This is a genomic window from Vibrio sinensis (genome assembly GCF_003605645.1).
GTDB lineage: Bacteria > Pseudomonadota > Gammaproteobacteria > Enterobacterales > Vibrionaceae > Vibrio > Vibrio sinensis.
This window is the reverse complement of the sequence record NZ_QVMU01000001.1, coordinates 807400-854525: the sequence shown is the minus strand read 5'-3', so window position 1 is coordinate 854525 and position 47126 is coordinate 807400. Positions and strand designations below refer to the sequence as shown.

Here is a 47126-nt window from a genome sequence, read left to right as displayed (position 1 = left end):
ATTGAGATGATGTTCTTGGCAAAACTCAGCGGTAATCTGTAACTCTTTAGAAAACTCAGACATAAAAAAATCGGCCTCAACTATGTTGAGACCGATTATGAACCCTGCTCAGGATCGTTCAATTATTTAAAACGATCAGCATTAAGCTCTTGCTGGGTATTTTTAAATCATCGAATGTTGCTGTTGATGTTTATTCGATAGGGAGTGAGTGGTCTTGTCCCCATTCTGTCCAAGAACCATCGTAGACAGCAAAGTTGTGATAGCCACAAATTGCCGCCGCGACGAGTACAATGCACGCGGTGACTCCAGATCCACAACTAAAGATATACTGCTGCTTATTATCTGGAATATTGGCTTCGATGATGGGTTTTAGTGCCTGTGGAGATTTGAACTTGTGTCCATCCATCAGTTCAGCAAATGGCTGACAAACGGCATTGGGAATATGTCCAGAACGTAACCCCTCACGTGGCTCTGCAACTTCGGCATTAAATCTTGCTCGTGAACGCGCATCGACGGTTTGGCTTTCATCGTTAGTGATTTGTTCAGAGACATGTCGAGCATCGACAAAGTAAGTTGGGTTCAAGCTACCAGCGAAGTGACCTTGTGTAGTGACGGCTTTATATTGCTGAACTAAAGGTTGCTTTGCTTCTTTCCATGCGGTTAGGCCGCCATCGAGAATATAAACGTCTTTATGCCCCATTGCCTTGAACATCCACCAAGCTCTTGGTGACGCAAATGTGCCGCTGTTGTCATAAACAACGATGACAGAATCTTGATTGATCCCTAGAGCTTGAGCTTGCTGATTGAAATGCGCTTCTGTCGGCATCATATGTGGGAGAGGAGAAGCCGCATCACAAAATACGTTGTCATAATCAAAACGTAATGAATTAGGAATTAGATTCTCTTTGTCTTTTGGGCCTTCGGCTGGGATTTGAAAATCGATACTACAATCCAGTATCACAAGATTTTCTTGAGCTATGTGTTGAACTAACCAGTCGACAGAGATAAGTGGGTTCATTGCAGTTCCTTTGTCATTCGATATTAAGGGCATGATATAAATTGGTAGTTAGAGCGATTAAAGAGATCTTTTTTTAGTCCAAGTGTGGCCTGTTGGCTATTTGAACAGTCGATATGATTGGGTACGCTGATGACGATATTTTCATATTGTCCATTTTGTTTAAGTGATACCGTTACGAATCGACGCTGTCCGTCGAGCGATTGAGTAAGCGTGGTTTCAATGATCTTGGCACTCAACTGTGTTTGTTCTTTAGGGGTCACAAACAGTAATCCTAACAGTAGGATACCCATCAGTACTAAAGCGCTCAAAAAAATAATCGGCTTATCCACTTTAAACTTTTCCTACCTGAAATCGTCCGACTTGAAATCGTTCTGCTTGAAAATGTAGCGGTATGATTATGCTATACCATCCATTTTGCTATACCTGTCCTATCTAGAGTAGCGGAAAAACGAAAGATTTAGAGCGCTGTCTGCCATTGACGCGTCAAAGAGTCGAGAAAAAGACAAAAGCCAGCGTGATGCTGGCTTTGAAATCGTGCTACGGAAAGTGAATACCTTAGAGTGGCGCCTTTATTGAGTCGAGCAAACCACGCAACTTGGCATCTTCATCAAGTTCATTTCACGCCATGACATCGTCAGGGCATCTAAGATGAGAATTTTCCCTTGCTTTGGTTGGCCATAATTGGCAATCACTTTAATCGCTTCCATTGCCTGAACTGCGCCGACAATGCCAACGACAGGAGCCATAACACCCGCTTCGACACAGGTAAGGGCACCTGAACCGAAAAGACTACTTAAACATTGGTAACATGGCTCGTTGGGATCTTGATAGGTAAAGACACTGATTTGCCCTTCCATGCGAATTGCTGCGCCGGAGACTAATGGCGTTTTATTTGCATAGCAAAGTCGGTTGAGTTGGTTGCGCGTGTCTACATTATCACTGGCATCTAACACCAAAGAGTGCTGAGAGATTAAAGCGGCTAGGGCATCATCATCTAAGCGTTGATCAATGGTATCGATTTGAACGTGTGGATTTAACTCACGCAATGCTTCAGCAGCCGAATCGACTTTTTTCTTACCGATATCGCCGTCATGATGCAGGACTTGTCGCTGCAAATTCGATAGCTCAACGGTGTCAAAATCCACTAACGTCAACTTGCCAACACCTGCAGCCGCGAGGTATTGGCTCGAAGCGCAGCCCAAACCGCCAGCGCCTAAGATCAGAATGGAGCTCTGCTTTAACGCTTCTTGACCGTCAAAATCAAACTGCTTAAGAATGATTTGACGGTTATAGCGTAACATTTCCTGATCGGACAAAATCTCCAAGGCTTGCTCCTAGTACAGCGTTGAGTTAAATAGTTGAATGTTGACTGTTTCGCCAACTTCAACACGACCACGTTCTCGTTCTAACACGACAAAGCAATTAGCAAGGCTCATTGAACGGAATGCACCAGAGCTTTGGTTTCCAGTTGTTTCAACGACAAATTGACCGTTTTCAATGGTGTAAACACCACGTTGGTAATCAGTTCGACCGGGTGCTTTTTTAAATGCAGTCTTGGTAATAGCAGGGATTGATTCCGGTTCTTTCCACTCGGTGTGGCCGGCCAGTTTCGCAAGCATAGGTTGAACCAATACGTACATGGTTAATACCGCAGAAACCGGGTTACCCGGTAGACCACAGAACCATGCTGTCGATAGTTTACCAAAAGCGAAAGGTTTGCCTGGCTTGATGGCAAGCTTCCAGAAACCGATTTCACCTAATTCTTCTAAAATATCTTTGGTGTAGTCCGCTTCACCAACACTCACGCCGCCAGAGGTGACAACCACATCCGCCAAAGTTTGAGCCTGTTCGAATGTCGCTTTTAAAGTTTCAGGGCAATCAGGAATGATACCCAGATCGATCGCTTCACAGCCAAAGTTTTCGATAAGCGGTTTAATGCCATAGCGGTTGCTGTCGTAGATTTGACCATCTTCTAATGGCTCACCTAACGGTTTTAATTCATCACCAGTAGAGAAGAACGCGACTTTAGGTTTACGAACCACAGTGACATGGCTAACACCGAGCGTTGCGATCATTGGAATATCACGAGGAGTTAATCGCGCACCTTGCGGCAAGACCAAATCACCAAGGTTGATGTCATCACCTGTTGGTCTGATATTGTTTTGAGGCTTAACGTCAGTTTGATTAAACTGAATACCGTGTTCAGTGACTTCGGTATTTTCTTGCATGATGACGGCGTCACAACCCTCTGGGATTTTAGCGCCAGTCATGATGCGGATACATGTGCCTACAGGCCATTCACCATCGAACGGTTGACCTGCAAATGATTTACCCGCCATTGGCAGCGTTGTTGACTGTGCAAGGTCTGCAATACGAATGGCATATCCATCCATTGCAGAATTATCAAAAGGTGGTACGAAAATCGGCGACAAGATATCTTCAGCCAAAACGAAGCCCAAAGCTTCAGCGACTGGTAAACGTAATGTGGTTTGGATAGGTTTAATCCGCGATAGCATGTTTTCCATCGCATCTTCGAGAGGCATTAAGCCTGGAGCGTCACAGCAGCCCATGATGATTTCCTAACGTATTATAATTTGAGTGAACTTTATCATAAATTCTGCCTTGGCAATAATTCACTTTGTTGAACTCGTAAAAAGTGATGAACAAGGTATCAAATCATCAAAGAAATTAGGGATGTAATTCATATTGAATCCGAGTATCCTTACCACCCGCCGTTAAGGGGTTAGTTAAGAGGAAGTGGAATGTCAGGTCTTAGCAAGTCTGCACAATTGGTGAAAGCCGCCTTACATCAACGTGGTTTAGAAACGCCTATGGCGCCAAACCAAATTAGCCGTGAAGAGAAAAAAGAAAAAATTCAGCACCATATGCGTGAAATATTAACGCTATTGGAACTTGATCTTACGGATGATAGTTTAGAAGAAACGCCACAGCGCATCGCAAAAATGTATGTGGACGAAATTTTCTCAGGTTTGGATTATACCAACTTTCCTAAAATTACCGTTATCGAAAACAAAATGAACGTGAGTGAAATGGTTCGTGTGAAAGACATCACTGTAACCAGTACTTGCGAACACCATTTAGTTACGATTGATGGTCGCGCCGCTGTTGCTTATATTCCTCGTGGAAAAATTATTGGTCTTTCTAAGATCAATCGCATTGTTCGCTTTTTTGCTCAGCGTCCGCAGGTTCAAGAGCGTATGACGCAGCAAATTTTGGTGGCATTACAGACATTGTTGGAATCCGATGATGTTGCCGTCACTATTGATGCGACTCATTATTGCGTGAAATCACGTGGGGTGATGGATGCAACGAGTGTCACGACTACAACTGCACTTGGCGGGATTTTTAAAAGCAACCCAGCAACACGTGCTGAGTTCTTACATGGTTTACGTTAAGCTAACACACTAAATTTTTATTAAACCGCTTCATTGAAAGCGGTTTTTGTTTTTATTTCACAATAACTCGGTATAGTACGCGCCCCTATACCAAAAATTTCCATTAAGGACACCATTTTGACTGCTCCGTTTACTACGCTTTCTCTTAAGCCTGAATTGATTACCACTCTAGATTCTTTGGGCTACACCCAAATGACGCCGATTCAAGCTCAAAGTCTGCCTCTAGTGCTTGAAGGTAAAGACGTGATTGGTCAAGGCAAAACCGGTTCTGGTAAAACAGCAACGTTTGCATTAGGTGTGCTTAGCAACCTGAACGTGCAACGTTTCCGTGTGCAGTCATTAGTACTGTGTCCTACACGTGAATTAGCGGATCAAGTTGCGACTGAAATTCGTACATTGGCACGTGGTATTCATAACATTAAAGTACTGACGCTATGTGGTGGTATGCCAATGGGACCACAAATTGGTTCATTGGAGCACGGTGCACACATCTTAGTGGGTACACCGGGCCGTATTCTTGACCACATGACACGAGGCCGTATCAACCTAGACGAGCTAAATACGCTAGTACTTGATGAAGCAGACCGTATGCTTGATATGGGCTTCCAAGATGCGCTAGATGCGATCATTTCTCATGCACCAGTTCAACGCCAGACACTACTATTTAGTGCTACTTTCCCTAAAGAAATCGAAAAGATTGCTGCGAAAGTGATGCAAGAACCAGAAATGGTGAAAGTGGAATCGACTCACGAGACATCAACGATTGAACAACGTTTTTACCAAGTTGAAACTCAAGAAGACCGTGACGAAGCATTGAATGCTTTATTGCTAACGCTTCGCCCTGAGTCTTCAGTGATCTTCTGTAATACCAAAAAAGAAGTTCAAAACGTGACTGACGAACTGCATCACCGTGGTTTTAGCGTGATTGAACTGCATGGTGATATGGAGCAACGTGAGCGTGAGCAAGCGTTAACTATGTTTGCTAACAAGAGTATTTCAATTCTTGTTGCAACGGATGTAGCGGCACGTGGTCTGGACGTAGACAATTTGGATGCGGTATTCAACTTTGAATTATCACGCGATCCTGAAGTACACGTACACCGAATTGGTCGTACTGGTCGTGCGGGTTCAAAAGGTGTAGCAATTACTTTCTATAGTGAGAAAGAGCTACATCGCATCGCTCGTATTGAAGAGTACATGGGTATTGAAGCTCATCCAGCGACTCTACCAGAACCGACAGAATACAAACCACATTACCCAGCAATGCGTACTATTCAGATTCTAGGTGGCAAGAAACAAAAAGTTCGCGCTGGTGATATCTTAGGTACGCTGACTAAACAAGCGGGCATTGATGGTAAATTGATTGGTAAAATCAATATATTAGCGATGGTTTCTTACGTAGCCGTTGATAACTCAGTCGTTAAGTTGGCTGAGCAATCTCTTCAAAACGGTAAAATGAAAGGTCGTAGCTTTAGAGCTCGTATCATGAAATAGTATTGATAAAATCTATTTTGTAATAGAAGAAAGGCTCCGAGATGGAGCCTTTTTTGTACTTTTTAGTCTTTACTGATTTGCTGATTTGCCGATTTACGCACTTAAGCTTGGCTACTGCGTTAGTAAAACAAACCACGACCAAAACAACCACGACCAAAACCAACTACCCCAAGATATACCCGTGCTAGCGATGCTTTAGCCATAGTACTTTAATGACACAATATCAGTGGCAGCAGCTGCAATTGCGTTTGTATTTGCTCATCATTCCAATGCCCGGATTAAACGTATTTGTCGGGTCTAACTGGTGGTAAAAATCTTGCAATGATTGCTCAGCTTCATAGAGATGGCCCACATTGTGCTCCGCTGGGTATTTCGCCCCTTTTTGTGATAATAGCTCAAGCATTTGCGCTTTAATTTTCTTGGTATCAGCCCCTTTTTTGAAAATATAATCTTGGTGGAACACATGGCACATAAAGTGGCCATAGTAGAGTCCCATCACCAATTGTTCAGATATCTCTTTTGGCAATTTTTCGACCCAGTCAGGGTCATTGCGGCGCAGAGCGATATCAAGGGCAAGAATATCTTCTACATCCTTAGCGTGAATGGTTCCATATCGAATAGCAGCGCCCGCGGCAGCAAAGCGATGTAATAGAGCCTTTTTCCCCTCATCTGCGCTACACGCAAAGTAATCGGCACCTTGCTGCTGACTCCACTCATCTAGGTAAAGCTCGGCCTCTTTGATTCCCTCGTCACTCATTTTGAGAATCAAATGATGTTCGTACTGATCGCGGAAAGTCAGCATCCTTTCAGGTAAGTGCTGTGGAAATAACTTACTCAGATAATAGAGAGTAGTGTCGGGTAAAGTTTTTGATACGTAAGGTAGCCGTTCGAGCAGACTTTCGACTTTTGCCTTTAATGCAAAGAACTTAGGTAAGTTGTCGGTGCCAAGATGATGAATCGAGAGGAATACATCCTTGCCATACACCTGAGCGAGATTGAAAATATCACGGTGCATGTATTCACCCATTTCAGGCAACTGAGCAAAGTTTGCCAGCATATGGCGTCTCAGGTCGGTCAGTTTTTGTGGATCATCTGTTCCGATATAAAAAATTTGTTCTTTTTGCGCGACAGGGTAGCTGTCGACCCGAACCGCAAAAACGGCAAGCTTGCCAGCACAGCCACTGGTTTCGAAAAGGCGTCTTTGGTCAGCATTAAATCTTGATGGAGTCTCTGAATCCACATCACGAACCCGCTCTTGGTATTCACGATCGGATGCCATTCTGTCATCGTGCTGAATCTGAGTTACGTCAAATTTACCGTGTTCGACATTGTGGAGAATCTCTTCTGGGGTTGAACCTAATCCATCGATCCCTAGGTGATTGATGAGTTGTAATTCTCCCTTGCTATTCACTTGAGCATAAAGAGCCAACTCGGTATATGCCGGGCCACGTTTGACCAATGCGCCACCGGAATTATTGGCAATCCCCCCGACCACTGTGGCACCAATTGAAGAAGAGCCGATAACTGAGTGAGGGGTTCGGTTGACCGACTTCAGTGTTTTTTCAAGTTTGTGTAAACTACAACCGGGTAGGCTGATTGCTTGTTTACCCTCATCAATGAGATGGAGTGTGTTAATTCGAGTGATATTGATGATGACAACATCGCGATCATAATCACTACCACTTGGCGCAGAACCCTCAGTAAGACCGGTTTTAGCAGCCTGCATAATAATGATGCAATTTCCATCAACCGCAATTTGTAATAGCTTCCACTGCTCAATAAGTGTGGAGGGGAAGAGTACGGCTAAGGCTTCACCTCGTCCAGAACGAAAGCCGGAACGGTAGTACTCGGTTTTTTTGTCTTCGGTCAGAACATTCTCTGAACCGACAACATCGATAAACTGGTTGATTAGAGGGTGATTGTTCATGAATGTCCTTATTCGTAGTTCACTGCTTATTAATAGCGAGCCTCCAGTTTAGAGACAATAAAGAACTCAATCGAGGACCAAGCTCAGATATAAATTAAATTATTTTTATTGGTACATCGTTAATTTCTCAATAAGTTTTTATTATTCAAATGGTTAAAGTAGGGTTTGTTGATGATTATGGCATTTATACTAAAAGATAATTTCCAAAAATGAGATAAAAAAGAGCATTGATTTGCAATATAGAACGAAAAAATAGTATGACGTTAATCTCATTTATATCGAGTCAGTATTAATGTATTTTCACTATTTCAAGATGGAATTGGATAATGTGACGGGCGGATGACGCGACTGGGTCTGAAGTGGCAAAAAATAAAGCGCCCTTATATTGAATAAACCTGAATTTCAAAATAAGGGCGGTAAAGCGTTAACTTGTCAATTAGGCATATCGTGCCATGAGCATTTCCCAATGACGCTGTTGTTGTTGTAAGTCTGATTTTATCTGCTGATAACGTAGCTGTAAGATCGAATGTTCATACTTTTTCACAATATCATTGGTTTTACTCTCAATGACTTGTTTCTTAACGTCATAGTAGTCAGACAACCTTTGAACTAGGGTATCAAACTCTTTATTTAACGCATCGCTAAGCTGTGTACTGTTCGGTAAGGTACGTATTTTTTCTGTCGCTTCAGTAAGTGACTTCTTAGCCCGTGCCTTTTCTATTTTCAATGGCGGTGTAATGCGCAGTTTTTTCGCCAATCCTAGCCAAGAACAAGTTTTTATTAGCCATTTGGTCGGGTCGTATTGCCACCAATGAATGCCATTACGGTAATCATTTTCAAAAATATGGTGGTAGTTGTGGTAACCCTCACCAAACGTGAAAAAGGCTAAAATACCATTATCACGAGCGGTATTTTTATCGGTGTAAGGTTGTGTTCCCCAAATATGTGCCAGAGAGTTAATGAAGAAAGTGGTGTGATGACACAAAACCAAACGAACGACGCCGACCATCAATAACATGCCCCAGATATCGTTATAAATAATGCCTAGTAGCAGTGGAATACCAACATTGGTTGCGATAGCAAGTGGAACATAATATTTATGTTGCCACATCACGATAGGATCCTTTTGTAAATCACGACAGTTGCTGTAATCAGAGTAAGTTTCTCTGTGGTAGTGACGCAGCATCCAACCAATGTGGGAGAACCAAAATCCACGTTTGGCGGAATATGGGTCGACATCATTCTTATCGACATGCTTGTGATGGACTCGATGATCTGAGCTCCAATGAAGTGCACTATTTTGAAGTGCAAAAGCGCCACCTAACGCAAAAATAAAGCGTATTAACCAATGGCCTTCATAGGTTTTGTGTGACCAAAGACGGTGATAACCTGCTGTGATCGATAAATTGGTAAACGAAAACGCAACCACTAGCCACAACCAGTGCTCGGCGTGAAAACCGTGTTCAATGCCAAACCATGGGACACCGATCACAGCGACAAGAAATGAAGACAAAAATATTAGAACATTCAACCAAATAAATGGTGGTTTTTGGGTTTGTGACATCTGAGGACTTCCATTCAGCTAACAGATGTTCGCTAGAATATCAGCGAACAACTGTAAGTCAAACGAAAATTATTGAAGAATGTGAATAGAATGTTTGGCTTTTGATTAACTAATGAATAGTATGAATAGCGAGCAAATCCTTACAGGAAGTAAGAAGGGAACCAATAATGGAAATAAAAATAGCCGAATATAGTGATTTTGAGCAAATTGCCCAGCTTCACGCAAAAAGTTGGCAAACCTATTATCGCGGAATTTTGGGCGATGAATATTTAAGCCATGACGTGTTAGATGAGCGTTCTGCCGTTTGGCAAACTCGACTAATCAACCCACCTTTTAACCAACATGTGATTATTATTAAGGAACAAGATGAGCTGCTAGGTTTTGTCTGCGCCTTTGGTAACCATGACTTTGAGAAAGGGTCCATCATCGATGCCTTACACGTGAACTCAAAATGTCGAGGCAAAGGTCTAGGGCGTAAATTACTGGAAGAAATCGGACTGTGGTTAGAACAGTATTTCCCAGAAAATGGTGTGTATCTTGAGGTGTTAGCTGAAAACCAACAAGCCGTAGACTTCTATGAACATGTTGGTGGAACACACTCATTGGAACGTTTGTGGAAAGCACCTTGTGGGACTCATGCCACAGAATTAGTTTATACATGGGAGTCTCCGGTAAAACTGCGTCACCAGTTAGTGCTAAATAGAAATTCATCAAAAGTAACAAGTTGAAACAATACTGTACTCGAGCTTGATAATTCTCGGACATAGTAGCGAAGACCGTTAGATAAGGTTTTGATATCACATCAATACACTTTATCTAATGGTCTATTTATGAAAAGAACATTACTTATAACCGCTTTATCAAGTTCGCTATTTTTGGTTGGTTGCGGTGAAAAGGAAGAAAGCCAACAGGATGTTGCTATTCCTTTGGTTATAGCGAAGCAGGTCACGACAACCTCCCACCATCAAAGTAAATCCTACATTGGCCGCGTTCAAGCGGTAGAAGACACAACCATCCTCGCACAAGTTTCTGGTTATTTGAAATCTCGTGAATTTGAAGAAGGGCAAATGGTTGAAAAAGGGCAACTGCTGTACACAATTGAACCCTCATCTTTTCAGGCTCAACTCGCCAGTGCTCGCGCTTCGATAGCACAAGCCAATGCCGATCTTAAAAAGGCACAGCTCGATTTTGAAAGAGGCAAAACTTTGTTGCCACAAGGGAGTATCTCTCAGTCGGAGTTCGATGCCTTAACCGCTAATCTTTTAGGTTCAGAGGCACAAGTGAAAGCGGCGAATGCGCAGTTTAAACTTGCCGAAGTCAATTTATCCTATACCCAAATTCGCGCTCCTTTTTCTGGTCGCATTAGCGAAAGTATGGTCAGTATTGGTGATTTAGTCTCTCCGCAGTCGGGTATTTTGACCACCATCGTTAGCTTAGACCCTGTGCATACCAGCTTTAGTGTCAGTGAGCGTGAGCGGTTAGAGCTTGGCATGGATCGTGTTCATGGAGATGCAGACAGTGAAGCGAATGCGGTTGAAGTTCGCGTGATCTTGGAAAATGGGCAAGTTTTTGAACAACTGGGAGAGTTAGATTATTTGGGTAATCGTATTGATGTAAACACGGGAACCATTGCTATGCGGGCTGTAGTTCCTAACCCAGAACATCGCTTACTTCCTGGCCAACATATTCGGGTTGAACTTCGCGAGAAAGAGCAGCATGACGTTATCGTTGTGCCTAGAAAGGCGGTTCAAACGGATCTTGAGGGGCACTTTGTGATGGTTGCAGTTAGTGATGGCATGATTGAGCAAGAGTATGTTGCTGAGCGACATAATGTCACATTAGGACCTCAACTCGATCAAGGCGTGATCGTCACCAGTGGTCTTGATAGGCAAGATACGATCATTACTCAAGGCTTACAGCGTGTGCGCAATGGTGTGTCTGTTCGTATAGATTCACCAGCCACTGAAAACCATAAAGGGGGATAAATGCTCAGTCGTTTTTTTATTCAACGTCCTAAATTTGCCTTGGTGATATCAATCATTTTGACTTTGGCTGGCTTGATTTCCCTTGCCATTCTCCCTGTTGCGGAATATCCCAAGATTAGCCCTCCATCAGTGAGCGTCAACGCGTACTACACAGGCGCCAGTGCAGAAACAGTCGAACAAGCGATCGCTGATCCAATAGAGACATCAGTCAATGGTGTCGAAAATATGATTTATATGTCATCAAAGAGCGCGAATGATGGCTCATACAGTTTGAATGTGACCTTTGATGTCGGTACGGACCCTGATATGGCTCAGGTGAATGTTCAAAACCGAGTATCTCAAATTGAGTCAAAACTGCCTCAAGAAGTTCGCATGGTTGGCGTGACGGTCAAAAAGCGTTCTCCTGATCTTTTGATGGTGCTGAACTTCTATTCACCGGATGGCAAATTCGATGACCAGTTTCTGATTAACTACATTAATTTGAATGTAAAAGATCAATTGGCACGGGTTAAAGGCATCAGTGAAGTTAATGTGATTGGTGGTGGCGAATACGCAATGCGCGTGTGGCTTGATCCGGAAAAGATGGCTAACTTACATCTCACTACTTCAGATGTTTACGCCGCATTGGCTGAGCAAAACGTCCAAGTAGCAGCAGGGCGAATCGGCGCTGCACCATATAATGATGCGCAGGAAGTACAGTTTAATCTGGTGGCCAAAGGGCGATTAGAATCGGTTGAGGAATTTGAAAAGGTCGTTTTAAGAGCAAATTCTGATGGTTCCAGTGTTTATTTGGCTGATGTTGCCAGAGTTGAGTTGGGTAAGAAGTTCTACGACGGCAGTGGTTTATTCCGTGGACAGGATGCTTCTATCGTAGCGTTGTCACTTCAATCTGATGCCAATGCATTGGAAAGTGGTCAAGCGGTGATGGATCTATTAGAAAATCTGAGTGTCAATTTTCCTGATGGGATGAGTTACGAAACCAGTTACGACACGACGTTGTTCGTCGCCGAATCGATTAAAGGGGTAATTAAAACCTTGATTGAGGCCATCTTACTGGTGATCGCGGTGACCTATCTGTTTCTAGGGAGCGGACGAGCTACACTCATCCCCGTTGTTGCTATTCCAGTTTCACTGATTGGTACTTTTGCCATCATGCAAATGACGGGGTTTACCATTAATACCGTCACATTGTTTGGTTTAATTCTCGCTATCGGCATTGTGGTTGATGATGCCATTCTGGTCATCGAAAATGTTGATACAACCATGGCAAAAGACCCGACGATCACTCCTCGTAAAGCGACCTTGCTGGCAATGAAAGAGGTGACGGGTCCAATCATTACCTCAACCTTGGTTCTATTAGCGGTGTTTATTCCAGTCGCTATGCTGCCGGGTATTACAGGAATCATGTATCGCCAGTTTGCGTTGACAATCTGTATTGCTGTGGTTATTTCATCCATCAATGCATTGACGCTATCTCCGGCATTGTGTTCGTTAGTATTGAAACAAGGCGGTGGTAATACATCCAACTGGTTCCGCGCATTTAACCGAGGATTAGAGTCAGTTACCAACAAATATGGTCAAGTAGCGGGCTATTTGGTTAAGAAATCCTTATTACTAGCGGCTTTTTTTGTGGTGGCGTTGGCGGCAGTGACTTTCTTTGCAAAGACGACGTCCACGGCATTCGTACCACAAGAAGATAAAGGTATTTTGCTGGTTAATGTGCAGTTGCCTGATTCGGCTTCGCTATCTCGCACGGAAGCGGTTACTCAAGATCTTATGGCGTTGGTGGAACAAGAACCCGGTGTCGATGGCGTGACAGTTGCCAATGGCTTTGCCTTTATGACGGGAGCAGCAGCATCGAATGGTGCATCCTTGTTTATAAAGTTACATGACTGGGAAATGCGCAATGCTTTAAGTGGGGAACATTCCGCCAGTGCTATTGCTCAACGGATTAATGCCGAAGCGGCTAGAACACTACCACAAGCGATTGTGTTTGCAATGGGACCGCCAGCGGTTCCGGGCATGGGAGCAGCATCAGGTTTTGATTTCATTTTGGAAGATGCGCTCGGGCGTAGCCGAAATGATTTACAAATGGTGATGAATCAAGTCATTCAAAAAGCTAATCAGCAACCTGAAATCGCTTACACGTTCAGTACATTTCGTGCCAACGTTCCTCATTACTATGTAGATATCGATCGCGAAAAAGCCAAACAGCTTGGCGTGCCTTTATCCAGCATTTTCCAAACATTACAAGGTAATCTTGGCTCCTTGTACGTTAATGACTTTACTATGTTTGGTAAAAACTTCCGTGTGACGATGCAGGCAGATAGTGAACATCGCAGTAGTATGGATGATCTTGAGCGTTTTCATGTTCGTACTTCGGGTGGGGAGATGGTGCCGCTAAGTACCTTGGTTACTTATGAGCAAGTCTTCGAGCCGGATGTAGCGTGGCGCTATAACATGTATCGCAGTGCAAGTATCCAGGGGCAACCGGCTGATGGCTACTCTAGTGGTGATGCAATTGCAGCCATGGAGCGTGTTGCTGCTCAAGTACTGCCACAAGGCTACCAATATGAATGGACTGGAATGGCGTATCAGGAAGTATTAGCGGGTAATCAAGCGATTTACGCTTTTGCATTAGCGCTTATCTTCATTTACCTGTTTATGGTGGCTCAATATGAGAGTTGGGCGATTCCGTTAGCGATTATTCTGGTGGTACCCGTTGCCACATTGGGATCGTTTTTAGCGCTCAATTTAGCGGGGATCCCACTCAATCTTTATGCACAAATAGGATTGGTACTCTTGATAGCACTTGCTGCAAAAAATGCGATTTTGATTGTCGAGTTTGCTAAGCAAGAGAGGGAAGAGCGTGAAATGAGTATTGATGAGGCAGCGGTTAAAGGAGGGATGTTGCGTTTTCGAGCGGTGAACATGACCTCTTGGTCGTTTATCTTAGGGATTTTTCCATTACTCTTTGCTTCCGGTGCCGGGCATATCAGTCAAAACTCACTCGGAGTTTCACTAATCGGCGGTTTACTCTGTGTGCTGCTGGCGGGAACGTTTCTAATCCCCGGTTTTTATGCGTTGGTGCAACGTAAGCGTGAAAAATTTCATGGAGGAAGCACAAAACTAGTCCCACTAGATGATGAATAAATGTGTGGTTATCTAGGTTAACTAAAGTGCTGGCGATGCAATGTCTTCGCCAGCACTAATGATACGTTTTTTTGCGGTAACTTAAGATAAATCACGTCCTGAGATTGGAGGGTGATTGTTTACGACTTTCGCAATATTAACGGCTTCTCTACGTTTATGGATATCAAGTTTTCGGTAGATTTTGTAGATGTGTGACTTTACGGTGCTTTCAGATAAGAAGAGTTGGTTGGCAATTTGCTTATTTGAATGTCCATTGGTGAGTTGGTCTAATACTTGTCTTTCACGAGAGGTTAGTGAATCGTACATTGCACAACGCTGCAAGCTTGGATCTCGTTTGAGCATAACCAGTTTTTCTAAACATATTCGTGGTAACCAGAGTCCTCCTTTCAATATGTACAGAACACTTTCACACAAATGCTTTATTGGAGCTGAGTTAAGTAACAATCCTTTTATGGAACGCCAATAAATAAAAGCGTGATCCAACTTCTCTGTTGGTACGTTATGAACTAATAGATTAACGCCTAAAAGGTCAAAATTAGGTAACGCATCCTGTGAGAAAAGTTGCTCTAAGTAATCAAAATCAATCAACACCAAATCAATGACGGATTCACCGCAGACATCGGAAAGCTGGTGGTGGGGTTCGATGATGATATTGGCTTCAACATTTTGTTCTAGCTGCTGCTCAATGAGACTTGCTTGAAGATTCTTTTCGCCAAGTATTACAAGGTTTTTGAGTGGCATACCGACTGGCTCCATTGTCAGTTTTAATAATGAATAAAAGAAGTTAACGATAGTTTTATTTAAGAGACTGGGTAAAGTATAAGCAATATTGGCGTATGACGCGCAAATATCATTAATGGTAGTGATATAAATGTCATTACATGTAAACGTAAGTATTAGATCGTTTATCTAGGATGGCATCCTTTATTACAACTAAGTGCCATTAATTTATTGATATTTCGCCGTGTCGTGTTCTTTTTGATTCTTTATCTGAAAACTATTTTGAGAAAAGTGCGAGGTTATTCTTGGAATAGATAAGCTTTCAATACAACCAATCTCACAATTAGGTTCATACTATCATCATGATTAATTTGAATATTTTTCATAACCACATGATTTTACGAAAGTAACTTACTCCCCTTGTTATTCCGTTTTGGTCCTTATCTCGACAGCTAGTCGTGTTGTCTCAATTGTGAGAATTATGCATCTCGAGCCCTACCTATACTCAGTTTGCTTTCGAGCAAGAATCGAATAATTCAGACAAGGATATACAACGGAGTGAATGTTATGAATCTTAAGAAAACAGGTCTAGCTATCGCAATGGCAGCATTGGTGATGAGTGGTTCAGCATTGGCAGGTGGTGGTGGTCATAATGACTATAAAAGTCACAACGACGTGTTAAGTAATAACACCTCAAATGTAGGTGCTGGTAATGATCATAATGGTGCGGGTAACGACCATAACACCGCAAACATTGGTGGTGGTAATGACCACAACACCTCAAATGTAGGTGGTGGTAATGACCATAACGGTGCTGGTAATGACCATAACGGTGCGGGTAATGACAATAACACTGCAAATATTGGTGGTGGTAATGACAATAACCACAACGGCGCTGGTAATGACAACAACACCTCAAATGTAGGTGGTGGTAACGACAACAATAATAATGGTGCTGGTAATGACCATAACACAGCGAACATTGGTGGTGGTAACGACAACAACAACAATGGCGCTGGTAATGACAACAACACCTCGAATGTAGGTGGCGGTAACGACAACAATAATAATGGTGCTGGTAATGATAACAACACTGCAAATATTGGTGGCGGTAACGACCACAATACCTCAAATGTAGGTGGTGGTAACGACAACAACAATAACGGTGCTGGTAACGACAACAATACTGCAAATATTGGTGGCGGTAATGATAACAACCACAATGGTGCCGGTAATGACAACAACACCACTGAAGAAAATGGTGATGATGGCAACATGAGTTGGAAAAACAGCGCTAACACCACATCTGGTGGTGGTAACGACAACAACAAAACTTGGAATGGTAGTGCAAACACGACAACTACAAATACGATGACTAAGCATGAGTTGAACTTTGAAGTTGATATGGTGGTTGCGAAGTCAGATCTTGAAGGTTCAATTACCAAAGTGTCTACTGAGTACGGTGAAGCGGGTTCTATGTATAAAGGACGCGGTTGTGGTAAATGTGCGGGTGCAGGTGTAAGCGTACGTAACACGAACTCAATGGACGGATTTGGTGGCGCAGCAGGTATTACAACAGTCGGTCAAAATGCCGGTGCGAACTCTATGGTTCAACAATCTGTTGTGACTAACGCGTCTGTATTCACTAAGTAAAACTGGAGAATGTCATGCGCTTAGCACTAATCGCATTAAGTAGCTTGTTAATGGCAAATGCTTATGCAGCAGATCTAGTGCTGACGAACGAACTAGAGCTATCCGAAGAAACAATGGATAGCTCTCGTGGAGGTCAGTACGTAATTGATATTGATAGTGTGACAGCGTCTTCGGAAATTGCAGGTTTGAGTGCGGGCAATACAGCCTTGAATACGGTGAATGGTGATAACGTCATAGCAGCAGGAGCATTAGCTGCTAGTTCAGGAGTCACCAGTGTCATCCAAAACACAGGTAATAATGTCCTCATTCAAAACTCAATGGTCGTAAACCTGACACTTAAATGATATGGATCTTTCGCGAATGTTAGCAATGGGGATGCTGGTTTTTTCAGCATCCTCTGTTGCACTTGATTATATGCCGAATCGAGGCGCTTACTCAGTGCAAGTCAAGAGCTACAAGGAAATGATGTTTGGTGATGTAATCCGTCAGCAATTTGATTTTAGTTGTGGCTCTGCTGCTGTAGCGTCTCTTCTGACTTACCACTATGAAAATCCTGCCGATGAAGACACGATTTTCAAAGCGATGTATGAGAGAGGAAACCAAAGTAAGATTAAGAAAAGTGGTTTCTCACTACTTGATATGAAAGAGTATTTAGAAACACTTGGATATAAAGCGGATGGCTTTAAAATTCCCTTAGCTAAAATGCGAGACATTGCGGTGCCTGGTATCACGTTAGTGAATTTTGATGGCTATATGCACTTTGTGGTGATTAAAGGCATGAATAGTCATTCGGTCATTTTAGGTGACCCGTCGCGAGGAACCGTAAAAATGAGGTATAGCGATTTTGAGCAGTACTATTCTGGTATTGTTCTTTTAATTCGTAATTATACCGATGTGGCAAAGAACGGTTATATTTCCGATGACAACTATACGTTATATGCGCCTTCACCACTTGCAGCTGGTATCCCTCGGGATTCCTTAGGCGTGTTCAGTATCACACTGCCAGAAAGTGGAGAATACTAATCATGTCCAATTTAACTTGGGTAGGAGGTGTGCTTTGTGCTTGTTTATCAAGCTCGACATTAGCTGCCTTACCTCACCTTGATCGACTTGAACCTTTGGAAAGTCACGAGTTAGCAAGTTATCGTGCTGGGTTCAGTTTTGATGATGATTTTTTCATCAATATTGGATTAAACATAGCTACATCCATCAATGGTGATACATTATTTACTAATGAAATCGCCAATTTGCTCATTCAAAATGGTCAATTAATCGCGACCAAACCGATTGAGGAGACCTTTGTTACAGTTGTCCAAATTGGACAAAATAACACAATTGAGATACCAACCCCTGTGTCACCGAGTACGCCAGCAGCACCTACTACACCAACTCCGTCTGTGCCATCAACGCCAACTGGAGGAAATGGAAGTGGTAATGCAGGATCTTCGGTAGCAAGTACCCCAGCGAATAATGGCGGTAATGGAGGCGGAGCAACGACTCCTGTCGTAACGCCGCCAACGGCTCCAACGGCACCGACGTTTACTCAAGTAAGCATGCCAAACTTGGGGATTGACCCAACCGCAATATCAAGAATCATCCAAAACTCTTTGGATGGCACTGTTCTTGGATTAGGGACTGTCATTAATATTGATGCGCAGGTTGGTGGGGTTATTAAACAATTAGAAAGCAACAGTAAGCTACAGCAAGCGTTACAATTGCATTTGCAATAACCACAATAGATAACGAGTTTGTTGATTTAAATTACGGTTGAATAATGAAAACGCAAAAGAGCCAAACAGATGTTTGGCTCTTTTTATTGGTCTTAAAATTTGCAAAACTGCAAAACGCTTTAAACTCTAAATCTCTTTAAACTTGAAGTTTCTCTACAATATAAACTTCTAGATGATACTAAGCCGCTCACTAAAAACTAAATGGTGCTCTAACCGTGAGCTGGAAATCAGGACTGTCCTCAGTAAGCCCAGCTTGTGCATTGATATTGATCGATGAGGTTGGGCTAATCGCATAGTTGATACCAAAGTTTAGCGTATCAAGCTGGAGAAGTTTGGCTTCGTCGCCTCTAGAACCGTTAATTTTACTTTCAAGAATAGTACGGTGAGTTAGCCCAATAGATAAGGAAAGATCGGGGTTGATCGCGAAACCGAGGCCACCACCAATAGAAATGGTGTCACCTAAATCAATTTCTGCGGATTGACCGCCTAAATCAACATCGTCTTTGAAATTATAGATATAAGAAAGGTTGGCAAATAACACAGCAGGATCGGTTGGGTAAACCATTGAAATATTTGGCTCGATACTCCAAAAACCAGAACCTGTTGGGGCGTCTGTTAGAGAGTTTGAGGTTGGATCAATGTCAATGTCGTAGGGAGATTTACCTGTGTCTGATTTGACTCTAAGACCACCAATCCAATAAGGGGTCGTATCAAAATTAAATTGATGTCGTATTGCGAACTCAATGTCCCCTAAGCCACCACCATCGATATCTGCATTGATAGTATTGCCGGAAGAACCATCTTGTATAGGACGGGTAGAGATTTGGTCATTTCGATAAACAAAAGGTACCCGTAACTCAAGCTCTGTTGCATTGGTTAGGCCGTAACGCGTGGTGAAGCCCGCTGTTAACGTGGTTCTATCTGTATCACTGACCTCAATACGACCTACGATCAATGTTGGCAAAATAGTATAGCCAATGACTGAAACTTTATTTGATGAGTTTTGTGTGTAACCCAGTGAAACTTCAAACCCAACATTACCAGCAGGCGTTAGAACACCGGGTCGGTCAATAATATCTGTCACGGTTTGGGCCCGTTGAGGCTGTGATGAACCAGATTCATCCTCCGCTATTACAGGTGTAGCAAGTACCAGTAGTGGCAGCGTGTAAATCAACGATTTTGCCATAGTGAATTCCCTATTATTTTTATTTGTCCCTACTTTTAAATAGATGAACAATGGAGGAAATTCCAATTTAATGTTCATTTGTTGACCATGTTATTACTAATGAGATGGTACTCAATAGCTTGGTGTATCAAGCTTGAAGGTTAATTTTGATAATTTTAATTTATTCTCAGGGAACGAAAGGTCATCGGATTTTTATTCAGGAATCCATGTGAAATGAGGGCACGTTTTTGTCGACCATAATTAGTCTTGGTTAAAAGTGAGAGCAAAGCTTGAATTCAAGATTACGTGCAGGGTAGCCGGATAGATCAAATTACATTAATGAATTTGGTGATAGGCTGTTGTTTCGATACGTGGCGAGACTGAATGTAGATGCTCGCAATCGCCATTAAATCAAACTAATACGAATGGAAGAAGAAGATGTTTAATATCGAAGACAGTGTTGTCGCAGACAAATTTATCGCAGTAAGTCACATCGAAACTCATTATGACGCGTTGATTTTCGACATGGATGGAACCTTGCTTGACACCATGCCTGCCCATCTCGAAGCATGGGCAATAACAGCCAAGCACTATCAATTCGACATTTGTTTAGATTGGCTTCATGGTTTGGGTGGAATGCCAAGCTCCAAAATAGTCGTAGAGATTAATCGAAAATATGGTTTGGAATTGGATCCGAAAGAAGTCGCAAAACATAAAATGGAAACATTCATTCATTTTGAAGACCATGGCGGCATTATCGATTCGACTTACAATATTTTAAAGCACTACCAAGGCATCAAAAAAACCGCGATTGGAACAGGGAGCATGAGTGAAACAGCGTTGAAGTTACTCGAAAGTTCAGGTGTCTTACCACTGTTTGATACTGTCGTGACTGCTTCTGATGTCGATAATCATAAACCAAACCCTGATACTTTCTTATTAGCTGCTCAGCGACTCGGTGTAGAGCCTAAGCGATGTGTTGTGTTTGAAGATACCTATCTTGGCCTGCAAGCGGCTCACGCAGCGGGGATGGATTGTATTATGGTCGTGGCTGATGGACTTGAATTCCATGCTGTGCCATAACGCATTTACAAGCTTTCGCTTTCAGTATTGGATAATCAGTTCAAAGAATTAAATCGAAAGAGCCTGCATCTTGAACGGTAGCACCAGTTAGTTTTTGAAGGTGCTATTGTTTTAAGAAGTGTTTTAGAAGCGTTTCAACAAGAGACTAGCTAGATGTCGTCTCAAGAAGCTACTTTCAACTCACTGAACCACTTCAACGCACACTAGAAATCCTGTGTCATTATTTGGTCTTTTGTAATTCGCCTGCTTGTAAAATAAGTTTGCGCATTTTTAGCATGGTGTTCTAGCATTAGAAGCATACATCGGAAGTTAGTATAATCAACCATTTGAATAATTGTTCGATAGTAATCAAGTCGATATGACGTAGGGATTGTAATTATATTATGCAGAACAGTGAGTTGAATGATTATTGGAATCGAGTCGGTTTAGTGAACTCAGAATTTATTCAAAACGGTGAGAAGAGTTTACAGTTTCTCAAAATAATACATCAAGCACAACATAGACATATTCCGTTCGAAAATTTTGATATTGTTCTTGGAAATGAAGTCAAGATTTCGGCTAAAAACATGCAAGATAAGCTACTTTCTCAGCAACGAGGAGGTTACTGTTTTGAACTTAATGGCTTACTGTTGGATGTACTTCAAACCATTGGTTTTAGTGTTCGACCACTCCTAGGGCGAGTTCATTTAAGTGGTGAGCCATCAGGGCGTACCCATCAGATTTCGCTGGTGGAACTAGAAGGTGAACAGTGGATCGTAGATGCTGGTTTCGGGTCTCAAACCCCAAGAGAGCCCATCCCATTGGTATTAAATCAAGAGTTTTCAACTGACTTGCAAGTATTTAGAATTATTGAAAGCCGTCAATTTGGTGTCATGTTACAAGTTAAAGATCAACAAGATTGGCAGGATCTTTATAGCCTTGATTTGGCATATGTGTGTCAAGCGGATATTGAAATGGGTAATTACTTTACCTCGACCAATTCTAAATCGGTGTTCACTGGATCTCGAATCGCAGCGAAGCCAACTAAAAATGGTATTGTGACACTACTTAACTCAACGTTAAAAGTTACATCAAATGGCGTGGTGGAAGAAACAATATTGCCCGATGATGAACGCTATGTAGAGGCGCTTGAGCAGTACTTTGGTATTGTTCTTAACCATACCTATCAAGATTTTAAATTTTAACGAAATCAAGAAAAGAGCGATGTGGCAACTACCTTGAAAATACCGATAGTGTTGACACAGCAATCATTCGATACCGTGGAATTCGTTCTTTTATCAACAAGGTAGTTGTATACCAGTCGCTACATTGACTATTTGATAGGAAGCGTTAGCTATCAAATAAGTAGAGATACTCCGCATAACCTTCTTTTCTCATATCTTCCTTGGCAACAAATCGCATAGCAGCGGAATTCATGCAGTAACGTAATCCAGTTGGTTCTGGCCCATCTTTAAACACATGTCCTAGATGAGAATCACCGAACTTACTTCTTACCTCAGTACGAGGATAAATCAATTTGTAGTCTGTAGTAGTAATGACAAATGCATCGCTGATTGGTTGTGTGAAGCTCGGCCATCCAGTACCAGAGCGGTATTTGTCCGTCGATGAAAAAAGAGGTTCGCCAGTGACTACATCGACGTAAATACCGGCTTTCTTGTTGTCCCAATATTCATTGTCAAAGGGGCGCTCTGTCCCATCTTCTTGGGTGACGTAGTATTGCAGTTCATTTAACGATGCTTTGATTTTGTCTTGTGATGGTTTCAGATAACGTTTTGCACCTTTACTTTGTTCGATCATCTGACGCAGTGTTATAGGATTCGATTCACGATCATCACCAAAGATCTGGTCAAGATAGGCGTCACGCCCAGATGCATAGCGGTAGTAGTTATAGCGAACCTTATTGTTTTTAGCGTAATCCTGATGATAGTTCTCTGCCGGCCAAAACTGTTCAAACTTGATGAGCTCAGTGTTTAGCGGTTTTTGGTAGATACCCAATTCGTCAATTTGTGCCATAAATTGAGTCGCAATCTGCTTTTGCTGCTCATTGTGATAGAAAATAGCAGGGCGATATTGAGGTCCTCGGTCGACAAATGAACCGAGAGCATCTGTTGGATCCATGTGTCGAAATAGTTGGTCTAGTACTGCTTCATAGCTCACAACATCTGGGTCATAAGTGACTTGAATAACTTCGATGTGCTCCGTTTTTCCCGAAGCGACCTGTTTGTAGGTGGGTTGTTTGAGCTTTCCCCCTGAATAGCCTGAGACGACATCGATCACCCCATCGAGTTTCTCGAGATCGGATTCTGTACACCAGAAACAACCTCCCGCTAGGGTTGCAATTTCGGTTCTTCCTTGCTTCGACGATGCTGGCATTTTCTCTTCAGCATTTGTCATAAACGCGAAACTTGCAGCCAGTAAGACGAGAATGACTAATGGGTAAGCAAAAATGGCTTTCATAATGACCTCTGTGTCAAATTGCTATGTTTGAGTATTAGAAAGGCAAATCCGAATAAAAATTGCATGGAGTGGTGTTTTTTGTAACTTTTAGATTTTCTTAGGGGTAAAAAAGCACTAAAAAACGGACCTAAGTCCGTTTATTGTATTGGGCGCATTGAGAGTGTTTCGATGATGCCGCTTAGCGTAGACGACTCAACTTACTCGACTAACTGAGACCGATGATATTGCCATCATCATCAAGGTCTAGATTCATAAAGGCTGGTTTTTCAGGCAGGCCAGGCATAGTCATGACATTGCCACACAGCGCGTAAATAAAACCGGCACCGGCACATAACTTTAATTCTCTGATAGGCACATCAAAGCCTTTAGGTGCACCTTTTAACGAACCATCAGTGGAAATTGACAGTGGGGTTTTCGCTAAACAGACTGCTAAGTCATCAAATCCTTGCTGTTTGAATTGTTGGAGTTGCTGTTTAGCGATGTCACTCAAGGTGACGCTTCCAGCGCCATATCCAACTTCAGCAACTGCCATCAGTTTTTCTTCTGTCGTTTGGTTGAGCGTATAAAGAGGAGTAAATGTGGAGCTTACTTCACATTGCGTAATCACTTTTTCGGCAAGTTCTTTCGTACCGTTACCCCCGTTAGCAAAGCCCTCACTGATAGCAACAAGAACATTGTTAGGTAAGGCTTCGATCATCGCTTTAAGTTGAGTGAGTTCTTCTTCACTGTCTTGTGGGAAGCGATTAATTGCAACTACCGCAGGTACACCGTATTTATTGACGTTGTTAATATGCCATTGCAAATTTTCAAATCCAGCAACTAGCGCTGCGTGATCGTTGGCAAAAAGAGAGTCGGGGATAGGCTGACCAGGTAGCAAGTCATAATGACCTGAGTTAGCTTTCAGACCACGTAGTGTTGCAACAATGACGGCGCAATCCGGCGCTTTTCCTGAAGCTTGCGATTTGATGTTACAGGCTTTTTCAAACCCCATATCAGAGCCAAAACCACCCTCTGTCACTGTGTAATCACCCAGTTTTAGTGCAATATTATCGGCGATAATCGAAGAATTACCATGAGCAATGTTGGCAAATGGCCCAGCATGGATCAGCGTTGGTACGCCCTCCAATGTCTGCATCAACGTCGGTTCGATAGCCTCTTTCATACTCACGGCCATTGCTCCAGCGACTTGTAAGTCCTCTGTAGTAACAGGTTCACCAGAATAGGAATAAGCGACGACAATGCGGCCAATTCGTTGGCGAAGATCTTTGAGATCATTAGCAAGGGCTAAAATTGCCATTAATTCAGACGCGGCAGAAATATCGAATCCATCTTCACGCTCATAACCGTTTATCGTTTTGCCTGTTTCATTCTTACCCACAGTCACCATGCGTAATGCACGGTCATTATGATCCATGACGCGTTTCCATACGACACGTGTTGGATCAATTTTGAGCGCAGTCAGGCCACTTCTGGTTTCGAAGTCGTCATAGCCTAGGCGTTGTTCATGGTAAATTCGGGCGTCAATCGCGGCAGCAGCAAGGTTATGCGCAGCGGTCACTGCGTGAATATCACCGGTTAAGTGCAGGTTGAGCTCTTCCATTGGCGCAACTTGGGAATAACCGCCACCGGCAGCCCCACCTTTAACACCAAAAACAGGCCCCATAGAGGGTTGGCGGATACATGCGGTAACCATATGGTTGAGCTTGGCTAAACCTTGAGCGAGTCCAATAGTGGTTACGGTTTTTCCCTCACCTAGCGGCGTTGGGGTAATGGCGGTAACAAGGATGAGTTTACCGGATTTTTTTGGCGCAAGTCTTTTTAGGCAATCGAGAGAGACTTTAGCTTTGTATGTGCCTTGAGTATCAAATTCTGTATCAAGCAAACCAGCTTGAGTGGCAATAGTGGAAATAGAAGCGAGTGTGGTGGTACGGCAGATTTCGATATCAGGCAGCATAAAACCCTCTTAATAAAGAATAAAACGGTCACGTAAACGTTTGCGTGAGAATAATAACGCTAAATTGTGCTTTGTAAAGTCTTATATTTAGGGCGAGGATTATTCGCGCTATGGTCGCTGATAGCAAGTGAAAAATACGTCAATTTTATAACATGTAAAAACGGTGTAGATGGATGGCATAACTTGACGAAGTTGAAAATGCAGGGTTTGAAAATATTTAGACCGAATGGTAAAAATTAAAGCCTCATGAAGAGGCTTTAATTATTTGGTACTTATTGTGACCAATAATAGTAATTTATAGGAATCAATTAGTTAGTGGCAAGTTGTGCATTTTGTGATTTTAACGTTCTGTTGTAACGCACTTTCTTAAGTACGATGGCAACTGCGGCTGTTGTTATTACACCAATGGCCATTGCGACGAGTGCTAGTACAGGTTTATTGAACGCTCCTAATAGGACAACAATTGGACCGCCATGTGCGACGTTACACGTTAGGCCGAAAGTAAAGCCAAGCACACAGGCTACCGCTGAACCAATCATGTTGGCTGGAATAACCGCAAATGGGTCACGAGCTGCAAATGGAATGGCACCCTCTGAAATTCCTACCATACCCATTGCTGTCGCCGCTTTCGCATTTTCGACTTCTTCGCTTTCAAATAGTTTCCAACGGCTACCAATAAAGGCAGCAAGAGCCATACCCAGTGGTGCCACAGGAATAGCAGCAGCTTGAGCGCCCATAAACTGAGTTTGACCCTCTGCGATAAGACCAACGCTGAATAAGAAAGCGACCTTACCAAATGGTCCACCCATATCAAAACCTTGCATCAAACCAATGACAAGGCCAATGAGAATGACGTTACCTGTTGATAGGTTAGCCAATACATTGTTCATGGTTTCCATGATGCCTGCGATAGGGGCACCGATGATGAAGATAAACACGCCAGCGATGAATAAAGAGCCTGCAATAGGAGCAATCATGATTGGTACAAGCGGCTGAATCATCTTGGAATAGTTGAAACTAACAATCCATTTAACGAAATAACCAACTAGAAGACCAGCAATGATTGCACCGATGAATCCGGTACCAGCTCCTGCATCGTAGAACGAACCATTGTTTGCGATCCAGCCACCAATAAGTCCAGGAGCAAGACCTGGACGATCGGCTATCGCGTATGCGATGTAACCTGCAAGGACAGGAATCATTAAAGTAAAACCAACAACACCAACATCTAAGATCTTGTTCCAGAAACTACCCTCAGGTATAGCAAGACCGCCTGGTGTTGGTTGTCCGCCAATCGCTAGTGATAAAGCGATTAGTATGCCCCCGACAACAACGAATGGAATCATATGAGACACGCCATTCATTAGATATTTGTATAAATCTTGTCCAGAACCCGTTGTCATCGTTGATTTTTGACTGTTAGATACTTTGCCATCACCTTGATAAAGTGGTGCTTCTAGTGCTTGCTCAATAAGTTTATCAGCATCTTTTATGGCTTTTTTTACGCCTGTGATGATGACTTTTTTGCCGGAGAATCGGTTTAAGTCAACTTGTTTGTCACAAGCGACGACAATCGCATCCGCTCGTGCGATTTCTTCTTCTGTTGGTATATTTTTAACACCGACAGAACCATTTGTTTCGACTTTACATTCATAGCCCATTTGAGCTGCTGCATTTTCAATACTTTCGGCAGCAAGGTAGGTATGGGCGACGCCAACGGGACAACCAGTCACGCCAATGATGAAACCTTTGCTAACAGCTGGTGTTACTTGTGACGGTTCATCATCACTTGTAGTCATGAGAGCAAGAGCTTCTTCGCTAGTCGTTGCAGTAAGCAATTCTTCAATAAAAGTGGGCTCGATAATTTTAGAAGACAGCTTGGCCAGTACTTGTACGTGAAAATCACTCGCTTTCTCAGGTGATGCGATCATGAAGAAGATTTTTGATGGTAAACCATCTTCCGCCCCATATTCGATACCTTGTTTACTGACACCGACAGCAATTGCAGGAGAAACGACGGCTGAACTTTTCGCGTGAGGCAGAGCAATACCATCTTCAAAACCGGTATTACCCGTTGCTTCTCGGTCCCACACATCTTGGATAAACTGTGTTTTATCAGAGACTTTACCTGCTGCCACTAGTACATCTGCAAGCTCATTAAATACAGCGTCTTTGTCGCAAGCATTCAAGTCTAGCTTGATTAACTGTGCGTTTAGGATCTCTTTCATCATAATGTAGATCTCTTATTGAGTAGGGATTTATGTATTTACAAATTTTGCATAATGTTAATAACGCATCGATTAAACAAAGTTGATCTAAATCATTAATATAGTGCCACAGCTCTATGTCTGTGGTAATTCGTGAGCTGAGTATCGAAAGTGGGGATATAGATTGTGCGTGAATTCACATTTTAATTTGTTATGTCAAATGTTGAGGTGTGGTTGCGGCTTGATAATAAATTAAGACCGCAACTTTGTTTTATATGAACTGGGGATAGCCGCGCTTAGCGAATGGAAACGGAAGTTAATTCGTTTGAAACAAGTGTTTCTATGGTTATCTGAGCTAAGACGGAGTGGAGTAGATATACGTGATGTTGAATAGATAGGCATAAGTGATTCGGTTCAACACGTAGTAAAAAAGCCTCTTTCTCAGATAGGGATTTAGCTGAAATAGTTTTCGCATCATAACTAATGTTATATCCAGCTTCATGTTCAATGAAGTGAAGCACTGAATGCTCACAGTGGTTTTCTGCGAAATTAGGAAACAGTTTAACTGGCATCCAAGTTTCTTCTAGGATGGTAGGTTCACCATTGATTATGCGCATTCTTTTGAAATAAAAGAGTTTTTCAGATTCAGATAGGCGAAATTTCTCGGCAAGATTTGGCGTAGCTTCGACAGTGCTGAACTCTAAAACGATGTTCTTTAAATCCGTATCTTTGTTGATGCGTTCAGAGATACTGGTCAGATTATTGTCTTGGTAGAATTCAGGTGGATTAACAAACACGCCTGAACCTTGCCTAGAGTGGAGGAAAGATTCCTGTTTTAATTTCTCTATGGCTTTGCGCAAAGTAGGACGACTAACTTCAAATTGGGATGACAGCGCATGCTCGCCCTCTAACTGAGACCAGGCTGCGTAATGCCCATTGATAATATTGGCTTTAATTGCTTGATAGACTTCGATGTATTTCATTTGGACTGCTGCAATTTCAATTTTAGATGAGCTATCGATCTGAGCTGTTAACACATATTAAAATGTTAATACATCAGATACGAGCGGAATACAGCGATTCTAACAGAAAATATGTTATTCAAACAAAGCTATAAGCAATAAATCACGATGCATGATCCAGTTCATGTTTTTGTGGAATCTTGAATATTTGTATTTACATATTTTATGTGTGGTTTTATCGTGTTGGGAGAAAGACTAATAGGAGCTTTGCCATGTCATCCAAAATTGAGAACAATCCGAGTCAAGTTGATGTCAATAAAAAAATCCCATGTGAGAAACCGTTGCAAATGCAATTGGGTATCATGGAGGCTTATACGCAAGCTCATCGTAGTGAGGCCGATGTGTATCAACGAGAGGTTGCCTGTTTAGGTCAACTATATCCGGTGTTGTTCCGACAAATGGAAGCAGAAGACATTATCGTTGGTCGCTTAGACGCACTTCCAATCGGTTTTGGCTGTGTGACATCAGTGGGGGGCGTAGGACATTACTGTAATTTTGATAAACTTGAGCAAATCAAAGAGGCATTACCTAGTAAAGAGCATGCCCGTATTGATGCTTTGTTAGAGTATTGGAAAGAACACGACACACGAACAATCTACTTTAGTCAAACTCTGACAGAAACAACTCTAGGTAAATTCGTAGACGTGAATTTTCCTGCAATAGCAACAGCACGTCTTAGTGGTATGTACTTAGATTACAACAAATTGGTTGATCTGGGTATTTCAGGGATGCGTAGACTGATTTGTGAAAAATTGAACTGTGTTGAATTGGTCAATGATGATAAAGCGATATCGTTACATCGAGCATTTCTTGGTAGTTTAGATATTTTAGAGAACGTCATTGATTTTCATATTTCTCAATGCAGCAAAGAGTTGTCATCAACGACTGACTTAACACGAAAACATCAGATGAATGATTTAATTGATGCTCTGAGTGTCGTACGTTCTGAAAAACCACAAACCTTTCTACAAGGTATCCAACTGACTTGGCTATATAGTTTATGTTCAGGTGTAGTGAATTTTGGACGTATGGATGACTATCTTGGTGACCTTTTAGTTGCTGACTTGCATGCTAAGCACATTACTGAGCGCCAAGCGATTAACTATATACGATCGCATTATCGATTGATTGAGGCGAGAAAAACGACGGTAAATGGCCGTGTTATCGTTGGTGGGCTAGGCCGCCGAAATCCAACTAACGCCGATGTTTATTGTAAGTTGGCGATACAAGCTGTTCGTGAAAATAAAGATACAGAACCACAGTTTACTCTACGTGTTTATAAAGATATGGATCAGGGGGTTTACCAAGATGCCCTTGATGCTATCGGTGAGGGGCTCACGTATCCCATCCTTTATAATGATGACGTCAACGTCCCTGCTGTCATGAACTCTATGCAAGTCTCTCAAGAAGATGCAGAGCAATATGTTCCGTTTGGTTGTGGTGAGTTTGTTTTGTCTGGAAGAGGCGTCGGAACGCCAAATACTTGTATCAATATCCTTAAGATTCTAAATATCGCACTAACTGGTGGTATTGATTTTTGGGATGGCCAAAATAAAACTGGTGGGACCCAGTTACTTCAGCCATCGCAAGTAACCTGTTTTGATGACGTAATGTCGAATTATAAAGATCTGTTGGACTACTACATTGAGTTGACATCAACAGCGCAGGCATTCTCTTATCAAGTGATGAATCAACAGGTCGGCTTTTTGTTTACGAGTATGCTGACAGATGACTGTATTGGACGCAGTAAAGCGCTGTTAGATGGCGGTGTATATAAGCTTGGTGGTACCAATGAAACGTATGGCAACACTAACGCATATGATTCATTAGCCGCGATAAAGAAAGTTATTTTTGACGATAAAAAGTACAGCTATACAGAGTTAATAGAGGCGCTACGAGTTAACTTTGTAGGTCATGAACGTTTACAGTACGACCTGATTTGTGCCCCGAAATTTGGTAACGACGATACTTATGTCGATGATATTGCGGTCGAAATGCATGAATACGTTTGTAATGGGATCAAAGACTCAGCGGTTAAGGTCGGGATGGATAGTTACCTTGTCGTCATTATTAACAACCAAGTTAATACTGAGTGGGGACGTGCAACTAGTGCTTCCGCAGATGGACGACTACGTGGTGTCTACATGAGTAACGCAAACAATCCGCAAAGTGGAGCAGATAAAAATGGTCCAACTGCGATGTTGAATTCGTTGGTGAAGCTAAAGGCAGATGTTCACGCAGGTTCTGTGCAGAATATAAAATTCAGTAAAACAATGTTCCATAATAAGCGCATGATTGTTGAAACTTTAATTGACGGTTACTTCGAACAAGGCGGGCCACAATTGATGGTTAGTATTGTTGGTAAAGGTGAACTCGAAGATGCATATCATAACCCTGAAAAATACCCCAACCTTGTTGTGCGTGTTGGCGGATTTAGTGCCAAATTTGTCAATTTGGATAAAGATGTTCAACTTGAAGTATTAAGTCGAACTCTTAACGATTAGTTGTTTAAGGTGGTTCTAGAGTTCACTGGGACCGCCTCTTTTCATATAGGTAAGTTTGATGATGTATGAAATGATGACCTCGAATGCCAACAATATAAAGGGCATTGTATTTGATATACAGAAGTTCAGTGTGAATGATGGCCCTGGCATACGTACAACAGTGTTCTTAAAGGGATGCCAAATGAAATGTGTTTGGTGTCATAATCCTGAATCTTTAAGCACAAAGCCGCAATTAGGTTTTAATCAGGATAAATGCATCGGATGTCGCTCATGCGAGCGTGTATGTCCTAATGGCGTTCATCGATTCGATGAACAAGGGAAGCACAGCGTTGCGTTTGAAGATTGTGTCGCATGTGGGCTTTGTGTCGATGTATGTATGAATGATGCCCTAAAAATCTATGGCATAAGCATGAGCGTAGATCATGTATTTGCCGAAATTATCAAAGATAAAGTCTATTTTGATAAATCAGGTGGTGGCGTTACGCTTTCAGGTGGCGAAGCTTTAAAGCAATTTGACTTCTCTCTCGCGCTCGCAAAAAAATGTAAGCAGCATGGTATTCATGTTTGTATTGAAACTAATGGTGCATCGAAAACCGAATATTATGAAGAAATAGCACCATTCGTTGATCTGTTTTTGTTTGATTACAAAGCCACGGGGGATCAACTTCATAAAACACTAACTGGCATGAATCGACGTTTGGTGGATTTAAATCTAAAACGTCTAGATGACATTAATGCTGCGGTTATTTTAAGATGCCCAGTAATACCAGGGTACAACGGATCTGATGAACACTTTAAAGCTATAGCTGAAGTGTCGAAATCGATGGCAAACATACGTAAGGTTGAATTACTTCCTTATCATAATCTTGGTAAAGGTAAGGCAACAGAAGTAGGGCGTGATTATACTGTAAATACCACCGTTCCTACGGATGATCAGGTCAATAGTTGGCTAGCCAAACTGAAACGTTATGGTGTAGTGCAAGTGGCACTTGGTTAATGCTAATTTTTAAATGTTAGTCGATGATTATTTAGTTATAAAATAAGAAAGCCTCCAATCTCTAGGAGGCTTTAATGTCGTGATATAAAGGCTAAATCAAGGGCGAGTCATACTCGGTCTATTGGATGATTACCAATCATTATCTTGATATAGCTTTCCTTCAGGTGCATAAGGATCATCATCAAAAGGGTGCTCTGCTTTACCGCGTAACATTTCTAGCTGATGTTCCAGCATGTTCACCGTATCGTAGTCCCCTTCTGAACAAGCGACATAGATCTCCTGTTCGATTGCTTTAATGTTGTCTTTGATACTCATACCTACCTCCCTGCGCATCGTGTGCGCTTGGTTGTACGGTTCTACCTATTCTCAAATCTATTGTAGTCAAGTAATCCAAATTCGATCGGTTGATTTTGTTGATACCAGCGATGAACTTGATCGCTAAATGGCCAAAAATCAGCGCTACTACGGCGAATAGCGAATTCATCCAACAGCTTAACGTAATCTTGTTCGGTTTCGATTTGGTTCAACATTTTTACTAACAGTGGAATTTGATTCTCTTGTAAGGATAGATACGCAGCAGGGTAACTTCCGATCACTCCTTTTACCAACGTTAGTGTGTCGTCTTTTGGATCGCGGTTACTTTCCTCGTCGAATAGGCTAGAGATGTTGGTGTGGGCGTTGTTATGTAGCAAAGTGAATAACTGCTGATCACCTTGGTCGCTTTGTATCATCAACATCATTATTTGGGGCACATGCACCAGTCCTGCACCTTGAATGTTCGCGACAGCTTGGAGTTGTTGTTCATTGGCTTGGGTAAAGCCAGTGCCGACAATATTAAAACGGTCGTTCAGAACGGGCTTTAGCTCGCTTTTGAGTAATTGGTACAATTCTGCCTTCGGATTATTCGTGTGGTAAGGAACTTGAGTTGGTTGATCGAACGGCTGGACATTTCGTTGAAGAAAACTGCTAAGCTGAGGGCTTTGATGCTCATACCAGCTTGATTGTTCAACGTGGCGCACATTACGGGGAAGTAGGGCAACAAAATTACTCTCACCTTCGAGACGCAAAAAATCCATAAACATGCGTGTCATTAATTGATGGCCAAAGTTACCGTATACGTCAAAGCCTGCAACCAAAAGATAATGAATACGCTCTAACAAGGCATAATCCAAAACCCATGCTGTTTTTGGTGGTTCTCCAACTAGCCCTTGTACAACAGATGCGCTGTCAAAGTGACGAAATACGGTCAACGCTGCGTTCGGGTTTGTACCATTGCCATCCCAGATGATATCTGTCGTGAGATGGCGACCATCTTTAAACCATTGGTTAATAAAATCAGATTTTGCGGTTAAGTAACGAGCTTGTTGGCGTGAGAAAGCGACCCAATTACCGATAGGGAGGGTGTTACTCTCAAGTTCCCCTGGGAGCTTTAAGTTAGCTTCTTGGGATTGATAGAAAGCATTAACCGCAGGGATATCAGACTTGTCAGGGTCAATAAAGAACACCCAAAAATGGTCGTTGATGACATTCAACGCCAATTGGCCACGACACACAGGGCCTTTAATAAAGGCATTAATGGTGTTTTGTGCATCTTCAAGCATGAACTTAAAGCGCGACTTCACCGGCATATCTGTGAATGCTGTCATTGGGTTTGCAGCAACATCAGCTTCATAACTTGGTAATTGGGTGACGGTATAGTCTGCATCAAAAAACCATTGCTTCCAATCTTGCATGCGCTTTTGATTGAGCGCGTAAGGCATATGAGTTTTATCAACAATCGTTCCTTGCTCTGGAATGATTCGATAATAAACTCTCGCTACCTGCGGATCGTCATAGGGTCTGCGCGTCGCAATGCGTTGTACGGGTTCACCGGGAGGGGTTGCTGAACGCACCAGTGTGAAAAACCGTGGCTTTGCCTCTGAGAGATCAGAAAAATAGAGGTGAGAAAGATAAAGGTGCTCATAAATATAGCGAGCGGCTAATTGGTTCTTTAATGCATCCAGATTGAGCGCTCGCTCATATTGGGCGACGAGTGCTTGCTGTTCAGAAGAAAGAGGGATGTGCTCATTCATGGCCGCCCCATTTTCTAACCACTGCATCAGAGTTGAATACTCTACTGGAGTAAGGTTTGGCATGCCATAAGGCATTCCCCATGTCGGATTGTCATGTTGGTATTGCTCATACTCTTCGATCGTCGGACATGTTTCTGCTCGGTCGATGGAAAAATCGAACCCCTCTAACTGAACTTGATTAGGCAAAGGATGCTGTTCTTTCTGCATTAGCATACGTGCGATAAGTCCGGCTTGAGTATTAGCAACGGGATTTTGAACACGTTCGTTCAACACCGGATGAAATCCAAACTCTCGCCATTGCTGTGTCGTTTGGGCATCTTCAAATAAACGAGTGGGCTTGCTGGCCGTCAAACGAGTCCCTTGATAGACCTTCTCTTTAGTCGCGCCACGATCAATCCCTTCAACTGAAGAGAGTTTCAGTTGGCAAGGCGCATCATAGCAGGCATGACAAACCACACAGCGATTATCAATAATAGGTTTGACATCCGCCATAAAGAAATCGCTATCAGGGCTGCTTAGAGACACGGTTCTATTTTGAACTTGGCTTGGGCCGAACAGTTGATCGTAATTGAATCCGGCGTAGGTCGCACAGCCACCAATAATGGCGAGAGTAAGAAAGATAACAAAAGGGCGTAAATTCATAAGATGTTGTAAGTTATTCGAATTTATTTATTAGTATACCTAATTGTTGTCAAAATGCAGGAAAAGAGCGCAATAGAGAATTCTGTTAGTGGAAATATAGGAGAGGAATACTGGGGGTTTGGGTTGCTTGTAAAAAGAAATCTGCTGTAGATAATCAGACTCCAACCCTTATTTTTGTGACAATGTCACATTTTGTTTTTTTAAACATAATCCTTAGCAACCAAGTTCAGTTTAAAGTTTAAGATCTTGGTAAACAAATAAAGAAGGGGCTTAATCTAAAGATTAAGCCCCTTCTTCTAATTCAGATATCGAATTATGCGGTAGCTTGCGCTTCTTCTGTAGCTGCTACTTTCACAGGTTTTGTGAAGAAAGCAAGGAAGATACACACACCCATCATCGCAGCTGAGATAGTGTAAGCTAGGTTGTAACCACCGCCGTTAGTCATTGAGTAACCAACGATAGCCGCACCGATCGCGCCGCCGATACCCCAAGATGTGTATAGTACACCGTAGTTTGTACCGTAGTTTTTCAGGCCGTAGTATTCAGCTGTAATTGATGGGAATACAGCTAGTAGCGTACCGTAACCAACTGCCGCAACAGCTGTACCGATAATTAGCGTGAATTCAGAATCAAATGTCGCGAACAACACCATGTTGATGCCTTGCAAAATGAACGCAAGTAGTAGAGTGCGGATACCACCAATCTTGTCAGATAGGATACCTGCAGCCACACGACCACCAGAGTTAAAGATAGCAAGAAGTGAAGCAAGGTAAACCGCGTTAGGTAGGTTTGCTTGAACACTAGCGATGTTGGTGATGTTACCAATGATCATTAGACCAACAGAAGCTGCGAATGCATACATAACCCACAGAGAGTAGAACTGTGGTGTTTTTAGCATTACTTTCCAGCTGATGTCGTTTGACTTCTTAACAGCTTTAGGTGCTTCGCCTTCTTTCGTTTTTGGTTCTTCAGGTGTGTAACCTGCTGGTGGGTTATTGATTGTGCACGCTAGTGGAACAGCAATAACAAGAACACCGGCACCAAGAATCATAAACGCAGTCTCGATGCCTACGTTTGTAATTAGCATAGACGTCAAAGGTGCTAGGTAAATAGCTGCAAGGCCGAAACCTGCCGCGATAAGACCGTTAACCATACCTTTCTTAGAAGAGTGGAACCATTTCATTGCTGATGGTGCTAGACACGCATAGCCGAAACCGATACCAGCACCAGTGATTACACCAAAAGTGATGTTTAGAATCATTGGAGACTCTACAAAGCCAGATGCAATCAAACCTAGGCCAGTAAGAACAGTACCTAAAATAAGGATTTTACGTGGACCCATGCGGTCTTGAAGAATACCAGCAACAAGTAGACAGATAGAGAAAGTGATAGTTGCTGTTGCGTATGGTGCAGATGCTTCTGCAGCACTCCAACCTTGTGTCACTAACGCTTTATTAAACACACTCCAAGCATACAGGATGCCAAGACAAAGGTTGATACAGAATCCTGCCAACAGGATGCTTTTTGCTTTATCAATCTTGCTCATTTCTTTTCTCATTTGTCCTCAAAAAGAGGATGGGTTAACAGACTAAATCTTAAAAATAAGTTTGCGTTTATCAACATAAATCGCAATGGGCGCGGATTATAACCAATAAATATGTGATTGGAATCTCTTTTTTCCAAAAATAAACAAATTAATTGGTGATGTTATGAAATTGATGGAACCGAATGAATAGATTGATGGTGATTAAAGATAAAGAGGGCGGTTGTTGCGATGGTGTAAAAAATAGAAGGGCAAACCGTTTGCACAAATGTTGTACATTTATTTTGCCTTAACCGACTAATAGTCTGAAAATAAACAATAAAATAAAGTAAGTAATTTTTGTGTCAATTAAGTCAATTTCTGCTTTGAAAAAGTGACCGACGCAGGTAGCATCCTGCGACTTTTATTTTTTGGTAGTAAATATGAAACTTAAAGCACTTAAAACAGCGGTTGTAGTTGGCCTTGGTATTTCTTCACTAACAGGTTGTATGGGCCAAATGGCAACAACAGGTCTAGTATCTAAGTTCAACCTAGAAATCGTAGATAACCGTTACGCACGTGAGGGTATGTTCCTTCTTTTATCTCCTGTATACGGCCTTACAGGTACGGTGGATCTATTCATTTTCAACGCAATTGAATTCTGGACTGGTACTAACCCAATTTCTGGTAAGTCTCCTGCTGTTGTTGATATGCCAACTAAAAACTACATCAAAGTAAATGGTCAGCTTGATCCAGCACTGAAAAACGTACCTCTATCAAGCAATGTTGAAATCGACAACGCGACAATGATGCAGATTGATGAAAACACCATGCAAATGGACATTTCTTACATCGACGGTACAACTAAGCAACTACGTGGCGTAAAAGGGGAGAACGATGTAGCGTTCTACGTAAACGATCAGTACGTTACAACTGTTTCTAACCAAGAGTTAGAGCAGTACGTACAAGCAGCAAATATCTAATTTATTGCTTTCGTAATAGAATATTGTCCCTCGATGAAAATCGGGGGATTTTTTTATCTCTGCAATATACCTGTCGTCAATACAACCGTCATACTTGAAGTTGTGGCTGCATTGCCTACGTTCGTTCGTCCTATCACGTAGTTCTCCTTACTCAGCGAACTTACTCACTAACCCGCAACCATTTTTCTACGTTACGTGGCGATACCCTGTTTTGCTATTCCCGTTTTGCTATTGATGGAGTTTTCTGGTGATTTAAAAATAACCACTCAGAGCTAATAAGCTTTTAAATTGATCGATTTGTTTAAATTCCAAGCATTTGAATCACTTAATCGAAAAAAACGCTTTTCATTTTTCAAAATTGTGGCATATTAGCTGGGTCTTCAAGACATAGCGTACTTCGTATAATGGCTATTACCTCAGCCTTCCAAGCTGATGATGCGGGTTCGATTCCCGCAGTACGCTCCAATCTCTCTTGAAGCTTCCCACAACACCAAGTTATTGAAAAGAAAGCGCTTAACGGCGTGTTTTTTCGTATCTGTCATTTAGCCAGCTACTTAAGTTATCAGCATTTGAGCGGTAAACCGTTGAGCCAACTCGATATTAATCATGCTAACAATTAAATCCTCGACAGTGGACTTGTTACTCCTTGTGCACCATTTTGTAAGATATGCGTATAAATCTGTGTGGTCTTAACATCTGAGTGACCGAGTTGTGATTGTACAGTGCGAATGTCGGCTCCAGATTGAAGCAAGTGTGTCGCGAATGAGTGCCTTAATGTGTGTGGCGTTACATGTTTATTGATTTTGGCGAGCTCGGTCGTTTTTCTTACGGCCCTTTGGACTTGTTTTTCATCAATATGGTGTCTGCGCAGTAAACCGCTTTCAGGATCGGTGCTTAAGTTTTGCGATGGGAATAGGTATTGCCAAGGTAGAGTTTGTGCTTGTGACCGATACTTGTCTCTGAGCCTATTTGGCATCCAAACACCGGAAAAGTTTGGATTGTTGTTATCAAGGCTCAGCACATAACTCACATGATTAATTTGGGCTCGTAGCGCATGGAATAGTTCGGGCGCAAGTGTGACTATGCGGTTCTTTCCTCCTTTACCGTCGACTATATTGATGCAATGGTAATCAAAGTTAATGTCTTTGACGCGCAAGCGCATGGTTTCCATGAGCCGTAATTCGCTGCCATACATTAATGCGCAAGCGAGGTAGTGTTTAGGTGAACAGTGATCTAAAAAACGCTTTATCTCACTGTGTGTTAATACTTCGGGCAGCTTTTGTTTTTTCTGACTCGAAACAAAATTAAGCGTTTGCGATAATGGTTGCTTAACGATTTCTTTATAGAGAAATACCAAGGAATTAAGAGCTAGTGATTGAGTGTTTGCTGCCACATTCTTTTCATTAACAAGATGGTTGAGAAATGCCTCAACTTCTGTGTCACCCATAGTGGATGGATGACGCATGTGATGAAATCGTATGTATGCTGATATCCAGTAAAGGTATGTTTCTATCGTTCGTTTGGCATAACGCTTGAGATACATTTTCTCTTGTATCATCTTTAGGAATGGAGATTTCATGTTTATTAATGGCCTACTTAATACTGTAAATATATCCAGTTTAATTTATTCTGACGTATAATGTGTATCAAAGGCGTTTTGGTGTTTTACATCTTAACTGTTTTGAGAGAAGCATTATAAAAGCTATGAAAACAAGATGTTGCTCACTAAAGTGAAAAATGAATAGAATATTATGAGACATTGTGGTGGATTTAATTGCACCATTTTGGTGTCTATTACAATGTTAGGTTTCATATCAAATTCATCACTTACAAGGAATGTATCAAGTGATCACCAAAAATAGAATTGTAGAAATTTTCTCATATCTGGAGAACGGTAGACCAGAAGACTTTTTCGCACATGTCAGCGATGACGTTAAGTGGGAAGTAACCGGCAGCCATCCACTTGCTGGAGTCTATTATACAAAACAGTCATTTATCGATGGGACTATAGCAAGATTAAACGAAGTCTTGGAATCAAAGTTAGCACTTAAAGTTCTCAACTGTTTTACTGATGGTAATGAAGCGGCGGTTGAACTGGTTGCTGACTCATATACAAAAACGCAAGTTCACTTTAATAATCGTTACTGTTGGGTTTGCCAGTTTGAGAATGAGAAAATCATTAACGTTAGAGCATACCTAGACTCAGCTTTAGTGTCTTCGGTGCTTGTTGCCAAATTGAGTACGGGGAAATAATTAAACCTAACAAAGCATTTAAGACGGATTCCCAACGCTTGGCGTTTTCGGCTTACTTCAGTATAAGTGTTTATGTAACAATGGTTTAGTTTTGGTGGCTAGCGTTGCTCACCACTTAATGCGGCGTTATGTTTTACTGAGGTTTCAATGGCTTAAATGCCTTTGAATCGTTCTTTGCCCCTTTAGCCATTCGTTCTGAATAGACTCAGAAAAACACTATTGTCTGCCTAAATTCTTGAATCACTTCACTCGTAAGACATGCCAAGGTTCGCGGGTTGCTTCATTCAAGTTTTCGGGTGGTTTGGTCGTCGAGTTTCTCTGGCTCAAAGTCGCTTTGGGCATATTTCCCAATCAGCCAATAACCTTGGCAGTTGCCTCGGCAAATCGCCATTGTTCTGCGCTGTTGCTGCTAAGAAAGGGCGCTTGTTGAGACTTGGTCGAGTTGCCTCATTAGCAGGGAAGTGGGCTTACTCGTTTTTGGCTTTGGCGCATCTGCCGGTCAAGTGAGCTCGAGCTTGTGACTTGGTTCAGAAATCTAGGTCTGCATCGCAGTTCTTTACCTAGTAAATCAACGAATTGTGCTAAAACATAACAAAGCATTTAAGACGGATTCTCAACGCTTGGCAATTTCAGTTTAGGTCAGCTTCAGTGCTAAAAGTGGCAAGGTTTAAGGTTGGGTGATCGCGTTGTTCACCACTTAATGCGGCGTTATGTGCTTGGAGGAAATATGGAAATGGAGTTAGTCCGAAATACTGAAAATTCATTCAGTTATATCCTCTATGAAAGTGGTTCCAATGTTGGGCGTATTCATGTTTCTTTAACTGGAAATGTCGCAAAAATCGAAGATATCATCGTTGATGAAATTGAATATACTCCTTGGTGGTTTCTTCCTTTTATCAAGTGGACTAAATCATTTCGCGGCAAAGGCTATGGTACAGCCTTGCTCACCCAAGTAATCCAGCATTGTAAATCTATTGGATCTTCGGAAATTATCGGTGAAGTGCATGGAGATGAACAAAAGTTAACTGTTTGGTATCAACGATTTGGTTTCACCGTAAATGAAGATAAAAGTATTTCACTCAGTCTCTAGTACGCACATAACAAAGCGTTTAAGACGGATTCCCAACGCTTGGCATTTTCGGCTTACTTTGGGTTAAGTGTTTATGTCACAATGGTTTAGGTAGGGTGGTTGGCGTTGCTCACCACTTAACGCGGCGTTGATATGACCCCCATTGTCAATTAAAACGTAGAAGTTTCTGCTCCCACATTTCCAGAGCCTTACTTGTAAATCAGTAGTAGTGTTACCGCATAGGTGAAGCAAGTAATGTCGTCGGTTCTCATGCTGATATACGTGGATTACTCACCACTGGTGAGCAGAGCCTACCTTACTTATTCCGTCGTAGCACCTGTCTTCAGTCTATGCTCGTGATTCAATACAGCTTACGCTCTATTGCCGTCCTAACGCCGTCGGTGGTTGTGCCACACCCGATGCTTCATCCTTTGCGATAACACTAATTCGTTGTTCATGCAGGTAGCCTTGCGATGCGCGTTTTGGGATCAACGTCGCTTACGACAACCTCTCTTGCGATAGCCCAGATATAGGCGATCATTTCTCTAGCGATAGCCACGACCACAACATTCCTATGTTTACCTTTTTGAAGCAGTCGTTGGTAACGTCGACATAATCGTTGCTGTGCTTGCCAAGCAATATCAACGATCTCCTTGGGCAGTCCTTCTTGCCGCAGTTGGAGCTCTACAGAGATATTGGCTTTATGCTTGTAGGTATGTGCACCCTCCACCAATAGTCGTCTTGCTCGACTGTTCCCGCACTTGGTTAAGCTGCCTCGTCGAGTTTTGCCGCCACTAGAGCTTTCGGTCGGAACGAGCCCAAGGTAAGCCATCAGCTTTCTGGGATGATCAAACCGCCGTAAATCACCAAGTTCGGCGATGGTGCCGAGAGCGACCAGCAATCGCACGCCTCTCATGGCTTGAACCGCTTTGACCACAGGGTAGTATCGCCAATTTTTTACCTGATGGAGCAGTTCATTATCGAGTCGCTAAAGTCTTTGCATTCGTTCACTGATAGTAATGATCATCTCTTGCAGAACGATTTGTTGGTTATGGTGAGGGAGGATGAGGTCTGTCAGCCACCGTAGATGCTTTTTAGACCGGCTGTCATTCACCGTTGCCTGAACATTATTGCGAAGTAGGAAGCCTTTGAGTTGGAACTTAGCGTCCTTAAGATCTTTCATGGCGGTTTCTCTGGCTCTTGAGAGATCTCGTATGGCTTCATCTTCGGCTTCTGGAACGTAGATTGGTGTGAGCTGTTCAGCCTTGAAGAGTTTGGCAAGCTTAGCGGCATCGCGTTTGTCAGTCTTCACTCGGTCACCAGGCTTTTTGGGGATGAGTGATGGCGCGATAACAAAGCAACAGTGCCCAAGGCTTGTGAGCAGGCGATAAGTCCAGTATCCGCATGGGCCAGCCTCGTAGATAAAATGAAAGGTAGCTTTAGGATATTTTGATTGGAGTTGCTGGGCCAATTTAACCAACGCCGACTTGTTAGATTTAATGCGACCAAGTTGTTGTGGTTGAGCACCACGATGACCTTGCAGAACTGCGACTTGGATAAAGGACTTATGCGTATCTAAGCCAATGAAAATTATGCTATCGTTATTCATGCTAGCCTCCAAATTTAGTTGTTTAGTCACACTAATTATGGCTCTGGCTTTAAGCTAACCCACGATATTGGAGGCTAGCACCTCGTGGGGGTCATTATGTCTATGTTGCAATCAGCTACCAATATGCTCTACTGATGGGTAAGCCCTTATTATTAGTGAGAATTCCAACTATGTATCAATTGCGTTGCACTAAGAAGTCTCAAGATCTACTTGGTTTAAAAGCCCAAGACTTATCCGAAGTTGACAGTGAATCTCATGTTCTGGGGAATTGGTATATGCACACATTCACTCAGGAGCGTCGTAAGTGTCTATTTTTCATGGAAGAAAAGACTCTGATGTCTTTCATTTTGGTTGGCTTTAGGAAATCAGAATCTAAATACTTTCATGAAGCCTTCAAAAGTGGGCTGCTGAACCTTTTAGAGTTAGAAAACGCACCAAGAGAGATCCTAGCTTCGTTTGAAAATGCTCCGGCAGCGATTGGCTTTACAAAAACTGATAGCCGAAAATTAGTTGGGCATATGAATGAAAAGATGTCGTTATTCCAAGATTTTATCCATGCGGAGGGTGGGTTTGAACATTGTGACCTTTCTGAAATTACAGCAACTATCAATAGAATGCCACAGCGTCAATTAGGGTGGGCGTTATCAGTTGAAGCTCTAAATGACCTATTCAACTAGCAACATAACAAAGCGTTCAAGACGGATTCCCAACGCTTGGCATTTTCTGCTCACTTTAGTTTAAGTGGCTATGTCACAATGGTTTAGGTAGAGTGGTTGGCGTTGCTCACCACTTAACGCGGCGTTAACCCTATACTGTGAAAATTGGGATATATAGGAAATATGAAAACTTGTTATTTATGCAAAAATGAGTTTGATGGTGTTAGTGTCAAAAAGCATGATGAGCACATCATACAGAACTCAATTGGTGGGAAGCTAACAGCGTCAGATATTTTATGTGAAAAATGTGGTGGTTGTTTAGGAAAACATATTGATGAGAAATTTACTTCGAGGACTTTATGTTTGTCCGTGCTATTGGATTTAGCTCGGGATAGAGGGGAAAGTGCCAAATCTAGAATTAATGTTTCTTTAAATGAAGACTCAAGCCTAAATGATGACAATATAAACTTTGAAATAAAAAGTGATTTTTCTATAATACCTTCAAAACCAGTCTATATATTAGATGATAAAAATAAGGTTGTTACTGTTTTTGGTGCTAATGCGAAGCAAATAAAACAATATAGAAAAGGTAAAACAATACAGAATCTTATTAACGATGGGTATGTTGTCAATGAAAGTGAGAATGTAGCGGATTATGTTAAATCAGCAGAGCTAGATATCAACTATGAATCGCCAGAGCTCCTTAGAGGCATATTGAAAATAGCTATAGGCTTTGCTGCGCTCAAAGGCATACCTGATAAATACTTAAACCCGTTAACTAAATCTTCAAAATTGATAGAGTGTGACAAATCGATATCTAAAATTATTTGGCAATATTACCCAACAACTGATGAAGAAAAAATATACGAAACTAGTAAAAATGAACACGAAGATTGGTATCCTAATCATCAGATTTATTTGTTTAACATAAATAATAACCTATATTGCTATGTTGAGATTTTTGGGGTTATACAAAAATATGTCCATTTGTCTGATAGCTACAATGATAAGAATATTCTGGAAAAGTATCTCCAAAAGACAACTAAGTGGGATTTTAAAAAAGAAGATTGGATGCCTAGGCGTTTACAAGATTGGCATATGTTAGCTCATCAATTTGATGTACCTTATGACCTTGGGAATTTTGAACAAATGCAGAAGAAAATTTTGCAAAGAGCAAGATCTAGATCATATGATATTGAACCAGAATCCCAGATAGAAAAAGTAAACGCGATAATGCAAAATTTAATATTGTATACATTTTCTAATATCAAAGGTCACGATCTTATTGATCAACTTCATGCTAAGGCTAAAGACGCACAAGTGAAATTTAACTTCGAACTTGTTAATAAGATAAAAGAAAATCCAATGACTGTCATGAATTTAATGAATAAAGACTATTCTGATTTCAGGATTGGGAATGTTAACAATAATTGCCCTATCAAATCAAAGTCTTATTCAAGAATCGATAAAGATAAATATGTAAGTTATAAGTCATTTGAATTGTTAACAAATATAAACTTAGAAAATAAAATTGAGTTCAGAGTTCTGGGTGAGTGAGGGTTAACAAGGCGTTTAAGACGGATTCCCAACGCTTGGCATTTTCGGCTTACTTCTATTTTAGTGTTTACACCACAATGGGTTAAGCTGGGTGCTAGCGTTGCTCACCACTTAACGCGGCGTTTTATGTGTTTAATCAGCATCTGAGTAAAAGTTAGGATTTTCAATGGTTAAAATAGTCTTAGTATCTCTTATCGTGCTTTGTTTTTGGCTTGTTAGCCCTGTAATTTTGAAGTCCTATGTATTCTCTTTTCTAGGCATAAATACTTCCGATGTCAGTGGTCTTTATACAGCTGTAGCAGCTCTTTTTTCAGCATTGGCGTTCGCTGCATTATTGGTTACTGTTTGGTATCAAAAGCAACAGCTTGATGTTCAAAAAAGAGAGTTGGCATTGGCGAAAGAAGAGAATGAGAAAAATACTCAAATAGCAGCTTATACAGCACTGTTAACTTACTATGCTGATAATTCCTATAACCCTATAGCTTGTGAACTAACTCCAATGGACATCGCTAAAAAACTAAATAAGCTCCTTGGTAACCCGGATAGGTTAGAGGATGAAAAAAACACATAACAATTTGTTCAAGCAGACAGCTAACCGTCGGCGATTTTGGTTTGTATTGAGTTTAGTGATTATGGTGGCTTTGTTTGAGTGTAGTGCTGGTTAGCTGCTACTTAACAAGGCGTTATGCGTATAGCGCCTCCAGTTACAATGAAGTCGTATCTAATGGTATGATTTATCGTCTTTTATCAGTGTTTGGTTTCGAGTTATGGATGAAAATGAAGTACAGCAACAGAAAGAAGTCGCTTTTTATACTGAAACCTTAAATGCTTGGTATACAACTAGGTTTGAAAAAGATAAACACCTTCTGACGCTATCATCTTTTGGTATTGGTTTATTAGTCACGTTACTCACGACGGTAGGGGTCAGCTCTTTAATTGTTGCGTTAATGTATGCTCTCGCAGTAATTTCTTTTCTGATCTGTATTGTGGCTATTTTAATGGTTTTTTCCCGTAACTCAGTACACTTAGAAGCAATAGTTGCTGGTTCAAATGAAAACGATAAGTGGCTAACAGTACTGGATAAAACATCAGTTGTTTCATTCGTTTGTGGTATACTTTTTACGCTTTTAATAGGCTTATTTTCAGGTGTTGATCATTACCAAAAGGAGAGCGTTAGCATGTCAGATAGCAAAGTAAGAATGGTGGTGCAGAATTCTAGTAATGTTGAGAAGAAAAGTATAAATGGAGCGTCAGCAATGAGACCATCAAGCTCAAGCAGCTCTTCGAGTGCAAGCTCTTCAAATCAACAGTCAGGTCAGTCTTCACAATCAAATAACTCTAACTCTCAGTAAAATACGCATAACAAAGCGTTTAAGACAGATTCCCAACGCTTGGCATTTTACATTCCATCGTTGGGTTTTGTGTTTAAGGTGGTATGGTTAGGTTCGGTGGGAGCGTTGCTCACTACTTAACGCGGCGTTATGCTCCTTGAGGATTAAATAACTTGTTCAGTTTTATAAAAAAATTCTTCCGTAAGGAAGACAAAGGTGTCCAGAGTAAGTCTCTTCGTTCAATCGAACCTAAGAACATCAACGACTTGTTTTTATGGCACTTGGAAGACTTGGGGTATTTTAAGCAATCATGCTATAGCACGGTTCTTCGTCATTTAAAGCATGAGATAGACTTAAATAAACAAGGGGTCAAATTAACGACGGAACAAAAAAAGGAACTTGGGATAAACGCTCGACTTGCAATAACTACTGATTTGGTTGACGTTTTGTCCGATAAAGGCATTACGCTATCTGACCCCAAAAGCGCCTTGAAACGAGTCTATTATCGTGCAACTTTTGAAGCTAATCGGTTAGAAAGCCTCCAAAAAATCATGGACGCTGGTTTTTTTGAAGTCATTTATCGCTCATCAGGAGATGAAAGAGATTGCCCTTGGTGCGAAGCTAACAATGGTAACAGGTTTCCGGTTTCTGAGGAGGCTAATGAAGCCATAAAAACCAATTGTACTTGTGCTTGGAACAGAGGTTTTTTTGGTCCGGTGGTAAAGGTAAAAAAGTAGCATAACAAAGCGTTTAAGACGGATTCCCAACGCTTGGCGTTTCCAGTTTTCTTTGGTTTAAGTGTTTATGTCACAATGGTTTAGGCAGGGTGGTAGGCGTTGTTCACCACTTAACGCGGCGTTAGCCCTATAAGAGGATAATTATGAAATCTGCGGTTCTTGTTATCGATGTTCAATCGATTTTATTCGATCCCGAACCACAACCATTTGAGTCTAAAGTAGTCTTAGATAAGATTAATGAAGTGACCAAATGGGCTCGGAATACGGCAGTTCCAGTTGTTTTCATCCAGCATGAGCAGCTCAATTCTGTGATCGAATTTGGTTCCGATGGTTGGAAGTTGCAGTCGGCGCTTGTGACACAAGTGAACGATTATTTTGTTCGTAAGACAACTCCGGATTCGTTTTTGAATACAAACCTTCAAAGTCTTCTGACAGAATTAGGAATCGACAATGTAATCGTCTGTGGTTATGCGTCTGAGTTTTGTGTTGATACGACCGTTCGCAGGGCTGCTGGGTTAGGTTATTCGGTTACGTTGATATCGGACGCTCATACAACCCACGATAAATCGCATGCTACCGGCGCTCAAATTCGAGCGCATCATAATGCAACATTGCCCAATATTTCGAGTTTTGGTGTAAAGATAGA

38 protein-coding genes, 1 tRNA gene and 1 pseudogene (1 of these 40 running past the window's edge) are annotated in these 47126 nt (G+C 41.8%); 23 read left to right on the top strand and 17 right to left on the bottom strand.

Annotated elements, in window-relative coordinates:
* Positions 1 to 190: 190 nt before the first annotated feature.
* The 4 genes from DZ860_RS03545 to moeA form a co-directional block, all read right to left on the bottom strand.
* Entirely contained in the window at positions 191 to 1018 is an 828-nt protein-coding gene (locus tag DZ860_RS03545) for a sulfurtransferase (protein ID WP_120029507.1), read from the bottom strand.
* Positions 1019 to 1041: 23 nt separating this feature from the next.
* Positions 1042 to 1347 (bottom strand): hypothetical protein, encoded by a 306-nt coding sequence (locus DZ860_RS03540; protein WP_120029506.1) that lies wholly within the window; start codon positions 1345 to 1347, stop codon positions 1042 to 1044.
* A gap of 240 nt (positions 1348 to 1587) precedes the next feature.
* Positions 1588 to 2343 carry a molybdopterin-synthase adenylyltransferase MoeB gene (moeB, locus tag DZ860_RS03535; protein ID WP_120029505.1) on the bottom strand — a complete coding sequence of 252 codons (756 nt, stop codon included), beginning with the start codon at positions 2341 to 2343 and terminating at the stop codon, positions 1588 to 1590.
* Positions 2344 to 2352: 9 nt separating this feature from the next.
* Positions 2353 to 3588, bottom strand: coding sequence for a molybdopterin molybdotransferase MoeA (moeA, locus tag DZ860_RS03530; RefSeq protein WP_120029504.1), 1236 nt, complete (start codon positions 3586 to 3588; stop codon positions 2353 to 2355).
* Positions 3589 to 3780: 192 nt separating this feature from the next.
* On the opposite strand from moeA, the gene folE reads away from it, so the two are divergent.
* Complete coding sequence (gene folE / locus DZ860_RS03525) at positions 3781 to 4434, top strand: GTP cyclohydrolase I FolE (protein ID WP_120029503.1); 654 nt, start codon at positions 3781 to 3783, stop codon at positions 4432 to 4434.
* A 117-nt stretch (positions 4435 to 4551) separates the two neighbouring features.
* Entirely contained in the window at positions 4552 to 5928 is a 1377-nt protein-coding gene (gene dbpA / locus DZ860_RS03520) for an ATP-dependent RNA helicase DbpA (protein WP_120029502.1), read from the top strand.
* A 223-nt stretch (positions 5929 to 6151) separates the two neighbouring features.
* Here the strand turns inward: dbpA and dld are convergent, their stop codons facing one another.
* A complete protein-coding gene (gene dld, locus DZ860_RS03515; protein WP_120029501.1) occupies positions 6152 to 7855 on the bottom strand; it encodes a D-lactate dehydrogenase in 1704 nt (567 codons plus the stop codon).
* Between the two features lie 436 nt (positions 7856 to 8291).
* Positions 8292 to 9419, bottom strand: coding sequence for an acyl-CoA desaturase (locus DZ860_RS03510; RefSeq protein ID WP_120029500.1), 1128 nt, complete (start codon positions 9417 to 9419; stop codon positions 8292 to 8294).
* A gap of 167 nt (positions 9420 to 9586) precedes the next feature.
* Between DZ860_RS03510 and DZ860_RS03505 the strand changes: the two genes are divergently transcribed.
* From DZ860_RS03505 to DZ860_RS03495, 3 genes are all read left to right on the top strand, one after another.
* Positions 9587 to 10147, top strand: coding sequence for a GNAT family N-acetyltransferase (locus DZ860_RS03505; RefSeq protein WP_120029499.1), 561 nt, complete (start codon positions 9587 to 9589; stop codon positions 10145 to 10147).
* A 102-nt stretch (positions 10148 to 10249) separates the two neighbouring features.
* The gene (locus DZ860_RS03500; protein WP_120029498.1) at positions 10250 to 11404 is read left to right on the top strand and encodes an efflux RND transporter periplasmic adaptor subunit; all 1155 of its coding nucleotides are present in this window, start codon (positions 10250 to 10252) and stop codon (positions 11402 to 11404) included.
* A complete protein-coding gene (locus tag DZ860_RS03495) occupies positions 11405 to 14557 on the top strand; it encodes an efflux RND transporter permease subunit (protein ID WP_120029497.1) in 3153 nt (1050 codons plus the stop codon).
* 81 nt (positions 14558 to 14638) lie between these two features.
* On the opposite strand, the gene DZ860_RS03490 is transcribed toward DZ860_RS03495, so the two are convergent.
* Positions 14639 to 15298, bottom strand: a complete 660-nt coding sequence (locus DZ860_RS03490) for a helix-turn-helix transcriptional regulator (RefSeq protein ID WP_120029496.1) — start codon at positions 15296 to 15298, stop codon at positions 14639 to 14641.
* 546 nt (positions 15299 to 15844) lie between these two features.
* Here DZ860_RS03490 and DZ860_RS24730 point away from each other — a divergent pair.
* The 4 genes from DZ860_RS24730 to DZ860_RS03465 are packed head-to-tail and all read left to right on the top strand — an operon-like array spanning position 15845 to position 18660.
* Positions 15845 to 16930: a hypothetical protein gene (locus tag DZ860_RS24730; RefSeq protein ID WP_243641794.1), complete on the top strand. Its 1086-nt coding sequence runs from the start codon at positions 15845 to 15847 to the stop codon at positions 16928 to 16930.
* Positions 16931 to 16944: 14 nt separating this feature from the next.
* Entirely contained in the window at positions 16945 to 17274 is a 330-nt protein-coding gene (locus DZ860_RS03475) for a carbon storage regulator (protein WP_120029495.1), read from the top strand.
* Positions 17275 to 17290: 16 nt separating this feature from the next.
* A complete protein-coding gene (locus DZ860_RS03470; protein WP_243641793.1) occupies positions 17291 to 17953 on the top strand; it encodes a C39 family peptidase in 663 nt (220 codons plus the stop codon).
* A 2-nt stretch (positions 17954 to 17955) separates the two neighbouring features.
* Positions 17956 to 18660, top strand: coding sequence for a hypothetical protein (locus tag DZ860_RS03465; RefSeq protein ID WP_120029494.1), 705 nt, complete (start codon positions 17956 to 17958; stop codon positions 18658 to 18660).
* Between the two features lie 190 nt (positions 18661 to 18850).
* Here DZ860_RS03465 and DZ860_RS03460 read toward each other — a convergent pair whose 3' ends face one another.
* Positions 18851 to 19846 (bottom strand): transporter, encoded by a 996-nt coding sequence (locus tag DZ860_RS03460; protein WP_120029493.1) that lies wholly within the window; start codon positions 19844 to 19846, stop codon positions 18851 to 18853.
* A 417-nt stretch (positions 19847 to 20263) separates the two neighbouring features.
* Between DZ860_RS03460 and DZ860_RS03455 the strand changes: the two genes are divergently transcribed.
* Positions 20264 to 20908 carry a beta-phosphoglucomutase family hydrolase gene (locus tag DZ860_RS03455; RefSeq protein ID WP_120029492.1) on the top strand — a complete coding sequence of 215 codons (645 nt, stop codon included), beginning with the start codon at positions 20264 to 20266 and terminating at the stop codon, positions 20906 to 20908.
* Positions 20909 to 21291: 383 nt separating this feature from the next.
* On the top strand, positions 21292 to 22092 hold the full coding sequence (locus tag DZ860_RS03450; RefSeq protein ID WP_120029491.1) for an arylamine N-acetyltransferase family protein: 801 nt from the start codon (positions 21292 to 21294) through the stop codon (positions 22090 to 22092).
* Between the two features lie 145 nt (positions 22093 to 22237).
* Here DZ860_RS03450 and msrB read toward each other — a convergent pair whose 3' ends face one another.
* The 4 genes from msrB to DZ860_RS03430 all read right to left on the bottom strand — a co-directional run bounded on the left by msrB (position 22238) and on the right by DZ860_RS03430 (position 28509).
* Positions 22238 to 23365 carry a peptide-methionine (R)-S-oxide reductase MsrB gene (gene msrB, locus DZ860_RS03445; protein WP_120029490.1) on the bottom strand — a complete coding sequence of 376 codons (1128 nt, stop codon included), beginning with the start codon at positions 23363 to 23365 and terminating at the stop codon, positions 22238 to 22240.
* Between the two features lie 205 nt (positions 23366 to 23570).
* Positions 23571 to 25319 carry a formate--tetrahydrofolate ligase gene (locus tag DZ860_RS03440; protein WP_120029489.1) on the bottom strand — a complete coding sequence of 583 codons (1749 nt, stop codon included), beginning with the start codon at positions 25317 to 25319 and terminating at the stop codon, positions 23571 to 23573.
* 308 nt (positions 25320 to 25627) lie between these two features.
* Positions 25628 to 27550, bottom strand: a complete 1923-nt coding sequence (locus tag DZ860_RS03435) for a PTS fructose transporter subunit IIABC (protein WP_120029488.1) — start codon at positions 27548 to 27550, stop codon at positions 25628 to 25630.
* A 272-nt stretch (positions 27551 to 27822) separates the two neighbouring features.
* The gene (locus DZ860_RS03430) at positions 27823 to 28509 is read right to left on the bottom strand and encodes a GntR family transcriptional regulator (protein ID WP_120029552.1); all 687 of its coding nucleotides are present in this window, start codon (positions 28507 to 28509) and stop codon (positions 27823 to 27825) included.
* 251 nt (positions 28510 to 28760) lie between these two features.
* On the opposite strand from DZ860_RS03430, the gene DZ860_RS03425 reads away from it, so the two are divergent.
* Positions 28761 to 31052 carry a pyruvate formate lyase family protein gene (locus DZ860_RS03425; protein ID WP_120029487.1) on the top strand — a complete coding sequence of 764 codons (2292 nt, stop codon included), beginning with the start codon at positions 28761 to 28763 and terminating at the stop codon, positions 31050 to 31052.
* 58 nt (positions 31053 to 31110) lie between these two features.
* Positions 31111 to 32049 (top strand): glycyl-radical enzyme activating protein, encoded by a 939-nt coding sequence (locus DZ860_RS03420; protein ID WP_120029486.1) that lies wholly within the window; start codon positions 31111 to 31113, stop codon positions 32047 to 32049.
* A gap of 129 nt (positions 32050 to 32178) precedes the next feature.
* Here DZ860_RS03420 and DZ860_RS03415 read toward each other — a convergent pair whose 3' ends face one another.
* The 3 genes from DZ860_RS03415 to DZ860_RS03405 all read right to left on the bottom strand — a co-directional run bounded on the left by DZ860_RS03415 (position 32179) and on the right by DZ860_RS03405 (position 36309).
* Positions 32179 to 32364, bottom strand: coding sequence for a hypothetical protein (locus DZ860_RS03415; protein ID WP_120029485.1), 186 nt, complete (start codon positions 32362 to 32364; stop codon positions 32179 to 32181).
* A gap of 41 nt (positions 32365 to 32405) precedes the next feature.
* Complete coding sequence (locus tag DZ860_RS03410; protein WP_120029484.1) at positions 32406 to 34763, bottom strand: fatty acid cis/trans isomerase; 2358 nt, start codon at positions 34761 to 34763, stop codon at positions 32406 to 32408.
* Between the two features lie 313 nt (positions 34764 to 35076).
* Positions 35077 to 36309: an L-lactate MFS transporter gene (locus DZ860_RS03405; RefSeq protein WP_120029483.1), complete on the bottom strand. Its 1233-nt coding sequence runs from the start codon at positions 36307 to 36309 to the stop codon at positions 35077 to 35079.
* A gap of 419 nt (positions 36310 to 36728) precedes the next feature.
* On the opposite strand from DZ860_RS03405, the gene DZ860_RS03400 reads away from it, so the two are divergent.
* Positions 36729 to 37268 (top strand): DUF3332 domain-containing protein, encoded by a 540-nt coding sequence (locus DZ860_RS03400; RefSeq protein WP_120029482.1) that lies wholly within the window; start codon positions 36729 to 36731, stop codon positions 37266 to 37268.
* Between the two features lie 390 nt (positions 37269 to 37658).
* Positions 37659 to 37733: transfer RNA gene (locus DZ860_RS03395), tRNA-Gly, on the top strand.
* Positions 37734 to 37884: 151 nt separating this feature from the next.
* Here DZ860_RS03395 and DZ860_RS03390 read toward each other — a convergent pair.
* The gene (locus DZ860_RS03390; RefSeq protein WP_120029481.1) at positions 37885 to 38847 is read right to left on the bottom strand and encodes an integron integrase; all 963 of its coding nucleotides are present in this window, start codon (positions 38845 to 38847) and stop codon (positions 37885 to 37887) included.
* 266 nt (positions 38848 to 39113) lie between these two features.
* Here DZ860_RS03390 and DZ860_RS03385 point away from each other — a divergent pair, with 266 nt between their 5' ends.
* Positions 39114 to 39521, top strand: coding sequence for a nuclear transport factor 2 family protein (locus DZ860_RS03385; protein ID WP_207890584.1), 408 nt, complete (start codon positions 39114 to 39116; stop codon positions 39519 to 39521).
* Positions 39522 to 40248: 727 nt separating this feature from the next.
* On the top strand, positions 40249 to 40611 hold the full coding sequence (locus DZ860_RS03380; RefSeq protein WP_165862837.1) for a GNAT family N-acetyltransferase: 363 nt from the start codon (positions 40249 to 40251) through the stop codon (positions 40609 to 40611).
* 433 nt (positions 40612 to 41044) lie between these two features.
* Here the strand turns inward: DZ860_RS03380 and DZ860_RS03375 are convergent.
* Positions 41045 to 42199, bottom strand: a pseudogene (locus tag DZ860_RS03375) (IS110 family RNA-guided transposase).
* Between the two features lie 170 nt (positions 42200 to 42369).
* On the opposite strand from DZ860_RS03375, the gene DZ860_RS03370 reads away from it, so the two are divergent.
* The 6 genes from DZ860_RS03370 to DZ860_RS03345 form a co-directional block, all read left to right on the top strand.
* The gene (locus DZ860_RS03370; RefSeq protein WP_120029478.1) at positions 42370 to 42876 is read left to right on the top strand and encodes a DUF6933 domain-containing protein; all 507 of its coding nucleotides are present in this window, start codon (positions 42370 to 42372) and stop codon (positions 42874 to 42876) included.
* Between the two features lie 162 nt (positions 42877 to 43038).
* The gene (locus tag DZ860_RS03365; RefSeq protein WP_120029477.1) at positions 43039 to 44412 is read left to right on the top strand and encodes an HNH endonuclease; all 1374 of its coding nucleotides are present in this window, start codon (positions 43039 to 43041) and stop codon (positions 44410 to 44412) included.
* A gap of 166 nt (positions 44413 to 44578) precedes the next feature.
* Complete coding sequence (locus tag DZ860_RS03360) at positions 44579 to 44983, top strand: hypothetical protein (RefSeq protein WP_120029476.1); 405 nt, start codon at positions 44579 to 44581, stop codon at positions 44981 to 44983.
* Between the two features lie 196 nt (positions 44984 to 45179).
* A complete protein-coding gene (locus DZ860_RS03355) occupies positions 45180 to 45764 on the top strand; it encodes a hypothetical protein (protein ID WP_120029475.1) in 585 nt (194 codons plus the stop codon).
* Positions 45765 to 45916: 152 nt separating this feature from the next.
* Complete coding sequence (locus tag DZ860_RS03350; protein ID WP_243641792.1) at positions 45917 to 46480, top strand: structural protein; 564 nt, start codon at positions 45917 to 45919, stop codon at positions 46478 to 46480.
* A 143-nt stretch (positions 46481 to 46623) separates the two neighbouring features.
* Positions 46624 to 47126, top strand: the 5' portion of a protein-coding gene (locus tag DZ860_RS03345; RefSeq protein ID WP_120029474.1) for a cysteine hydrolase family protein. The gene runs 31 nt beyond the window's last position; 503 of the gene's 534 nt are visible here — the first part of the coding sequence; the start codon lies at positions 46624 to 46626; the stop codon falls past the right edge of the window.

What these genes read in the sequence shown, in the direction of transcription:
- DZ860_RS03545 (WP_120029507.1), bottom strand. Translation starts at nt 1,018, where the DNA reads ATGAACCCACTTATCTCTGTCGACTGGTTAGTTCAACACATAGCTCAA.
- moeA (WP_120029504.1), bottom strand. Translation starts at nt 3,588, where the DNA reads ATGGGCTGCTGTGACGCTCCAGGCTTAATGCCTCTCGAAGATGCGATG.
- folE (WP_120029503.1), top strand. Translation starts at nt 3,781, where the DNA reads ATGTCAGGTCTTAGCAAGTCTGCACAATTGGTGAAAGCCGCCTTACAT.
- dld (WP_120029501.1), bottom strand. Translation starts at nt 7,855, where the DNA reads ATGAACAATCACCCTCTAATCAACCAGTTTATCGATGTTGTCGGTTCA.
- DZ860_RS03510 (WP_120029500.1), bottom strand. Translation starts at nt 9,419, where the DNA reads ATGTCACAAACCCAAAAACCACCATTTATTTGGTTGAATGTTCTAATA.
- DZ860_RS03505 (WP_120029499.1), top strand. Translation starts at nt 9,587, where the DNA reads ATGGAAATAAAAATAGCCGAATATAGTGATTTTGAGCAAATTGCCCAG.
- DZ860_RS03500 (WP_120029498.1), top strand. Translation starts at nt 10,250, where the DNA reads ATGAAAAGAACATTACTTATAACCGCTTTATCAAGTTCGCTATTTTTG.
- DZ860_RS03495 (WP_120029497.1), top strand. Translation starts at nt 11,405, where the DNA reads ATGCTCAGTCGTTTTTTTATTCAACGTCCTAAATTTGCCTTGGTGATA.
- DZ860_RS03490 (WP_120029496.1), bottom strand. Translation starts at nt 15,298, where the DNA reads ATGCCACTCAAAAACCTTGTAATACTTGGCGAAAAGAATCTTCAAGCA.
- DZ860_RS24730 (WP_243641794.1), top strand. Translation starts at nt 15,845, where the DNA reads ATGAATCTTAAGAAAACAGGTCTAGCTATCGCAATGGCAGCATTGGTG.
- DZ860_RS03475 (WP_120029495.1), top strand. Translation starts at nt 16,945, where the DNA reads ATGCGCTTAGCACTAATCGCATTAAGTAGCTTGTTAATGGCAAATGCT.
- DZ860_RS03470 (WP_243641793.1), top strand. Translation starts at nt 17,291, where the DNA reads ATGTTAGCAATGGGGATGCTGGTTTTTTCAGCATCCTCTGTTGCACTT.
- DZ860_RS03465 (WP_120029494.1), top strand. Translation starts at nt 17,956, where the DNA reads ATGTCCAATTTAACTTGGGTAGGAGGTGTGCTTTGTGCTTGTTTATCA.
- DZ860_RS03460 (WP_120029493.1), bottom strand. Translation starts at nt 19,846, where the DNA reads ATGGCAAAATCGTTGATTTACACGCTGCCACTACTGGTACTTGCTACA.
- DZ860_RS03455 (WP_120029492.1), top strand. Translation starts at nt 20,264, where the DNA reads ATGTTTAATATCGAAGACAGTGTTGTCGCAGACAAATTTATCGCAGTA.
- DZ860_RS03450 (WP_120029491.1), top strand. Translation starts at nt 21,292, where the DNA reads ATGCAGAACAGTGAGTTGAATGATTATTGGAATCGAGTCGGTTTAGTG.
- msrB (WP_120029490.1), bottom strand. Translation starts at nt 23,365, where the DNA reads ATGAAAGCCATTTTTGCTTACCCATTAGTCATTCTCGTCTTACTGGCT.
- DZ860_RS03440 (WP_120029489.1), bottom strand. Translation starts at nt 25,319, where the DNA reads ATGCTGCCTGATATCGAAATCTGCCGTACCACCACACTCGCTTCTATT.
- DZ860_RS03435 (WP_120029488.1), bottom strand. Translation starts at nt 27,550, where the DNA reads ATGATGAAAGAGATCCTAAACGCACAGTTAATCAAGCTAGACTTGAAT.
- DZ860_RS03430 (WP_120029552.1), bottom strand. Translation starts at nt 28,509, where the DNA reads ATGAAATACATCGAAGTCTATCAAGCAATTAAAGCCAATATTATCAAT.
- DZ860_RS03425 (WP_120029487.1), top strand. Translation starts at nt 28,761, where the DNA reads ATGTCATCCAAAATTGAGAACAATCCGAGTCAAGTTGATGTCAATAAA.
- DZ860_RS03420 (WP_120029486.1), top strand. Translation starts at nt 31,111, where the DNA reads ATGATGTATGAAATGATGACCTCGAATGCCAACAATATAAAGGGCATT.
- DZ860_RS03415 (WP_120029485.1), bottom strand. Translation starts at nt 32,364, where the DNA reads ATGAGTATCAAAGACAACATTAAAGCAATCGAACAGGAGATCTATGTC.
- DZ860_RS03410 (WP_120029484.1), bottom strand. Translation starts at nt 34,763, where the DNA reads ATGAATTTACGCCCTTTTGTTATCTTTCTTACTCTCGCCATTATTGGT.
- DZ860_RS03405 (WP_120029483.1), bottom strand. Translation starts at nt 36,309, where the DNA reads ATGAGCAAGATTGATAAAGCAAAAAGCATCCTGTTGGCAGGATTCTGT.
- DZ860_RS03400 (WP_120029482.1), top strand. Translation starts at nt 36,729, where the DNA reads ATGAAACTTAAAGCACTTAAAACAGCGGTTGTAGTTGGCCTTGGTATT.
- DZ860_RS03390 (WP_120029481.1), bottom strand. Translation starts at nt 38,847, where the DNA reads ATGAAATCTCCATTCCTAAAGATGATACAAGAGAAAATGTATCTCAAG.
- DZ860_RS03380 (WP_165862837.1), top strand. Translation starts at nt 40,249, where the DNA reads ATGGAAATGGAGTTAGTCCGAAATACTGAAAATTCATTCAGTTATATC.
- DZ860_RS03370 (WP_120029478.1), top strand. Translation starts at nt 42,370, where the DNA reads ATGTATCAATTGCGTTGCACTAAGAAGTCTCAAGATCTACTTGGTTTA.
- DZ860_RS03365 (WP_120029477.1), top strand. Translation starts at nt 43,039, where the DNA reads ATGAAAACTTGTTATTTATGCAAAAATGAGTTTGATGGTGTTAGTGTC.
- DZ860_RS03360 (WP_120029476.1), top strand. Translation starts at nt 44,579, where the DNA reads ATGGTTAAAATAGTCTTAGTATCTCTTATCGTGCTTTGTTTTTGGCTT.
- DZ860_RS03355 (WP_120029475.1), top strand. Translation starts at nt 45,180, where the DNA reads ATGGATGAAAATGAAGTACAGCAACAGAAAGAAGTCGCTTTTTATACT.